The following is a 48,897-nucleotide window of genomic DNA, read 5'->3' on the forward strand; positions in this document are numbered from 1 at the left end:
TGTTTTACCGTGGTCAACGTGGCCGATAGTACCAACGTTAACGTGCGGTTTCGTACGTTCAAATTTTTCTTTAGACACGATCGTGTTCCTTCCTAGTTATGATTCGTCGTGATCATTATTGATCGACGACGCGCCAGAAATTGTTATTTTATGCGCCAACGCCCGTTAGCGCAATATTTGGACGCCCTGATCTCGCAAAAAGTCGTAAACTTTTTGCAGTTCAATCGTCAATTAGTAACCACGCTCTGCAATAATTTTATCTGCGAAGTTTTTCGGCACTTCAGCGTACTCGTGAAACTCCATAGAGTAAGACGCACGGCCTTGAGTTGCAGAACGTAGATCAGTTGCGTAACCGAACATTTCGGATAGTGGTACTTGAGCACGGATGATCTTAAGACCAGCCACACCTTCGTCCATGCCTTCAATGATACCGCGACGACGGTTTAGGTCACCAACAACGTCACCCATCCAGTCTTCCGGAGTGGTTACTTCGACATTCATCATAGGTTCTAGAATCACAGGTTGTGCTTCTAGTGCACCTTTCTTGAATGCCATCGAGCCAGCGATCTTAAACGCCATCTCGCTTGAGTCTACATCGTGGTAAGAACCATCAAATAGTGTAGCTTTAATATCTAGTACAGGGTAACCCGCTAGAACACCACTATTCATTTGCTCTTCGATACCTTTCGATACCGAACTGATGTATTCCTTAGGAATCACACCGCCCACGATTTCGTCTACGAATACGAAACCTTCACCAGGCTCAGAAGGCTCAAGTTTGACCCAAACATGACCGTATTGACCACGACCACCTGATTGACGAACAAACTTACCTTCAACTTCCGCTTTACCACGAATGGTTTCACGGTAAGCAACCTGAGGTTTACCAACGTTACAATCAACGCTGAATTCACGCTTCATACGATCAACGATAATGTCTAGGTGAAGTTCACCCATACCGGAGATCAGAGTCTGACCTGATTCGTCGTCCGTTTCCACGCGGAATGATGGATCTTCCGCTGCTAGTTTACCTAGCGCGATAGCCATTTTCTCTTGGTCTGCCTTAGAACGAGGCTCTACAGCAATCTGAATAACTGGTTCAGGGAACTCCATGCGCTCTAGAATCACTTTGTGGTTCTGATCACACAGTGTGTCACCTGTTGTTACGTCTTTCAGACCGATAGCAGCTGCAATATCACCAGCGCGAACTTCTTTCACTTCTTCACGCTTATTCGCATGCATCTGAACGATACGACCGAAACGCTCTTTCTTCTCTTTTACTGAGTTGTAAACAGCGTCACCCGAGTTTACAACACCGGAGTAAACACGCATGAAAGTTAGCGTGCCCACGAATGGGTCAGTCGCAATCTTAAACGCTAGCGCTGAGAAAGGTTCGTTGTCGTCAGCATGACGCTCAACTTCATTTTCTCTTTCGTCGACACCTTTAATTGCAGGTACGTCAACAGGCGATGGCAAGAACTCAACTACTGCATCCAGTACCGCTTGAACACCTTTGTTCTTAAACGCACTACCACAAGTAGCCAGTACGATTTCGTTATTTAGTGTGCGAGTACGTAGAGCTTGTTTGAGCTCAGCTTCAGTCAATTCACCTTCTTCAAGGTACTTGTCCATCAGCTCTTCGCTAGCTTCAGCAGCGGATTCAACCATGTGGTTGCGCCACTCTTCAGCAAGTTCAATCATGTCAGCTGGGATGTCTTCGTAAGTAAACGAAGTGCCTTGATCGGCATCATTCCAGTTGATCATTTTCATCTTGATAAGGTCGATGACACCTCTGAACTCATCTTCCGCACCAACGTTCAGCTGGATTGGAACAGGAGTCGCACCAAGACGATTCTTAATTTGGTTCACAACGCGTAGGAAGTCTGCGCCCGCACGGTCCATCTTGTTTACAAATACCAAACGTGGAACGTGGTATTTGTCTGCTTGACGCCATACAGTTTCAGACTGAGGTTCAACACCAGATGAGCCACAGAACACAACCACAGCACCATCAAGTACACGAAGAGAACGCTCTACTTCGATAGTAAAGTCAACGTGTCCAGGGGTATCAATGATGTTTACGCGATGCTCAGGGAACTGTGCTTCCATACCACGCCAGAATGTAGTAGTCGCAGCGGATGTGATAGTGATACCACGCTCCTGCTCCTGCTCCATCCAGTCCATGGTTGCTGCACCATCGTGAACTTCGCCGATTTTGTGAGAAAGGCCAGTGTAGAACAGAATACGCTCAGTTGTGGTTGTTTTTCCTGCATCTACGTGAGCACAGATACCGATATTACGGTATAGCTCAATAGGAGTTTTACGAGCCACGATTGTATCCTCTTACTAAGGTGTACCTTAGAGTATAGAAAAGTGCTGCGAGAGAACCTCGCAGCACAGAAGGTATTACCAACGGTAATGAGCGAACGCTTTGTTTGCGTCAGCCATGCGGTGAACGTCTTCACGTTTCTTAACCGCAGTACCTTTGTTCTCAGACGCGTCTAGCATTTCAGCAGCTAGGCGTTGAGCCATAGATTTTTCACCACGCTTGCGCGCAGCTTCAACCAACCAACGCATAGCAAGTGCGTTACGGCGAACCGGACGTACTTCTACAGGTACTTGGTAAGTTGAACCACCAACACGGCGAGATTTAACCTCTACCGCTGGGCGAACGTTTTCAAGAGCTTCTTCAAAAATAGCTAAGTGGTCTTTACCAGACTTTTCAGCCATAGCATCTAGTGCAGTGTAAACGATTTTCTCTGCAGTAGATTTTTTACCGTCAACCATTAGGATGTTAACGAATTTTGCCAGCAATTCAGATTTGAATTTTGGATCTGGAAGGATCTTACGCTGACCAATGACGCGACGACGTGGCATGGATTTATCTCCGTTGTCTTCTTCAGGTTTTATCCAAAACTTTTCAGTTTTTTCAAAAAATTAAAAATAATTTAGTGTTTGGCCTTACTTAACGGAATCCATTAAGACTTAGGACGCTTCACACCGTACTTAGAACGACCTTGTTTACGGTCATTTACGCCAGCACAGTCTAGTGCGCCGCGAACAGTGTGGTAACGCACACCTGGAAGGTCTTTAACACGACCACCACGGATTAGAACAACTGAGTGCTCTTGAAGGTTGTGACCTTCACCGCCGATGTACGATGTAACTTCGAAGCCGTTTGTCAGACGTACACGACAAACTTTACGAAGTGCTGAGTTAGGTTTTTTAGGTGTAGTAGTGTAAACACGAGTACATACACCACGTTTTTGTGGGCACGCTTCTAGTGCAGGCACGTTGCTTTTAACAACTTGCTTTGCACGTGGCTTACGTACCAACTGGTTAATAGTTGCCATTAACTAGCTCCTGATTTACTTGAAAGTAAGCTTTGTGAAAAATCTATCCCCAACTGCCAATGCAGTTAGGGACGCAAAATTCTATGCAGCAGTGAGAGGTGTGTCAAGAAATATACGGATCTTTTTTGTTCAATTAGAACAATTCATCCGTAAAGCTTTGTCGACAGCAAATCTTGTTCAATCCCAAGTTAGGGATTTATCCTGTTTTGCTGTTAGTTCAACGAAGCCTGAATAATTCACAATCGTCAGCGATGGACTAATACGATTTGCAATACCGCGAGCTTGTGCATCGCTCTCTAACACAAATACGCTGCGGTTTTTTAGATGGGAAAGTGCTTTATGTTGCGAGTTAGCAGCGTACACTGCATCTTCTATAAGTAAGATGTCATCCTGTTCACTGCATAAAGGCATAGCGTCTTCTAGAGCAGAGACTGTTTTTATGATGTGTAACATAACTTCCTCAAAAAGACAGTAGCTTGCCAGCGTGTTGTAACTTATCTTTGAGCTGTTCTGAGCTTAACGCTTGGGCTTCAATGACTAAATCCGCTTGCGCCAAACCTCGCTGGGTTAACGACTCTGAACACACAAAGACTTGTTCGATGTCGTATAAATCGAAAAGCTTTAACATCGGCGCGTAATCTTTACTCAAAATATTGTTGGGGTCTTGCCCGAGTAGAAGCTGGTATACCCCGTCACCCATGAAAATGACGCTGATATCTTCACAGTAAGCCGACGCGGCTAACAGTGCATCCACACCTTCACGACCAGCTGCACTGCCATGTGGCGCACTACGAAATAGATAAGTTAACTGACTCAAAACTGTACCACTCTGTCTTGGGTTAACATCGCTTCAGCTAGGCTACCTAAGCCTGCTTGTTCAAAACCATCGGCTAGATTGTTCTGTACCAAACCATGTTGATTTGCTTCTTCTTCACTTACAATCCCGCGACGCAAAGCGGCCGCGACACAAGTTTCTAGGCGAACACCATGCTCTTTAGCCAAAAACTGCCACGCCTTATTGAGATCAAACTCATCGTTGGCTGGCACACTCAAAGCAGTACCATTAGTCACACCATCTTGATAAAAGAAGACGCTCACTAGCTGATGGCCTTGCTCTATCACCGCTTTGGCGAACTGATAAGCACTGCGCGCTGACTGGCTGCCATAAACGGGACCATTCACCACTAACGTGTAAGTCAGTTTGCTCACCTTTCATCATCCTCGGTTTTACGTTGACGAATGTACAAGTAAACGGTGTGTTTTGAAATATTAAGGCGATCCGCGACACGGTTGATGGCATCTTTAATATCGAAGATACCTTTGTCGTACAACTCCATCACGATCTGGCGATTTTTGGTGTTGTTAGACACGGACTTATCCGCATTGATCTCTTCGATGGTGCGTTCAACAGTTTGGTCCACCAGCTCTTCTACATCACTAGCAAAGTTGACCGAGGAAGCCGCTTCTTTCGCTTCTTGCGTCGGCATGAAAGACTGAAGGACTTGCGAGAAAGGCGCATCCAAGTTGACGTTGATACACAACAAACCAATCACGCGATTTTCGCCATTACGAATGGCGACAGTAATCGACTTCATCAACACGCCACCTTTTGCACGGGTAAAGTACGAACGTGAGAAGTTGCGCTCCGAGCCTTCGATGTCTTTTAGCATCTTAAGCGCTAAATCGGTGATTGGTGAGCCGACTTGGCGCCCCGTGTTTTCACCGTTAGCGATTTTAATTGCAGAGGTATTTAAGTCTTCTAGAGAGTGAAGAACGATTTCACAAAATGGACCTATCAGGCTGGCGATACCATCCACGACCGCCTCATAAGATCTTAAAATGATTTTGTCGTGCTCGGTAAACGGCATCACGTTAACGGATTCCATTTCGAGCAACATCTCCGCGTTTATTGTTTCTGTAGTTGTCATAAGCCTTCGAGCGAAAAATCAACAAATTGGTGTAAGTTTATCAGAAAATTTGAAAAGCAACCTAGCAAACTCACCAACTAGTGACCTAGAACAAAAAAGGCCCGTTAAACGGACCTTTTTCAATAACTTATCGCAGCTTATTGTTATTGCTCTGCGTTGTCGTTCTCAACTTTTAGCAGCTCAACTTCAAATACTAGCGTTGAGTTAGCAGGAATGCTTGGTGTGTCTTGGTCACCGTATGCTAGCTCTGGCGGGATAACGAATTTGAATTTAGAACCCACAGGCATTAACTGAACACCCTCTGTCCAACCTGGGATTACACGGTTAAGTGGGAACGTTGCAGGTTCACCACGATCGTATGAGCTGTCGAACTGAGTACCGTCGATCAGAGTACCTTTGTAGTGTACTTGAACCGTATCAGTGTCTTTTGGCTTCTCACCTTCAGCTGGTGTCATTACTTGGTATAGAAGACCTGTATCTGTCTTCACTACGCCTTCTTGCTTCTCAAACTCAGCTCGGAAATCATCGCCAGCTTTTTTCGCTTCAGCTGCTTTCTCAGCCGCTTGTGCTTGCATCTTTTCTGCAACACGCTTGTCTAGAGATTCTAGTGCTGCACGTGTTTCTTCTTCATTCAATTCAGCATTGCCTTTGAAGACGTCTTCGATACCTTTTAGTACCAAATCTTTGTTAAGATTAATGCCGATTTCGCTTGGCTTGTCGATGCTTGTGCTTAGGTAGTTAGCAAATGAAACACCGATTGCGTATGCCGCTTTGTCGTCGTCGGTTTTAAAGTGAACCGCTTTACCGGTTTCTGCTTGAACTTGTTCTGCTTGAGGTGCGGTTTCTGTTTTAGTTTCTTCTTTCTGACAACCTACCGCTAGCATAACTGTTGCAGCAAGTAGCGACACTTTTAAAACTGATTTCATTAAATTCTCCCAATAATGGCTCTGCCATTGGTTGTTGTGCACAAATCTTCTATGAGACTAGTGAAGACAATCGTTATACCAATATACTAGCTATATGTCTTAAGACACAAACCGGATTATTAGATGTGATGCAAAGAATTTTTCATTTATTCCTATATTTAATTGTCATCACCACGTTAAATGGTTGCTTTTTCGCCGAGCGTGAAGTGCAGCGTTGGCCGATAGAACCTCAAGGTGCGACGAGCTTCGCACTTAGCAGAGATGGACGGTTTGCTCTGCTCTATTCTCAACAACGTCATTTGATGTTGTGGGACCTAGAGCAAAACGAACAACTAGCCAATCTGGGTGAACTCGATGCCGATGCCAATGTGGTTTCCCATATCCGCATATCTGACAATGGTCGCTACGCAATTACAGCAAGCCAAATGAACTTCGCAGTTTGGGACCTAGGCTGGACGCAATCCGAAGGCCTTTGGTCTATCTCTGATGCGCTCATTCGCGACGTTGATATCACCAGTAATGGTGAACAAGTTCTGCTTGGGTTATCCAACGGTAAAGCAATTTATGTCAACTTAGTCACCGGGCGTCGCATGGAGTTCCTTGCGCATCGTGAAAAAGTCAATTCCGTGGCCATTTCTCCTAATGGGCGCTTCGCCCTAACCGGAGGTAATGACTATAAAGCGTATCTGTGGGACACCGAAACCGGACAAGTACTACGAACCTTCGAACATGAACAACGAATTGTTCGCGTGGCCCTGCAAAGAGATGGAAAATTAGCAATGACATCTGATGGCGGAAACCAAGCGATTGTTTGGGATTTAAAAACTGGACAAGAAGTCACACAGTTGAGCAGTTGGTCACGCCAATTAATTTTCTCTACCGCACGATTTTCTGACGACGGGACTCAACTAGTCACAGGAAGCCCTTCTGGCCGTGTGTCGATATGGGATACTCAAACCGGAAAACGAATGAGTGGATTTGAAGTGGAGCCCAAAAAAGACACTCGCCCTCCCCGTGCGGTCGTGTATGATGCAGCCTTTGATTCAAAACAACGCGTAATTACTGCTACTTCAGCAGGTATTGCCCAAGCTTGGCAGTTAGAGAACGGATCATGACAGAAAAAATCATTCAGCAATTGGAAGCACGCATTAATGACTTAGAATGTCAGCTTGCGTTCCAAGAACAGACTATTGAAGATCTGAACGGCGCTTTATCGCAGCAACAACTGCAAATTACCAAGATGCTCGATCAGATGAAATATGTGGTAGGTAAAGTAAAAAATATGGACTCGTCGAATTTAGCCGATCCGTCAGAAGAAACCCCACCACCGCATTATTAAAATGCAGGCTCAAATAGCATAAAGCCCAGAACATGTTCTGGGCTTTGTTGTATTAATTACTTAAGAAGGTACTCAAGAGGAAGCTATTCGTCGGCGTAGATTTTAACGCTCAGCTCGCCTTGCGTATTAATGCCTGCTCGGTACATGCCAGAACTGTTCATCGCAAAGTGCATCTCACCTTTAGCATCAATGGCAATCAAACCGCCCTCTCCGCCCATCTGTTTGAGATCACCTTGGATAATGTGTTCACAAGCCGTATGAATATCTTCTTGTAAGTAACGCATACGTGCTGCAACGTCTTCCGCAACACGTTTACGAATAAAGAACTCGCCGACACCCGTAGTGGAAACTGCCACGACGCCATTTTCGGCCACCGTACCACAACCAATAAGAGCAGAATCTCCGACTCGGTTGTATTTCTTATTCGTCACGCCACCCGTACTGGTGGCAGCGGCTAAGTTGCCTTGTTGGTCCAATGCCACCGCACCAACCGTACCGTGCTTACGGTCATCTGGGTAACGAGATTCCGACAAAGCAAACAGTCCTTTCTCACGCATAGACAGCAACTGCTCATAACGGCGATCAGTAAAGAAGTAATCTTGCTCGGTATACTCATGGCCTTGCTCAAAAGCAAACTTCTCTGCGCCCTCACCCACCAACAGCACATGATTGCTGTTTCGCATCACGTCACGAGCGAGCTCAATTGGGTTTCTGATATGACGAACACCGGCAACAGCACCTGCCGCTTGGTTTCTACCATCCATTACAGAAGCGTCCATTTCGACCATTTCGTTGTTGGTCAGCACTGAGCCTTTACCCGCATTAAAGTTAGGAGAGTCTTCCAATACTTTCACTGCCGCTACGACGGCATCTAAGGCTTCACCGCCCGTTTCTAGAATTTGATGTCCCGCTTTTACCGCAGCTTCTAAATCCGCCAAGATGGATTGTTGCAGCTCATCGCTCATCTGTTCACGCAAGATGGTGCCCGCACCACCATGAATGGCAATCGAGAAAGGTTTCGTCATCACTTTGTCCAACTGTTATTCCTTGTATGGTTGGCACTACACCTTAGATAAACAAAAAGCGCAAGTTGAAAACTCAACTTGCGCTTTTCAAAGCTTTGCTAGATAAGATTATCTAGTGAAGGAGCTTATGATTAGTGAGAACCACAGCTACCGCCGCCACAGCAGCCGCCTTCTTCTTCGTGATCGTGGTCATGATCGTGACCACCACAACAGCCACCACCTTGGTGGATGTGACCGTGTTCGATCTCTTCTGCTGTTGCTTCACGTGTAGACATAACTTCTACTTCGAAAGTTAGTGTTTGACCAGCTAACATATGGTTACCGTCAACAACCACTTCGTTGCCGTCAACTTCTGTTACTTCAACAGGGATTGGACCTTGGTCAGTGTCAGCTAGGAAGCGCATGCCCACTTCGATTTGCTCAACGCCTTGGAACACGTCCGCAGGAACGCGCTGTACTAGCGCATCGTTGTGCTCACCGTAAGCTTCTTCAGGAGCTACCGTTACTGAGAACTTGTCGCCAGCCACTTTACCTTCAAGTTCTTTTTCAAGACCTGTGATTAGGTTGTTGTGACCGTGAAGGTAATCTAGAGGTGCTTCTGCTGTTGATTGATCAACAACGACACCGTCTTCCATCATTACTTTGTATGCAAGGCTTGCAACAACGTTCTTTTCAATTTTCATACTAACTCCAGGGAGATTAATTGACTTAACCTGAATGGGGTTAAGTACTGAGATATCTGGGTGTATTATGGGGATCAATTATCGAAGTTCAATTACTCCGGCTTAAAAATTCCGATCATTTCCTGATCCGAGTGTTTATTTTTCTCTACAGATTGTGGTTTGCGCTGCTCTGTAAACTCACACTCGACACACTCAACTAATTCGATGTTATTTTCAATCCACCAGCGCAGGGTATCTTGCTGGCTGCAATTTGGGCAGCTAGCGCCGGCAATAAAACGTTTCTTGATTTTCACGCTATTTCCTTAGCTTGAGTCTTGGCTCAAGTACTACTTCCAATGATTAGGTGACTGATGGTCGCTCTCCATTTCACGACCAAATATTTCTTCTAGCTCTTTGCGGGCCTCTTTCGCTCTTTGAGCTAATTTCTTATCTTCATTGTGTTGAGGCAATAAGTCCTTAAGCATAGCATTATCTAACTTGCGAAAATGTGCTTCTGCCCGCTTTGCTTGATAAGGATGCATACCCAGTTCTACGAGCGCTTGGCGACCGAGATCTAGTGCCCCTAGAAATGTTTCACGAGAGTAATTCTCTACACCATGACTCATTAACTGGTAAGCCTCGACACGGCTTCTTGCTCGGGCTAACAACTTAAGTTTCGGGAAGTGCACGCGACAAATGTCCACGATGGCCATCACCTCATCAGGTGAATCAGTACAAATAATCAATGCTTCCGCTTTATCAGCGCCAGCAGCCCTCAATAGGTCAATTTGTGTAGCATCGCCATAAAACACTTTGTAACCATACTTACGTAATAGGTGGATTTGGCTGGCATCACTTTCTAATACTGTCACTTTGATTTTATTGGCATACATTAAACGTCCGACGATCTGACCGAAACGTCCAAAGCCTGCAATGATAACGCGTGGTCGGCGATCCACGACTTTCGTGGTCATGCCCTCTTCTTCTTGATTCAGGGTATGAGCAAACCACTTCTTTTGTCCCATCAGCAAAAGAGGAGTCGTCACCATGGATAGACTGACCACCACCAACAGAAACGCCACTTGCTCTTTGGACAAAATGCCCTCTTGGCTCGCCGCGGTAAATATGACAAAGGCAAACTCACCGCCTTGGCTCAAAATTGCAGCCATACGGCTTCTCGCTTTGGCTCCGACACGGGCAGCTCTCGCCAATGCATACAAAACCAAACCCTTAACCACGACCAAAGCCACCACCGCACCGAGAATCTCTAAAGGATGTAATGCCAATAACCCCAAGTTTACCGCCATGCCCACCGCAATAAAGAATAACCCCAACAACAGACCTTTAAATGGCTCGATAGCGATTTCCAACTCATGGCGATACTCACTCTCTGCCAGCAAAACGCCTGCTAAAAAAGTCCCCAATGCCATCGAAAGACCGAGCTTTTGCATCACGACCGAAATGCCAAGCACAACTAAAAGTGCAGCAACGGTAAAGAGTTCACGAACGCCGCTCATCACGACAAAACGAAATAGCGGACGTAGTAAAAAGTGACCACCAATCAACAGTGCTACCACATTGCCTAAAATAGTGAAGACATCCAACCAACTTCCACCACTATGCCCGCCTGCTAGCAAGGGCAACATCGCCAGCATCGGGATCACTGCAATATCTTGAAAGAGCAGCACCGCAAAACCAGATTGCCCCGTTTCGGTACCATTAAGCCCTTGCTCTTCAATGACTTTAAGCGCAATCGCCGTCGAGGACAGCGCCAACCCCATCCCGATCACTAAACTCACTTGCATGCTTACGCCAAACATACTGACGACACTACCAATCACGGCGGTCGTGACCACAACCTGCGCACCGCCTAAACCTAAAATCGGCCCTCGCATCTGCCACAATTTTTTAGGGTTTAATTCCAGCCCTATCAAAAACAGTAACAACACAACCCCAAGCTCGGCAAAATGCAAAATGGCATCAACGTCGCTAATTAAGCCAAGCCCCCATGGGCCAATCAACACACCAGCAAGTAAATAACCTAAAACCGAGCCAAGCCCAAGGCGCTGAGCAATCGGCACCGCAATAACCGCAGCCGAAAGAAAGACCACACTGCTTTGAAGAAACTCACTAGTGATCGCCATACTGACCTCCTCGATCTGCCGCTTGCCAGTTTTCAAGTGGGTTACTCAGCCATCCACGGTATAACTCGGCATGTTCGTAGCGTTCAATATCCGAAACATTTCTTGACCAATACAACACCAGAGGTTCAATCCAGTGCATTTGGCATAGGGCTGCCGTCAGTTCAAACGGTTGCAAGATTTGCTCAAGTGGGTATTTGTTGTACCCCTTCGCGCTGAAGGCTTCTTCTTTACCACCTGTTGTAATGACACTGCGCCAGTATTTTCCTTCTAGAGCCGCACCTCCGCCAAACGCAAAGCCTTTACCTAACACTCGGTCTAGCCACTCTTTTAATAGGGCTGGACATGAATACATATAAAGTGGGTGGTGAAATACGATCACATCGTGAGCGAGCAACAACTCATGTTCGTAATTCACATCAATAAAGAAATCGGGGTAAACACCGTAAAGATCGTGCACAGTGACATGATCAAGCGACTGAGCTTTTTTTATCATCACTTGATTGGCAATCGAGTTATGTGGCTCTGGATGAGCATAAATGACCAGAACTTTTGGGAGAATAGACGGTGCAACAGCCAAATGGTCGTCCTTGTGGTTATTTTTATCCGTTATCAAATTGTTATACTTTTTTGTACAGCATAATGCAATTAAAGCGAATCAATCGACTTTTCCGGTCAATACCCCTACTATTCACCGCTAGATATATACCCAAGTGGCTTTAAAAACGATTGAAACCACTTCGCTATGTAACCAAGCAACGCGCACTGCGCAAAGTGAATGAAAACTTTATGATTACCTTCTCTGATATTCAGTTACTGCGTGGCGGTAAACCTCTTTTAGACCAAGCTTCTGCGACTATTCACCCTGGCGATAAAGTCGGTCTTGTGGGCAAAAACGGCTGCGGTAAATCAACGCTGTTTGCCCTACTGAAAGATGAACTGTCAATTGATGCTGGCTCATTTAGCCAACCTCAACACTGGGAGTTGGCCTGGGTCGCACAGGAAACGCCTGCGCTAGAGCGCACTGCACTGGAATACGTCATTGATGGTGATCGCGAGTACCGAGCACTCGAAAAGCAGTTGGCTGAAGCAGAAACACAAGACAACGGAACCCTAGTTGCCGAGATACACGGTAAAATTGAAACCATTGGTGGTTACAGCATTCGCGCTCGCGCGGCAGAACTGCTCGATGGTTTAGGGTTCAGCCAAGAGCAAATGAGTTGGAGTTTGACCCAATTCTCGGGTGGTTGGCGTATGCGTCTTAACTTGGCTCAAGCGCTATTGTGTCGTTCTGATCTACTGCTACTCGACGAACCAACCAACCACTTGGATTTGGATGCGGTAATGTGGTTAGAGCGTTGGCTACAAAACTACCCTGGCACGCTGATTCTGATCTCGCACGACCGAGACTTCCTTGATCCAATTGTTGGTCGCATCATTCACATCGAGAATCAGCAGCTGAACGAATACACGGGTAACTACTCGTCATTCGAAAACCAACGTGCGCAAAAAATGGTGTTACAACAAGCGATGTTTGAAAAGCAACAGAAGCAGATGTCGCACATGCAAAGCTACATCGACCGCTTCCGTTACAAAGCATCAAAAGCACGCCAAGCCCAAAGCCGTATCAAAGCTTTGGAGCGCATGGAAAAAGTACTGCCAGCTCAATTCGATAACCCATTTAGCTTTCAATTCCGTGAGCCAGCTGCGCTGCCAAACCCAATCATGATGATGGATGAAGTATCTGCAGGTTACGGTGACAACCTCATCTTAGAGAAGATCCGCTTGAACTTGGTTCCTGGCAGTCGTATTGGTCTACTCGGCCGTAATGGTGCGGGTAAATCGACATTAATCAAGCTGCTCTCTGGTGAACTTAACGCGCAAGGTGGTGACCTAACTTACTCACAAGGCGTGAAAATTGGTTACTTCGCTCAGCACCAGTTAGAAACGCTTCACCCTGAAGAAACACCGCTGCAACACATGATGCAAATCGCACCCGATCAAACCGAACAGCAGCTACGTGATTACCTAGGTAGCTTTGGCTTCCAAGGTGACAAAGCACTAGAAAAAGTTGCGCCGTTTTCTGGTGGCGAAAAAGCCCGTTTGGTATTGGCTTTAATTGTGTGGCAAAAGCCAAACCTGTTGCTACTTGATGAACCAACCAACCACTTGGATTTGGACATGCGTCAGGCATTGACGATGGCACTGCAAACGTTCGAAGGTGCAATGGTGATTGTTTCGCACGACCGCTATTTACTGCGCGCTACGACCGATGACTTGTATTTAGTGCATGATCGACAAGTTGCTCCGTTCGACGGTGATTTAAATGACTATTATAAATGGTTAACCGAACAACAAAGAGCGGAACGCAAAGAAGCGCAGGCTGCGCAGCCAAGCAAAGATACGGCCAACAGCGCAGCTGCGAAGAAAGAGCAAAAACGTCGCGATGCAGAGTTTCGAAAACAGACAGCGCCAATTCGCAAAACGCTGACACAACTAGAAAATAAAATGGATAAGTTAGGTGCTGCACTGGCCGAAGCTGAAGAACAATTGGCGGACAACTCACTGTATGCGGCCGAAAATAAAGCTAAACTTAACCAAGTGTTGGCACTTCAAGCTTCTAGTAAGGCTGAGCTCGAAGAAATTGAAATGGAATGGATGTCTGCTCAAGAAACGTTGGAGCAGATGGAGCTAGAGTTTAATCAATGAGTAATCAACACGCTGAATACACACTCACCCTAGAACACCTTTGGCAGTTTAGTCTGCAATTTTATGGTGTGCGAGAAGTGAAAGAGGCGTGTTTATCATTACAGAACAACTACCACGGTAACGTGAACCTACTCCTGCTGCTCAGATGGCTCGATGAGCAGCAACTCATTTTCCAAGAAAAAGACTGGCCCTTGGTGCAAGACTGTCTAGGTAGGAGCGAAACTTTACTTCACTCCTTTCGCGACCTTCGTCGCCACCTTAAGTCTCAAGTCAATGACGCTTTGTATCGTGAGACCTTGCAGTTTGAGCTGCAACTAGAAAAGCAGCAACAAGCGGATTTGGTGGACTGCATTAACTCACTTGCACTACTCAAAAATGATGGTGACCCACTGACGTTGAGATACTGTCGTCAACTCGGTGGGGAGCATTTGCAGCAAGCCTTTGCTATTCCGGTGCCAAACATTCAACCACCAAAACGCCCATAAATCTGTAGAATACCTATAATCTTTATAAAGGATTATATTAATAAGTTCTTCAACGGACACCGAAGGACCGCATAAGAGCAGTTAGGTATGACACAATTTTTCGCAGCCGCCGGGATCAAAAACCCGCATCTCCAAACGCTTTTGCCGCGTTTTATTCGCAAAAAAGCGTTATTTACGCCGATTTGGCAAACCCTCGATACATCCGATGGCGACTTTCTCGATCTCGCGTGGAGCGAGGACCCAACCCAAGAGCCTGCACAAAAAAAGCCGATTTTTGTTTTATTTCATGGATTAGAGGGGTGCTTCTATAGCCCTTATGCCAATGGGTTAATGAATGCATTTGCTCAATCTGGATGGCTGTCGGTGATGATGCATTTTCGTGGCTGCAGCGGTAAACCAAACAAAAAAGCACGAGCTTACCACTCGGGTGAAGTGACGGATGCTCGTTACTTCCTAGAGCACCTTGAACAACGTTTTCCTGATAATCCCAAAGTTGCAGTTGGTATTTCTCTTGGCGGTAACATGTTGGCGAATTATTTAGCCCAATATAAAGATCACCCTATTTTGAATGCAGCGACTATTATCTCAGCGCCTTTAGACCTAGCGGCGTGTGCAAACCGTATAGAACAAGGCTTTTCAAAAGTGTATCGCCGTTATCTGCTTTCTTCACTGAAACGTAACGCGTTACAAAAGCATCATCTACTGCATGGCGAGCTTGCGCTGTCCTACAACTCAATAAAACGTGTCACACGATTGTATGAATTCGATGATTTGATTACCGCACCATTGCATGGCTTCAAAGACGCACAAGATTATTACGACCAATGCTCTGGCTTAAGTAAACTACAGCAAATCACGCTACCCACACTGATCATCCATGCCAAAGACGATCCGTTCATGACCGACGATGTGATCCCGAAGTTTGTTCTGCCAGATAACATTGATTACCGTCTCTTTGAACACGGTGGCCATGTTGGCTTCCTAACAGGAACGGCGTTAAAACCTAAGTTTTGGTTGGAGGAAGCGCTGCCCGCGTATTACGAAAGTATCGCCGCAGATTACCTTTCTGCTGTATCCAAGCAACGAACGCAGTAAACTAGCCGCTCATCATAAAAGTTAGAGGTATTTATGATCATTCCATGGCAAGACATTGCGCCGGAAACATTGGAAAACTTAATTCGTGAATTCGTCTTACGCGAAGGAACGGATTACGGAACCGTCGAGGTTTCTTTGCAAGACAAAATTGATCAAGTTAAAGCTCAATTGGAAAAAGGTGAAGCGGTTATCGTGTTCTCTGAGCTACACGAAACCGTCGATATTCAACATAAAACAAAATTTTAGACCCTTCACATTTTACCGTATCCCACTCGATGACAAGGTATTGTTACGTGCTATAGTGGGATATCGACCGTGCAGTAGTAACTCTACTGCACATTACAGGTAAGTAATTTTCGACAAGGTTTGTCATGTCAGCTAAACACCCAATTATTGCGGTTACTGGTTCGTCCGGTGCCGGCACGACCACTACATCTGAAGCCTTCCGTAAAATGTTCAATATGATGAACGTTAAACCCGCATGGGTTGAAGGCGATAGCTTCCATCGCTTTACTCGCCCAGAAATGGACATCGAAATTCGCAAAGCCCGCGAGCAAGGTCGACACATTAGCTACTTTGGCCCACAAGCTAATGACTTCCCGGGGTTAGAAGAGTTTTTCCGTAAGTTCGGGCATGACGGCACTGGCAGCGTGCGCCGTTATCTGCACACGTTTGACGAAGCGGTTCCCTACAATCAAATGCCAGGCACGTTTACACCGTGGCAAGACTTACCCGAAAACAGCGACGTGCTGTTTTATGAAGGGTTACATGGTGGCGTGGTCGATGGCGATGTTAATGTTGCTCAACATGTGGATTTCTTAATCGGCATGGTGCCGATTGTGAACTTAGAGTGGATACAAAAATTCGTACGTGACACTCGCGATCGCGGCCATTCGCGTGAAGCGGTAATGGACTCAATCGTGCGATCCATGGACGATTACCTCAACTATATCACTCCGCAGTTTTCTCGTACTCACATCAACTTCCAGCGCGTACCGACCGTTGATACTTCCAACCCACTTAATGCAAAAGGCATCCCTAGTTTGGATGAGAGTTTTGTGGTGATTCGCCTACGCGGTATCAAGAATGTCGACTTCCCATATCTGCTGGCCATGATTGATGGCTCATTCATGTCACGCCACAACACGATTGTCGTACCCGGCGGTAAGATGAGCTTTGCAATGGAGCTCATAGTTCGGCCTATCCTACAACAGCTCATCGAAACAGGGAAAATTGGCTAAAAACCTGCCTGCGAAGATGTTTACTTTTCATACCGTGATCATGTGCACAGTTTTGCTTACAAAATCTCAATCATGGCACGATTAAAATCAAGAAATCGTTTTCGAAAAAGGATACTATTTCTTACCGAAACACAAGAGAGCTTGCAGCATATAAAAAGTGCTCTTATTCTAGTAGGCCTAATTCAGGCTTAGCTAAAATATGGATAGCGCAAGCGTACCCTGCAGAGGAAGTGAGATATTATGGTTCTAGGTAAACCTCAAACCGACCCAACATTAGAGTGGTTTCTTTCACACTGTCATATTCATAAGTACCCTTCAAAGAGCACGCTAATTCACGCGGGCGAAAAGGCAGAAACTTTGTACTACATCGTTAAAGGTTCTGTTGCGGTTCTTATCAAAGACGAAGAAGGTAAGGAGATGATCCTTTCTTACCTAAACCAAGGAGACTTTATTGGTGAACTTGGTCTATTCGAGGAAGACCAAGAGCGCACAGCTTGGGTTCGTGCTAAATCTCCTTGTGAAGTTGCTGAAATTTCTTTCAAGAAGTTCCGTCAGCTTATCCAAGTAAACCCAGACATCCTAATGCGTCTTTCTGCGCAGATGGCTCGTCGTCTTCAAGTAACTAGCCAAAAAGTGGGTGACCTGGCGTTCCTAGACGTAACTGGTCGTATCGCTCAGACGCTTCTGAACCTTGCAAAACAACCAGACGCAATGACTCACCCAGACGGCATGCAAATCAAGATCACTCGTCAAGAAATCGGTCAAATTGTTGGCTGTTCTCGTGAGACAGTAGGTCGTATCTTGAAGATGCTAGAAGAGCAGAACCTAATCTCTGCTCACGGTAAAACCATCGTGGTTTACGGTACTCGTTAATCTCAAACTAGAGTGACACGAACAAAATTATAAAAGCCACCAATGGCAACATTGGTGGCTTTTTATTTGCTCATGACCAAATGAGATAGGGTGCAGCGAACACTAATGAGTAAGCTTAACAGGTTAACCCTAAAACTTAGCTATTCGTACTTTCAAAGATTTTGTCAGCTGAAGCGGCCACGAAACCTGGGTACAAATCACCATTTTCCATCGGATAGCGCTTAGCAAATTCATAAAACCCGCCAGGGATAATTTCAGTGCCTTCGCTAAAACGAACCGCTACTTTATCTGCCATGGTCGATGACTGCTCTAGCAACACCTCAGGAGTGCCCTTCACTTCACCACCATTTTCATTAATGGTAAACCCAGCGGTACGCAGATGATCGTTTACCTGCTTCACTTCTTCATATTCATTGAGCTGGTTAACGCTCACCGTGAAGTGGTTTGCTCCGTAACCATGCGCCGCAAGCCAAGATGCGTACTCACTTTCTTTAGCCAACGTTTGGTAATCAGCAAAGCTTAAATCCCACAAGCGTCCACCATGTAAGAATGCGCTATCGTTCAGCTTGTCAGCATCGACTTGTGCCACCAAATTTTTCACAATCTCTTGTAGCTCAGACGAGCACTCTTCAACTTTTAGCTCACTAATAAAGACTTTAGGTTGCTTCGGATCTGGGTGCTCATAGTGCTTAGCAACCAGCTTTTTGCTTTCGAAAACGTAATCACCACACGCCTTGTAACCAATAGCTACAAATGGCTTAGCTAGAGTTTCAATACCAAGAGGCGCGATATTGAAGGTACGTAAAGCTATATGATCATTAATCAGAGGCTCATCTTCTTGAAGCAGCTGATGCACTTTAGCCGCCGAAGGGCAAAGACGTTGAATGTAATCTTGCCATAGCGATTCAAATAACACATCGGGCGTCATAACGACTCCTTGTTACGAGATGTAGAGTTTAAAGGTAAGCGGAAGTTGGCTGCTCGTTCACAACAAAAGTTGTCCAGAATAATGAACGAGCAACCATCAACCTGTGACGGTAAATGCCAGTCAGTCAACACGCTTTTCCGAGTCTTTGCTCACTTTTCGTGTTCTGCCAACGATCACTACAACCCATACCTAAATGATGCGCCGGCAAGGTGAGCCGCAATGCATAGTTGCGACTCTATTATTAAAACTTATAGCGCTACACCTGGACTCAATGTTGCAGGCAAGACAGTCTCTTGACCTTCCATTGATGCCATTGGGTACGCACAGTAATCTGCTGCGTAGTAAGCGCTTGGGCGCAAGTTACCCGACGCCCCCGGACCACCAAATGGCGCATCACCGCTTGCACCAGTGAGCTGGCGGTTACGGTTCACGATTCCTGCACGAATGTGGTCAACGAAGTATTCCCATTCTTGGTCGTCGGTTGAAACCAAACCAGCAGATAAGCCAAAGCGCGTATCGTTTGCTAGCACCACGGCTTTGTCTAATCCTTCGTAGCGCACCACTTGCAGAAGTGGGCCGAAGTACTCTTCATCTGGTAACTCAGCAATGTTCGTTACATCAATGATGCCTGGAGAAACAAACGCCGCCTCTCCTGCTTTCGCTTCAATCAAGCTTTCACCGCCAAGAGACTGTAGATTAGCTTGTGCATCAAGAATAAACTTGGCTGCCGCGACCGAAATTTGCGGTCCCATAAATGGCGCAGGTTCTGCAAATGGTTGGTCTACGCGAATATTGCGTGTCGCTTCAATGAGTGTGGTGATAAGCGCATCGCCTTTTTCACCCAATGGCACATACAAACGACGAGCACACGTACAACGCTGCCCAGCACTGATAAACGCTGACTGGATGATGGTGTAAACCGTGGCATCCAAATCACCATATTTATCAGAGATCACCATCGGGTTATTACCACCCATTTCTAGTGCGAGCATCTTGCCCGGTTGACCCGCAAATTGACGGTGTAATACATGCCCCGTATTCGCGCTACCCGTAAACAGTACGCCATCAATGCCTTTAGCGTCAGCGAGGGCGATACCAGTTTCTTTCGCGCCTTGGACAAGGTTAATCACGCCTTTCGGCAGACCGGCTTCTTCCCATAGCTTCATTGCCAATTCACCCGTCCATGGCGTTTGCTCAGACGGTTTGAAGACTACCGTGTTACCAGCCAATAGCGCAGGCACAATGTGACCATTTGGTAGGTGGCCTGGGAAGTTGTAAGGACCAAACACCGCCATCACGCCCAATGGGCGGTGGCGCAATACGATTTGGTTGCCTGCTGCTTCACGGCTCGCCTCACCAGTGCGGTCATGATAAGCGCGAATAGAAATCGCAATTTTACCTGCCATCGCTGCCGCTTCGGTACGTGTTTCCCAGATTGGCTTGCCGGTTTCTTTGGCAATCACTTCAGCGATTTTTTCGCTGTTCTCTTTTACTTTCTCAGCAAAAGCCAACACGTTCGCCTCACGCTCTGCAAATGGACGCTTTTTCCAGTCAATAAACGCTTCACGCGCTGCAGATACCGCCTGGTTCACCTGCTCTGCCGTTGCACCTTTGCCTTGCCAGATTACTTCTTGGTTGTACGGCGACAGAGACGTAAATGCTTCACCCTGACCTTGTACCCACTCACCTGCAATCCAATGTGTCATTGTTTCTATCCTTAAATTCTGTCGTCTGTTACTGCGGAAGAAGGCGAACGAAATCCCCTTCTTCAACCGAAAGTGCATCCGCAACGTCTGGTGCAATCATCACGCTTTGTGTTTCTGCGTCATACGCCGCTTTAGTGACTGTCGCACGGAAGTTCTCGAAAGATGAATTACACATCAAGAAGTCTTGTGTGCTGGAATGTTCAGAGATTTTGACTTGCGCACGGAATGAATGACGTACCGACTCAATATTACGCAGATCACACTCAACCGTTGGGCCACCGTCGAAGATGTCGACGTAGCCTCGGTTGGTAAAACCTTCACGCTCAAGCAGCTTCAGCGCTGGACGCGTGTTGTCATGTACTTGACCAATCACGGCTTGCGCTTCTGGGCTGAGCAGATTGATGTAAATAGGCAGTTTCGGCATCAAGTCGGCGATAAAGCCTTTCTTGCCGATACCTGTCAGGTAATCTGCAAGAGTGAAATCGATAGAGAAGAAATGCTCTTGAAGCCATTGCCAGAATGGTGAATTACCCTCGTCGTCTGAAACGCCACGCATCTCCGCAAAGATCGTTTCAGAGAAGCGCTCTGGGTGCTCTGCCATCATTAGGAAACGACACTTCGACATTAGACGACCATTCAGACCTTGGCGGAATTTCTCACGCAAGAACAAGGTACAAATTTCGCTGTTACCCGTGTAGTTATTACCAAAAGTAAGCAGTTTAACGACGTTGTTAACGCCAAGCTTTGGCGACGAGTGCACAACTTTACTAATGTGATATGAGTAAAATGGGACATCCCAGCCGATAGATGCTTCGATTCCGGTGGTACCCGCAACCTCACCCGTTTCAGAGTCAAAGCCAACCATCAGGTAGCCTTCATCGCCTGGTTCTGCCACATCTGGCTTACCAAAGCTGTACTCTGAATGTTTGATTCGATTGGTTAACAGTTCTTCGTTAACCGGTAGAGATGTAAATCCGTGACCAGACTCCACCGCACAAGTGTGCAGTGCGTCGTAATCCGACATCGCGATAGGGCGAACTACTAGCATCAATACTCCCTCCAGATGCAAGAAGATCCTAACTATATTGTAGGAACAATTCCCCCATCAGAGATCCTTGACGGGGGTGTCTGCGTTGACGTTTAAACTGATATCGCGCTTAAACTAAAGTCGCGATCGCTTTATCCAGTTTCGCCAAGCCTTCTTCAATTTCTTGTTGTGTGATAACGAGTGATGGTGTGAAACGTACGACATTGGCACCCGCAACCAATACCATGAGACCTTGTTTACCTGCAGCAACCAGCACGTCACGCGCACGGCCTTGCCATTCTTCATTTAGTGCAGCGCCAAGTAATAGGCCTTGACCGCGCACTTCTGAGAAGATGTTGTACTTCGCGTTGATCTTCTCTAGACCTTCACGGAACATTGCTTCGCGTTCTAGTACACCAGCCAAAACCTCTGGCTTAGTGACTTCATTTACAACCGCTTCTGCAACCGCACACGCTAGTGGGTTACCGCCATATGTAGAACCGTGAGTGCCCACTTTCATGTGCTCTGCCAATTTTGCTGTCGTTAGCATTGCACCGATTGGGAAACCGCCACCAAGTGATTTCGCAGTACTTAGAATATCTGGCGTGATACCTAAACCTTGGTAAGCGTAGAAGTTACCTGTTCGGCCATTACCAGTTTGCACTTCATCGAAGATCAGTAAGGCGTTGTGTTTGTCACACAGCTCGCGAACCGCTTGAGCGAACTCAGGCGTTGGTGGCACGATGCCGCCTTCACCTTGTAATGGCTCCATCATGACCGCACAAGTACGATCAGACATGTGTGCTTGTAAAGCTTCGATATCGTTGTAAGGAAGGTGTGTCACGTCGCCTGGCTTAGGACCGAAGCCGTCAGAGTATGCCGCTTGGCCACCAACCGTTACGGTAAAGAATGTACGACCGTGGAAACCTTGTTTGAATGCAATGATTTCAGATTTCTCAGTACCATGAACGTCTGCTGCATAACGACGTGCCAGCTTCAAAGCGGCTTCGTTTGCTTCTGCGCCAGAGTTAGCAAAGAACACACGCTCAGCAAAACTCACTTCTGTTAGCTTTTTCGCCAGACGAAGGGCTGGTTCGTTCGTCATAACGTTACTTAAGTGCCAAAGCTTGTTAGCTTGCTCTGTTAGTGCGTTTACCATTACTGGATGACAATGGCCAAGACAGCTCACTGCAATACCACCAGCAAAGTCGATGTATTCATTACCTTCCTGATCCCAAACACGTGAACCTTTACCTTTAACAGGGATCATTTCCATCGGGTTATAGCAAGGTACCATTACCTCATCGAATAAACCGCGCTCTACTTTAATTTCCGTTGTCATTGCACATTCCTTCTTGATACCGCATGCGTAGCAGATAAGCGAATTTAACCGGCTCTCTTTGCCAGCAAATAATGTTTTGCATTTAAGCTATTGCGGCATTGTATTTACATTTAATTAACCATTTCAATAGTGATTTATTCTTTTCGTTCTCGAAAGCAACTTCCATTAATCACTGCTTATGACTATTTATGCATCAAGAAAGTAAAATAGAGAAGTGATTTTTTATAAATGTTATGTAATACAGGGGATAGAAGGTTTAAAAAGACATGAATAGACAAAGAGACTCGAGAGAATCGCATAGTTTTGCAATCTGCTCACCTCAGCAAAAAGATGAATGATTTGTTAAGAAAAGTGATCGCGATCAGATCGCTTTGCGTGCTAAAAAGTTCGCAAGCAACTCGTGACCTTGCTCAGTTTTGATTGATTCTGGGTGGAACTGCACCGCATCAATTGGCAAGGCTTTATGTTGGTAACCCATTATTTCATCCATGCTTCCGTCCGGCAGTTCTGTCCATGCAGTCAGTTCAAACACGTCGGGTAAAGTACCGTTTTTCACCACAAGAGAGTGATAACGGGTTACCGTGAGTGGGTTATTCAGATTTTTAAACACACTACGACCGTTATGACGAATCGGTGAGGTCTTACCGTGCATCACTTGTCGTGCACGTACCACTTCACCCCCAAACACTTGCGCTATCGCTTGATGGCCAAGGCAAACACCCAATATTGGAAGCTTACCAGCGAAGTGTTCTATCGCTTTCAGTGAAATACCTGCTTCGTTCGGCGTACATGGCCCTGGCGAGATCACCAAATGAGTTGGGTTGAGCGCCTCAATGCCTTGGATATCGATTTCATCGTTACGCACCACCTTTACGTCTGCACCAAGCTCGCAGAAGTATTGGTAAAGGTTGTAGGTAAAAGAGTCGTAGTTATCGATGATCAACAACATAAAGGGTCGGTTGCTCCAATCCGTTTTGGCAATGCTTACGTAGTGAATCGCCACGTTCGTGACAATCAAGGGCGGTATTTTGCTATACCAAGCAAGAAAGGCAAGTTTTTGCTGAATAAAAAGGCCAGCATAGGCTGGCCTTTGGTCTTTACAGTTATTTAGGAACTGTTTGTCAGGAAGTAAATTCGCTTAGCGGCGACGACGGAATAAGCCGAGACCTAGCAGCGCAAATAGAGCACCAAAACCAAACGAACCACCATCTGAATCCTTCGACCCTTCTGTTCCAGCTTCAGTTTGCGTCATTGAAACATCACGAACAGAGCTAAACTTCACGATATTACCTGTCGAGTCAGTCACTTTCTCTTCTAACTGATAATTACCTTGCTCTGGCGTTTGTTCAAACTCAATATTCACGCTACGCGCATCAATATCAGCTTGAACTAAGGTTTGGCTAGCCGAGTAAGCTTTCGTATCGCTGCTTGCCGCAGCCGCTTGTGTGGATGGCGTTAAGTTCACCGTAACAATATCGCCCACAACCGCCGTTGGTGGTAAACGGACATCGACGGCTAAGTTGTCACCTGCTTTAGGTAAATCGATGTCATCATCTGGTAAATCAATCGCGATGATCACTGGATCGTGGTCAGAGGCAGAGAACGCATCTTTGTACTTCGGCATATCACCTGTGTACTTGCTGCTGTATTCGAACAAGTTACTCTCTAGTGAGTTGATGTGCCAATCTTCAATTGCTACCACTTTTTGCGCTAGGCTGCTGCTTGCCAATGCGTGGTCCAAATTACCCAGCTCGCCCGAATAGGTGTAAGAAAACGTATCAGTGCCGTGCAGCAACGTGTTTAAATTGTGCAGACCGTAACCTTTTTCAATTTTGGTCTTCTCTACTTGAAGTTCACCATCACCAATGGTTGTGTAAGCAGCAGTATAAATGTCACGGCCGTATTTCTCTTTCGAGTAATCAGTCAGTGTCAGAAGTGGGTCTTCCATGCCATAAGCATTGAGGTCGCCCATGAGCAATACATCGCCTTTCACCTCTTTCAACGCTTCACCCACTGCGTGCGCAGCAGAAACGCGGAAGTTGTTACAGTTGCCTTGCAGATCCGCTGGCTCAGAGTCTTCTACGCCCGCAATCCACTCTTCAATACATTCAGAACCTTTCGATTTGAAGTGGTTAACAACAACAGACAGATCTTTACCTGTCTCTTTCACCGTGAAGGTTTGTAGCAAGCTATGACGTTGGTATTTGTCGTAAGCTGGGTTGCCTTCCGCATCGTCACCACGCGTAATGGTGTTTTCTTCGATGTGCTGCTCTGGCGTCACAATCACTTTCGCCGCTTCTTTTGGCGTCACTTCGTTTGCACGGTATAGGATCGCCACCATGATCGCATCGCTACCAAAGTATTCGTCTTGGTATTTGTCTTGATCCGCGATTTCAACATAAGTGTAATGATCTTCTGCATCTTCGATTTCAGCATTCAATGCATCAACCAAGTTCTTCACTGCACTGCTGTCACCAAAGCCGTTGTTCTCGACTTCCATCAAACCAATGATGTCAGCGTCCATCTTGTTCATCGCCGCAACGATTTTCGCTTGTTGGATCAGGAACTCATCTAGGTTAGTCGCACCACGGTTTTGTCCGGTTGGGTTTTCATGGCCACTGTCAGCCACAGAGTTGAAGTAGTTCAGTACGTTGAAGCTGGCGATACGCAAATCTGAATCCGCAATCGCTGGAGCATCTTTACGAGCCACGTCGAAGCCTTCACCTGAAGTCACGAAGTTGGTGTTATCAACTTCATTGGTCGCAATCAGGCGGTATTCATTGTAGCTGTAAGCCACGACGCCCTGCAGACCTTCGACTCGCGAACCAAGGCGAATGTGCTGCTCAGAAGAGCCATCTTGATCTGCATCTTTTGCAAAGTCAGGGTAGTAAGGAATTTGGCCGTTTGGTGCTTTGCCGTCAGATTCTAGGTATACGCGGTTCGCTGCGTTGTCTTTTGCTAGCTTAACGGCTGCATCACTCTCTGCAGCGTGCAATTGAGTCGGCTTAAACAGTGGCGCTTCATGAGACAGCATCATGTTGTTACGACGTGAATCGTAGTCGTAAGAGAAGTTGCGAGTTACAAACAAGTCACTTGCCGAAGTTAGTTCAACTTGCATGCCTTCATGACGCTCTAGCGCATCACGTAGTGTTTCACCTTCTTTGATAACAAGATCGGTAACTCGAGGAATATCCGATGTGCCTGTTTTCACATAGCTGTTAGCATCAGAAGCTAGCTGAGTATTACTGTAGTACTCTTGAACTTTACCTTTAACACAAACAACGTCACCAGCTTTTAGCTCCGTATCTGCCGCATCGGTATGAATGAACAAGCCTTCTGAGGTCTTGTCGTTGTTGTCACTTTCTAGTGCTTGTAGGTAGAAACCTTTGGTTAGGCCAGTGGTAACAGCAGTCACGACACCAGTTACGAAATGATCTTCGTCAGTAATGTATGGGTAACCATCAATGAATGGAGATGTATCGCCTTCACCTTGAATATCTTGGATGGTAGTGAAGTTAGGTTGCTGACCGTCTACTTCACAAGCGAATGGTGCTGGTGGCTCAGTCGCATTTAGCTCACCAAGGCCGTCAATGTTGTCTTTCTCAAATGCCGTCCACTGAGATGCATCATAAGTAGCAGAAGGGGTTAGTGCATCACTGTTACGAACTAATGTGGTGTCTTTACCAAAATCTACGTCACCCATCACACCGATGATGTCGTGCACTTCACCATCTTTAAGCAGTGCGATCGGGTCGTCACCGTTAAAGTTCGCAACGCTTTTATCTGTGATATCCGAGACAGCTTTGATGGTATCGCTCGCGTCACCATGCGCCAGTACATACACTTGGTTAGCTTGTAGCGTCACTTGGCTAAGGTCGAATGTGCTACCCCAAGTACCACCACCGTTTGATGATTTCGCCAACTCGTAGCCAGTGAGTGTCACCGCAGTATCACCCGTATTAGCGATCTCTACCGCTTTATTATAAGCGCCGCCTTCTACGTATTGGGAAATAATAATCTCTGCGTTCGCGTTTGCACTAAGTGCACTGGCGATGGTTAATGCGAGTATTGAGGGTTTGATTAACGTGTCCATTGTCATACCTGATATTTATGTAAATGCAAACTTAGCTCTGGTTAGAGCCTGCCATTTGCGTCTACTATCAGGTTTATTTATGAAATAAATAAGAATGAGTAATTAAAGCCGTGAAATGAATCACATGTGAATATAAGAAAATATGCCAGAGCATCCCATTCAAACATTTTTTGTAATAAATACAGAGCGCTATTGATAAACAAGTCAGAATTTAGATTGATTACTCAGTTTACTTTTTCACTTCATGTTAAGGAGTAGAAAATACATCACTTGTTGAGTTGCTTATTAACCCAACCGTTCCTGTTACAAATAAAAAATATAATTAGTCACTAATTTAGAATGCTTTAATTTTCACTTGTATCACTGTTCAAGCCCAAGAATCTATTACTCGCTTCGTTCTCTCTTATACAGGCCCCTCATACTTCAAAGTTTTCATGATTTATTCAATAACTTTTCATTACTCACTAGCCAAAAACATACACAAAAGATATAACACCTGCGCGAGACAATAAGATCTCATTAGCTGTAAACCCAGGAACGACAAATGAAAACAATTCAACGCAGTGTGCTAGCTCTCTCCCTACTTGGCTTGATAGCGGGGTGTCAGTTGACCGCCAGTGAGCCACTTCAACCTACGGCGAATCAAGACATCATCGAATCAGCCAAAAATGAACTGGATGGTATTGAAGAGCTAGAAGTCAGTGACGAGGGTGTTATTACCTTTACTCAGCGTCTAAGAACGCCAGGAACCTACTGGATTCCAGCGAGAATTAAAGAACTCAGCTACGATATATCATGCGTACAGCTTAGTTACTTCATTGATAGAGGCATGGTTGTGAAGTCTGCCTTTCTAGGAGCTCGAGGACGTGTTGAATATTACGACATGGAACGCTGTATGAAAGACACACCATTTCAGTAATACAGGCATAAAAAAAGCTCCACCAAAGTGGAGCTTTTCGTATTCGTTCTTAGCAACTATGGGCGAGCTACAAAACCTACTGCTTCGTATGCTTTCTTAAGCGTTTCAGCCGCTCGTGCCGAGGCTTTCTCAGCGCCTTGCTGCATTACCTCGTCCATGTAAGCACGATCAGCGCGAATACGGTGATATTCTGCTTGAATTGGCTCAAGCATTGCTACAACTGCCTCACCAACATCTTTCTTAAATGGGCCATACATTTCTACGCCTTGGTACTTCGCTTCAATCTCTTCGAAGCTCATGCCTGTCGCCGCAGAGTACAGACCCATTAGGTTAGCAATGCCCGCCTTGTTCTCGATATCATGACGGATACTTGGTGGCGTTTCGGTATCGGTTTGCGCTTTGTTGATCTTCTTAAGGATCGACTTAGGCTCTTCCAGCAGCGTGATAACGTTCTTACGGTTGTCATCAGATTTAGACATCTTCTTCGTTGCGTCTTGAAGGCTCATTACACGCGCATTTACTGTCGGAATGTAAGGCTCTGGAACTTGGAAGATTGGCTGCTCTGGCGAGTAAATATTGTTGAAACGCGTTGCGATATCGCGCGCTAATTCTAGATGTTGCTTCTGGTCACTGCCTACAGGTACTTGGTGTGCACCGTAAAGCAAAATGTCAGCCGCCATCAACACCGGGTAGTCAAATAGACCGACGTTTACGTCATTCGCGTAACGTGCCGATTTGTCTTTAAACTGAGTCATACGGCTCAGCTCACCCATTTGAGTGTAGCAGTTAAGAAGCCAACCTAATTGAGCATGCTCTGGTACATGTGACTGAACAAATAGCGTGCTCTTCTTCGGGTCAACACCAACTGCCAGACAAATTGCCAGTGCGTCTAGAGTTGCTTCATGCAGCGCTTTAGGGTCCTGACGAACCGTAATCGCGTGAAGGTCTACCACACAATATTGGCAATCATAATCGTCTTGCATCTGCTGCCATTGACGTAGAGCACCCAAGTAGTTACCGATACTTAGTTCACCTGAAGGTTGAACACCACTCAATACAATGGGTTTGCTCATTAGAATGATTCCTTTGACTTCTTAATCTAATTAAATGAAAAAAACCGTGCAGTAATAGGTGCACGGTTTACTCAGTGTACTCATTAACGAGTATTTTGGAAGCTCTTTTGTAGCCGTTATGCAGAAACCGCTACAACGTCCAATAATTCTGCCAAACTGTCAGCGACGAAATCTGGATTTGATGCTGAAATAGGTTCACCGTGGTTGTAACCATATGTCAGACCAAATGAGGCACAGCCTGCATTCTTTGCTGCGAGAATGTCGTTTTTCGAGTCGCCAACCATCAGCATTTCACTTGGTTGGATTTGGTGCTTTTCCATTAGCCAGTTCAATGCTACTGGGTTTGGTTTTTTCTCTGGGAATGCATCACCGCCAAGGACATCAACGAAGTATTTTGCGATGTCGTGCTTTTCCAAAACGTCAGGCACAAACTTTGAAGGTTTGTTAGTCACCAACGCCATAACAAAGCCCGCTTTGTGCAGCTCTGCTAGTGTCTCTTTTACCGTTGGGTAAAGATGACTTAGCTTGTGACCGCTTTGCTCGTAGTAATCATCAAACAATACACGCGCTTTAGCACGAAGCTCTTCACTCAGCTCCGGGTTGATGGTCAGGCTTTGGCTTAATGAGCGACCAATAAGCACGTCTGCGCCGTTACCCACGTAATCACGAACTTGTTCTTCTGAAACCGATGGAAAGCCAAGCGCCTGTACTGCTTGGTCTGCCGCGACAGCTAGATCTGGCACGCTATCAAGCAAAGTGCCATCTAGATCGAAGGCGATGAATTTAATGTCTTGTTGAGTCATAACTTCCCTGAGGATTTTTATTTATAAATCGGTGAAAACGACAAAGGATGGCACCCCATCCTTTGTTTTTATCATTATGTCTGATTCGACAGTAACTGTTTGTTTCGTCGTCACTTTGCAGCAATACGCTGACGAACTGCCTCAAACAAACAGATGCCGGATGCCACAGATACGTTCAAGCTTGAAACGCTACCAGCCATTGGGATCTTAATCAAATCGTCGCAGGTTTCACGAGTAAGACGACGCATACCGTCACCTTCTGCTCCCATTACGATAGCAAGGGGTCCAGTCAGTTTGGCTTGGTAGATGTCGTGCGTTGCTTCACCCGCAGTACCAACAAACCAGATGCCTTTCTCTTGCAATGTACGCATAGTACGAGCCAAGTTAGTCACTCGGATCAATGGTACGACTTCAGCTGCACCACAAGCGACTTTACTTACCGTCGCATTCATTGGCGCAGAACGATCTTTCGGTACGATGATCGCCGCAGCACCTGCCGCATCTGCGTTACGTAAACACGCACCAAGATTGTGTGGATCGGTCACGCCGTCTAACACTAAGAGCAGTGGTGATTCGTGCTGCGCCAGGATGTCATCAATATCGTTCTCATTCAGCTGCTTCGCTGGTTTCACACGAGCGATGATGCCTTGGTGATTTGCACCGCGTGCTTTGTCATCCAAGGTTTTACGTGTCATCTGCTGAATAGAAACACCACAAACCTGAAGATCATTTAGGATTGGCATTAGGCGATCATCTTGACGACCTTTTAAAACGTACGCCTCGATAAAACGCTCTGGTTCGCGCTCCAATACCGCCTTCACTGCGTGAATGCCGTAGATAAATTCGTTACTCATTGTTTAACCTGTTGTTCTGGTCGTATTGCCTGCGCCAACCGAGTTTGAACTAAGTTGGCGCTTCAACCTACTGCGCTTCTTTTTTAGTGCGCTTGGTTTTCTTCGGCTTACTGTGCGGCTTCTTTTTACGTGCTTTTTTCACTTTAGGCTTCTCGTTGCCTTCGGCGTCACCACGTTTTGGGCCATTACGCTTACTCGTTGCGCTCGTTTCTTCTGGGCGTTTAGTTGGCTCTATCGCAGGAATTGCACGAGCCGCGCCACCTTCTTTCGATGAAGAGCGAGTCGCAGCGCGTTTTTTATCTTTCGCTTTGCGTTTTGCTTCCGCTGCGCGTTTCTTCGCAGTCTTACCTTCGCCGCGTAGCTTACGACTTGTTTCGACCAATTCAAAGTCAATTTGCTTGTCATCGAGGTTAACAGCCAGTACTTTTACTTTTACTGCATCACCTAAGCGGTAGATGTTACCGAAACTTTCACCAATAAGTCGTTGACCAATCGGGTCAAATTGATAGTAGTCGTTCGCAAGGGTAGAAATATGTACCAAACCATCGATGTGCAAATCCGTTAAACGTACAAAGAAGCCAAAGCTAGTGACATTAGCGATAACACCGTCTAGTTCGTCACCGACGTGGTCTTGCATATATTCACACTTCAGCCAATCCGCAACATCACGTGTTGCATCATCAGCACGGCGCTCTGTCATCGAACATTGTTCGCCGTAAAAATCCATGTCGTCAAACGAGTAATGATAGCCACCTGTTGGTGTCCAGCGATCTTGATTACGACCTTCTTCTTTAGCAATCAGATACTTGATTGCACGGTGAAGTAACAAGTCAGGGTAACGACGAATTGGCGACGTAAAGTGCGCATAGCGTTTCAATGCCAACCCAAAGTGCCCCGCGTTATCTGCGTTGTATACCGCTTGCTTCATTGAGCGTAGCAGCATGGTCTGAATCAACTCTTGATCTTGACGCCCGGAGATTTGACGTGCGAGATCAGCATAGTCCGTTGGTGAAGGCTCTAAACCACCTTTTAGCTCAAGACCAAGTTCACTTAAGAAGTCACGGAAACCTTGCAGGCGTAATTCACCTGGAGATTCGTGGATACGATAAAGCGCGGGCTCTTTCGCTTTTTCTACCAGCGATGCCGAAGCAATGTTGGCTAAAATCATACATTCTTCGATGATCTTATGCGCGTCATTACGAATAACTGGCTCAATACTTTCGATTTTACGTTCCGCATTGAAAATAAATTTGGTTTCAACGGTTTCAAATTCGATTGCACCGCGTTGATCTCGTGCTTCTTTCAGCACTTTGTACATCTTGTGCAACTCTTCTAGATGAGAAACAAGCGGCTGGTAGCGCTCACGTAGTTCTTCATCCCCTTCTAGAATCGCGCTCACTTTGCTATATGTGAGACGAGCGTGCGAGTTCATCACCGCCTCGTAATGCTTGTAACCAGACAGCTTACCTGTATCGGAAATGGTCATTTCGCACACCATACACAAGCGATCTACTTGCGGGTTAAGCGAACATAGGCCGTTCGATAGTACTTCTGGCAACATCGGCACAACTTGCGACGGGAAATATACTGAGTTACCACGATTGATCGCTTCTTTGTCCAACGCAGAGTCAGGACGAACGTAGTAACTGACGTCAGCAATCGCTACCCATAAACGCCAACCACCTTCTTTGTTCTTTTCACAATAAACGGCATCATCAAAGTCTCGTGCGTCTTCGCCGTCAATGGTCACTAGTGGCAAATCACGTAGATCCACACGACCAACTTTGGCTTCTTCTGGTACTTCTTCGCCCAAGTTTTCGATTTGTTTATCGACGGCTTCTGGCCACTCGTGAGGAATTTGGTGTGTACGAATCGCAATTTGTGTTTCCATACCTGGTGCCATATTTTCACCAAGGACTTCAACCACTTTACCCATCATGCCGCGTGAGCGTGAGCCACGATCAGTAATTTCAATTACGACTACGTTACCCATGCGTGCACCCGCTTTGTGCTCATTTGGGATCAGGATATCTTGGCTGATACGCGAGTCATCTGGGACAACATAGGAGTATCCATATTCAAGGAAGAAACGACCGACGATTTGATCATTACGCTCCTCTAGCACACGCACCAAACGTCCTTCACGGCGGCCGCGCTTGCTGTTGTCTGTAGGTTGCACTAAGACAAAATCACCGTGGATGATGTTCTTCATCTGATGGTGCGGTAACAGAATATCATCATCCTTGCCGACGCTGCCTTCTGGACGTACCCAACCATGGCCATCACGATGACCAATCACGTAACCTTTCACCATTTCAAGTTTTTCAGGCAATGCATAGCACTGACGGCGGGTAAACACCAGTTGGCCATCTCGCTCCATCGCACGTAGCCGACGACGCAACCCTTCGTATTGCTCTTCGCCCTCAAGCTTTAGTGCCTCAAACAAGTCGTTACGATTCATTGGAACGCCCGCTTGCTCTAGAAACTCGATGATAAACTCTCGGCTTGGAATTGGATTTTCGTAATTTTTGGATTCACGATCTGCAAAAGGATCGTTTGGAATATTGTCTGACATAGGCACGCCTATCTAGCAAGGAAGGTATATGGCTAGTATATCTGAGTCTCTCGATAAGCTACAGAATTGCTTTGAAAAAAGAATGATCGAGATCGACTCTAGGCATGCAAATGAGTTAAGGACGAGCCAGCAAGATCAAAAGTTCAGAATTGTCACTGAGCAAGGATTCAATCGTGCAGTTATCCAACTCCGCCAGAAAGGCACTTTTTGCTTTCGCCAATTTATCTTTGAGGCGGCAAGCAGGGGTAATATGACAAAAATCCACACCACAGTTGACTAAATCTAACGGCTCTAAATCGCGCACAACACCACCGACTGTGATTTCAGATGCTGGCTTCATCAGCCGGATACCACCGTTTTTTCCGCGCACGGTATGGACATAACCCAACTGTCCTAACCGATTGATAACTTTAACCATATGGTTGCGCGACACACCAAATAAATCCGTCACTTCGGTAATGCTGGTTAACTCATCTTCCGGCAACGAAGCCAAGAAAATTAAGGTTCTCAACGCATAATCAGTGAAACTAGTTAACTGCATATTATCTCCCAAAGTGCGACTCAATAACCCGCTGGTGATGCTAAAACCCCAAACTTGAGCTATCGATAAAAGTGTAAATCTTTTCTTGATCGAAAGATACATTTGAGATACAACTTTAAACATGCATTATAAATACAACTTAAAGTAGGAAGCCCTTATGCTCAGCAATCAAACTATCGAGATCGTCAAAGCGACCGCACCACTCATCGCCGAAACAGGACCAAAACTGACCGCGCACTTTTACGAGCGTATGTTTACTCATAACCCTGAGTTGAAAGATATTTTTAACATGAGTAACCAGCGTAACGGCGATCAGCGTGAAGCATTATTCAACGCTATCTGTGCCTATGCTGCCAATATTGAAAATTTGCCAGCTCTGCTTGGCGCAGTAGAGAAAATTGCGCATAAGCACACGAGCTTTTTGATCACAGAAGATCAGTACCAAATCGTTGGTAAGCATTTACTTGCGACAATCGATGAGCTTTTTAATCCAGGTCAAGAGGTTTTGGATGCTTGGGCTGAGGCTTACGGCGTACTTGCGAATGTATTTATTCAGCGCGAAGAACAAATTTACCAACAAAATGAAGCTTTGGAAGGCGGCTGGCGCGGTCTACGCGAATTTGAATTAGTCGATAAAAAGATTGAGAGCGAACACATTTGCAGCTTTGTATTCAAGCCAACCGATGGTCAAAAAGTGGCGCCGTATAAACCGGGACAATACCTTGGCATCTACATCAACAGTGACCAGTTAGAAAACCAAGAAATTCGCCAATATAGTCTGTCTTCTGCGGTCCAAGAGAACACTTACCGTATCTCGGTAAAACGTGAAGAAGGCGGAAAAGTGTCGAACTACCTGCACGATAGCCTGAACATTGGCGAAAAAGTGCAGCTTGCGGCCCCTGCCGGTGACTTCTTTATGGATGCCGAACCACAAACACCCGTTGTTCTAATATCTGCTGGTGTGGGACTTACTCCAACGCTGTCAATGCTAGAAAGTCTCTCAGCACATCAAGCACCTGTAACCTGGGTTCATGCAACCGAAAATGGCCAACAGCATGCTTTCAAGCAACACGTAAACCAACTCGTTGCAGAAAAAGAAAATATGAACGCGCTCATTTGGTATAACCAACCAACGGCAGAAGACAAACTAGGTGAAGACTTCCACTTCACGGGCTTTGTCAATCTGTATGAAATTGAAGCTGCATTAAAGCAAGATAACGTGCAGGTGTACTTCTGTGGCCCTGTAGGATTTATGCAGCACATAGCGAAACAGCTATTAGAACTTGGCGTACCAGAAGAGCAATTCCATTACGAATGCTTCGGTCCACACAAAGTGGTTTAAGCGCTATCAGCTATCGGGAAAACAACAAAGCCCACGTGACGTGGGCTTTGTTGTATGAAGTTGTTTGCAATATTGAAGCGTTACCAAAAGGTGTCTCGCCGTTTAGCTCGAGCAATAACGTTTTGTGGCATGCGCTGTTCAAGGCCGTTTCTCAATACAGTTATGCGCTTATGCTGCCGCTTATCTGCTGTGACAGAGTTATATAACCAACGATACGCATCTTCGTAATCGAGTGGACTGCCATAATCACGTAAAAGCAACTCGGCCAGATGAATACGCGCGTTTAGGTTTCCCATTGACGCAGCTTCTCGCAAATATGGAATTGCACGTTCTTTATCTTGCTGTACTAAAGTGCCACGCGAATAGTATCGGCCAATCTGCTCTAGTGCAGCAGGTAACCCCTGATGCGCTGCATTTTCGATGTAGTAAAGACCCAGTTCGACATCTTGCTCGACACACACACCCCAAGCTAACATATCTCCGTATAGAAACTCATAAGCGGGTAAGTTAATTCGAGTCGCACGAGCTACGATATCCTCCACCAGCTGGCAGTTATCAGCGCGCACACGTTGTAAGTGCTTATTTTGCTCAATAAGCTTTATCAGCTCTGCTTCGGTATAGATCGGAACTGGTGCCCCCACATCAGCAACATTGGCTTTCACTGTGGTAGCAACCAAGGTCAACAACAGTGAAGCAGCCACTGTTCGTAACTTCATAAACGTACCCTTAAGGTATCTAAGAAACCAAAGATCGGTGAAGGATCTCCTCTGCTTGATAACCTTATCGGCAAAAAACAGCTAAGCTTTAGACAATTTTTGCCTCTGATTTAGGCTCAGCGGCAAAAGCTTGCCATATGAAAGTCACGCTGTTTTTGTTCGGATACAAAAAAGCCGACCAGAAGGTCGGCTTTTGCAATCTTTAACGGCTATCAATTAAGCTTCGAATGGGTGAACTTTGATGATAGTTTCGTTACGGTCAGGACCTGTAGAGATGATGTCTACTGGAACGCCAGTTAGCTCTTCAATACGCTTGATGTAGTTAAGAGCGGCTTGTGGTAGAGCATCTAGTGACTTAGCACCAAATGTGTTCTCAGACCAACCAGGCATTGTTTCGTAGATTGGCGTTGCTTTTTCGAATGCTTCAGCAGCCATCGGAGAAACTTCTAGCACAGAGCCATCTTCCATCTTGTAACCAGTACAGATTTTTAGCTCTTCTAGACCATCTAGTACGTCTAGTTTAGTTAGACAGAAACCAGATACAGAGTTGATTTGGATTGCACGACGCATAGCAACAGCATCGAACCAACCTGTACGACGTAGACGACCAGTTGTCGCACCGAACTCGTGGCCAACTTCACCTAAGTGCTTACCAATTGGATCTTGCTTATCTAAACCGTCGTATAGTTCAGTCGGGAATGGACCAGCACCAACGCGAGTACAGTACGCTTTTGCGATACCCAAGATGTAACCGATGTGACGAGGACCGAAACCAGAACCTGCAGCAACACCACCAGCAGTCGTGTTAGAAGACGTTACGTACGGGTAAGTACCGTGGTCGATATCAAGTAGTGTACCTTGTGCACCTTCGAACATGATCTTGTCGCCGCGCTTACGTGCTGCGTCTAGTTCGTCAGTTACGTCGATAACCATTGACGTTAGTAGTTCAGCGTAGCCTTTCGCTTGCTCAAGTACTTCTTCGTAGCTCACTGGCTCCGCTTTGTAGAAGTTAACTAGTTGGAAGTTATGGAACTCCATGACTTCTTTTAGCTTCTCTGCGAAAGTCGCCATATCGAATAGGTCGCCAACGCGTAGACCGCGACGAGCAACTTTATCTTCGTATGCTGGACCGATACCACGACCAGTAGTACCGATAGCTTTTTTACCGCGAGCGATTTCGCGAGCTTGGTCCATTGCAACGTGGTAAGGAAGAATTAGCGGACATGCTTCAGAAATGAAAAGACGCTCGCGTACTGGAATACCGCGCTCTTCAAGAGGCTTCATTTCTTTAAGTAGAGCTTCAGGTGATAGTACAACACCGTTACCGATAACACATTTTACGTTATCGCGAAGGATACCTGATGGAATTAAGTGAAGAACGGTTTTTTCACCGTCAATTACGAGAGTGTGACCTGCGTTGTGACCGCCTTGGTAGCGTACCACGTATTTTGCATCTTCAGTTAAAAGGTCTACGATTTTACCTTTACCTTCGTCACCCCATTGGGTGCCTAGAACGACTACGTTATTTCCCATCTTTCCAAGTCTGATTGCTAGTTAAAAATGGATTCTAGCACCGAATCTCACTTCTTGCAGTCATTTTTGTTCACAGAGTCGCTACCAGAATGTCATCTTGCCGCTTTGTTCATTTTGAAATCAGCATATCACTGATAGTATTTAGCTTTCTCTATTCGACTGGAAAGCGCTATGTCTGAATCCATATGGTTGGCGATTGGGCTCGTCTTGATCGTGGAAGGCATTGGGCCACTGATTGCTCCTAACGGTTGGCGGAATATGGTGGCTCAATTAAGTGAACAACCCAACAATCAGCCACGACGCATCGGTGGCTGCCTAGTAGTTGCTGGAGCCGTAATCGCCATCATGATGAGCTAGCACTTAGCATCAGATACAAAAAAGGCTCCCTAAGGAGCCTTTTATTTCAATGAGAGGCGGAGATTATTTCTCCATGCTGCCCTTCGACTGGTTCATGTATTGGAAGAACTCACTCTTCGGATCAAGCACCAGAATATCGCTCTTAGAGCTGAAGGACTTCTCATACGCACGTAGCGAACGTAGGAAGCTAAAGAACTCAGGGTCTTTGTTGTACGCTTCAGCATAAATCTTCGCAGCCTCAGCATCCGCTTCACCTCGTGTCACACGCGCAGTTTTATCAGCTTCAGCTAGAATAGTTGCTACTTCTAGTTCTGCTTGAGCACGAATAACTTCCGCCTTTTCACGACCTTGAGAACGGTGCTTACGAGCAACAGACTCACGCTCCGCACGCATACGACGGTAGATAGACTCACTGATTTCATCAGGCAGGTTGATTTTCTTCATTCGGAAATCAACGACACGAACCCCCAAGTCTTTCATTGCGCTTTCACGCGTGTCTTTCAATACTTCAGACATGATTAGGTCGCGTTCACCATCAATCTCAAGCGCTTCACGAGCCGCTTCAGTTGCGACAACATCAGCACTTGCGTCTTCTGGTAGCACATCATCGTTACGTGGACCAGATACGATCTGTTTGATTTCACGAGCACCGATTTCAGAACGAAGCACGTCCGTCACTTTACGCTCAAGTAGTGCCTCTGCCGTTAGCGAGTTACCACCGCCTGTCGCGAGGTAGTAGCGACCAAAATCTTCAATACGCCACTTCACGTAGGTATCAATGATAACGTCTTTTTTCTCAGACGTTACGAAACGGTCTGCACGACCATCCATTGTTTGGATACGTGCATCAAGTTGTTTCACACGGTCAAACAAAGGCATCTTGAAATGCAGACCAGGCTCGTAAATTCGAGTGATGTCGTTATTGTCTTTCAAGACACGACCAAATCGAACCACGATACCGCGCTCACCTTCAGGAATCACAAACAAAGACATCAACATTAATGCCAGTGCGATTACCAGTACAGGGATCATTAACTTACGCATTCTTAGTATCTCCCTTGACGTGAACCTGTTGAACGAGACTGCGAGTTCGAAGTGTCTTCTTGTGTACGATCAGACTCAAGTTGAATTTGATCATAAGTTGAAGATGACTTCGATTTACGTTTGGTATCTGCTTTGCCCTCTTGTCCCGCCAACTTATCGATTGGAAGGTAAAGAAGATTGCCGCTTGATTCCGAGTCAATCAACACTTTCGAAGTGCTTGAGTACACCTCTTCCATTGCGTCGATGTACAGACGATCACGCGTTACACCAGGCGCTGCTTGGTATTCTGGTAGTAGTTTTTCGAACTGTGCTACCTGACCAAGAGCCTCGTTAGTGACACGCTCATTGTAACCTTGTGCTTCTTTCTTCAAACGCTCTGCACGACCCGTTGCCTTAGGCAAGATTTCGTTCTTGTATGCTTCAGCTTCACGAATGAAACGCTCTTCATCCTCACGTGCTGCGATTGCATCATCAAACGCATCTTTCACTTGCTCTGGTGGACGAGCAGACTGGAAGTTCACATCAACAAGTACCAGACCCATATCATAGCTATCAATGATTTGGTTCAGTGTTTCTTGCGTAGTTTGACGAATTTGCTGACGACCACTGGTTAGAATGCTATCCATCAATGAGTCACCAATTACTGCACGTAGTGCAGAATCCGTTGCTTGACGCAAGCTGTCGTCTGCATTGGTTACACGGTACAAGTATTTGTATGGGTCAGTCACTCGGTACTGAACATCCATCGCAACTGTTACAACGTTTTCATCTTTAGTCAGCATTAGACCAGATGCACGTAGTGAACGAATCGCTTGTACGTTTACCGCTTCGTACTCATCAATAAAGCGAGGACGCCAGTTAAGACCTGGGTCTACGATACGATCGTATTTACCTAAACGCAGTACAACACCACGCTCTGCTTCACCGATGGTGTAAAAACCAGCGAAAAACCAAACCGCAACAGCAATCAGAGCAATCACGCCAAAGCCAATTGCACTACCACCACCGCCGCCGATTGGAGAACCACCGCCGCCTTTTTTACCAAACTTGCCGCCCAGCTTTTGACTCAGTTTGTTGAACACTTCATCTAAATCTGGCGGACCTTGATCTCGGCCACCAGGACGCTGGCCACCACGATTATTATTACCCCAAGGGTCATTATCGCGGCCATTGTTGCCGTTGTTATTTCCAGGCTCATTCCACGCCATTAGAAAGCTCCATCATTTGATATGACGTTATACTGTAGCAGTCCTTTAAGTGACTATAAAGCCAGTCAAAACTGCCCCTTCTCTTTTTTCAAGTCTAGACCAATCTACTTGCTGCATTCGAATATCGATCAACAAGTTACCATCCTGGTCATATTCCTCACGTCGAATACACTTCATTTGGAAGAAGGTACTACGGAATCGTCCTTGATACTGTGGAGGAATTCGCAACTGATGCTCGACCATTTGTGACGCCAGACGTTCCGTCAGAGCCTCAAACAGGACATCAATGCCCAACCCATCCATTGCTGAAACCCAAACTGCGCGAGGTACGCCTTCCTCGTCTCGTTCTATACGTGGTTTCTGCGAATCTAGATTGTCGATTTTGTTCATGACAACCAGAGTCGGCACTTCATGCGCGTCGATCTCTTCTAGTACTTCATGAACAGCTTGAATATTCTCACGAAAACGCTCATCACTGGCATCAACAACATGTAACAAAATGTCAGCTTCTTGCGTTTCCTGCAAGGTTGCCTTGAAGGCCGCAACCAAGTCGTGTGGCAAATGTCGAATAAAACCAACCGTGTCTGCCAAGATGGCAGGACCAACATCTGCTAACTCTATCTTACGTAAAGTCGGGTCCAAAGTAGCAAATAATTGATCAGCCGCGTACACGCCAGCTTCTGTAATACGGTTGAAGAGTGTCGACTTACCCGCGTTGGTGTAACCCACAAGTGAAACCGTTGGGATTTCAGCTCGATTTCGGGCGCGGCGCCCTTGTTCACGCTGCTTCGCTACTTTGTCTAAGCGTCGCAGGATGGCTTTGATTCTGTCACGCAATAAGCGACGGTCGGTTTCCAGCTGGGTTTCACCCGGGCCACGTAAACCGATACCACCTTTCTGCCTTTCAAGGTGTGTCCAACCACGAATCAAACGAGTAGAGATATGACGAAGTTGAGCCAGCTCTACCTGTAGCTTACCTTCGTGTGTTCGAGCTCGTTGAGCAAAGATATCGAGAATAAGACCAGTGCGGTCGAGAACTCGACATTGGCACAGTGCTTCGAGGTTACGTTCTTGGGCAGGAGAGAGGGCGTGATTAAAAATCACAATTTCGGCACCAGTTGATTGTACCGCTGTAGCAATCTCTTGGGCCTTACCCTCTCCGACATAATATTTCGGGTGTGGGGATTGACGACTACCAGTTACCACTTGTAGCGCCTCTACCCCAGCAGAAGAAACCAGCATTTCGAACTCAGCCAGATCTTCCCATTCACCTTCTTGCGTGAAGTTGATATGAACAAGTACGGCTCGCTCACCGGATTCATAACGGTCAAACAAGCAATCAACTCCTTATTTTAAAAATACTCGATGAAGAATTAATCTTCAGATTTCTCTTGTGGACGCTCACCTTGTGGACGTTCACCGCTGTGATGGCTCACTGGACGAGCCGGCACAACTGTTGAGATCGCGTGCTTGTACACCATTTGGTTAACAGTATTCTTCAGCAGGATCACAAATTGATCGAATGATTCGATCTGACCTTGTAGTTTAATACCATTCACAAGGTAGATAGATACCGGGATACGCTCACGACGTAGCGCGTTTAGAAATGGGTCTTGTAGAGATTGCCCCTTAGCCATTTTTATTTTCCTTATTTAATTTGTAGTTGTAATTATTTAGCTAGTGGTGCAATGCAAAAGATACGGCTTTTGCATCTGAGCTAAACGAATCAAAAATGCACTCTAAGTAATTAGCAGCATAGTATAAAAACCGCCAACAACAGATCCTTTGAGAGTGCGTTCACGCAAAAACGATCACATTATACACAGCTATGTCAATCAGATGCTATTGCTTCCGACATCGTTTCTAATGCCTGTTCAATGTTCTCGCTATCCAACCAAGTTAAATCATCCCAGCTGCGTAACCAGGTGATTTGACGCTTGGCCAATTGACGAGTCGCGCATACGCCACGAAATACCGCTTCGTCACGTGTACACTCCCCATCTAAATACTCCCACATCTGTCGGTAACCGACGCATCGTATGGAAGGAAGATCGGGGTGAAGATCTTTTCGCGAATGTAACGCTTTCATTTCTTCTTCAAAGCCCGCTTCCATCATCTTCTCGAAACGGAGTTCAATCCGACGGTGAAGTTCTGCCCTATCCTTGGGAGCTATTGCAAACTGCTTGACTCGGTATGGTAGGCTTTCACCTTTCGTTTGAGTCAATTCAGTCAAAGTTTTACCTGAAATGCGAAAAACTTCCAATGCCCGAGATAAACGTTGGGGATCATTGGGATGGATTCTCGCGGCTGACACAGGATCAACCTCTTTGAGTTCATCGTGCAACACTGACCAACCTTTAGTCAATGCCTCTTGTTCAATTTGCTGACGAATTTCAGGATTTGCAGCAGGAAGTGGTGATAAACCTTCAAGTAACGCCTTGTAATACAGCATTGTTCCACCCACAAGAAGTGGAATTTTTCCTTCTGCAACAATATCATCCATCGCTTTCAATGCATCTCGACGAAAGTCGGCGACAGAGTAAGATTCACTTGGATCCAAAATATCTATCAAGCGATGAGGCGCCAAACTTAACTCTTTTTCATCCGGTTTCGCCGTACCGATATCCATCCCTTTGTAGATCAAAGCAGAATCAACACTGATGATCTCAATCGGAAATTTTTGACGAAGACGAATCGCCAGCTCAGTTTTGCCTGATGCAGTTGGCCCCATTAAAAATAGCGCCAAAGGTAGTTTATCTGTCATGGTTTTAATTTGGCTATCGTGGCAGAGAAATCAACAGCGGATACGAATTTTGTATCTTCTAATGGCAATTGACCATGTCTTAGCTGTTCAAGTTCCGCAATAATTTGAATGGCTTCAGAAAAAGTATAGTGACTCTTCACTGTCGTGACCTGTAATGCGAGCCAATCTATCAACTCAGACAGCATCTGAGCCGCTGCTATACCTTCGTTCACACAAGATTGCGCGTAAGATAACAGATCTGGTACTAAATTTTGTAAGTTTTGTTGACGCAGCGGAGCTGGGACGCCCATCACCATTAAGGCGTGCTCGTTTCTCGCTTTCAATTGAATACCAAGCAATGCCAAATCTTGTTGATAATCTTGGGCCAGTCTCACTAATTCGGCCTCTAACTTAATAGATAGAGGAACAAGCAGAGGTTGTGCCTTGAGTGCACCATCGCTTGGAGAAAGCTGGCCTTTTACACGATAAAATTCTGCTCTAGGTAACGAGACTAACGCCGCCCCACTGTCACTGCTCATCAAAACAAATTGTTCATCGACCACCATCAGCGCTTTGCCTAATGCAGTAATCGATGGCATTGATGTGTGCGAAGTTATCGTTTGGGGCGCTATTGGAGTGACTGCCTGAGCCTCAAACTCTAGCGTTTTCAACAGCTCGTGATAAGCGCGTACTTCTTGTTTAGTTGGCGCTGGTTCTACGTGGCGCTCTTTACTGTGACTTGGCTTTGGTGCAGGTTTGGATTCCACCCAATCATTACGTTTGAATGACTCCACTACGCGCGCCTCTCGCACGGAGGTTTCACTAGGACCGCTATTACGAGGCTTCACTTCATAATCACTGCGTCCAGGATAAGCCGGTGTACTCTCTATCGCTTGATAAACCCGCTCTGGTACTGGTGAAGATGCTGGCTCTTGTACTTTTTCAGGCTCTGGCGAATGCTCAATCTCTTCGGATTCAGTCGGTTCCACGCGATGAAATGCCGATTCATTCACCTGTGGTTTATCAATCACGGCGCTTTGTGAAAGTGCATCCGTCAAAGCTTGATAGATGAAATCATGCACCAAACGAGCTTGGTGGAAACGCACTTCATGCTTAGCAGGGTGAACATTCACATCTACTTGGTGCGGATCTAGCTCAATAAAGAGCACATACGCAGCAAACTGATCTGGCTTTAAGCTCATTTCATAGCTTTGACGAATCGCGTGATTGATTAATTTGTCACGCATCATTCGGCCATTCACATAGCAATATTGTAAATCGCTTTGCTGCCTTGCTCCCTCTGGTGTGGTAATCCACCCATGTAGCTTTAACCCTTGATGCTCAAGCTCGATTCTGAGCATATGCCGCACAAACGCATTACCGCAGACAGCAGCAATACGCTTTTCGGTTTGAAGCTGATTTTTCGCCGCGCGATATTGACGGATGATCTTGCCGTTATGACGCACATTGATGGTGACATCAAAGCGGCTTAACGCAATGCGTTTCAATAACTCATCAATATGAGCAAATTCGGTTTTCTCCGTACGAAGAAACTTGCGACGCGCTGGAGTATTAAAAAATAAGTCCAACACCTCAACGGTAGTGCCAATCGGGTGCGCTGCTGGCTTAAGCTTCACCTGCATATCACGCCCTTCGGAGTAGGCACTCCAGGCTTCTTCTTGTGCCGCAGGACGCGACGTGAGCGTCAAACGCGAGACTGAGCTAATACTGGCTAACGCTTCACCGCGAAAACCTAGACTCATAATGGCTTCGAGATCATCTAAGGTATGTATCTTAGATGTCGCATGACGACTGAGCGCTAAGCCGAGTTCATCTTTCGCGATACCTTTTCCGTTATCACGAACACGAATCAGCTTTGCGCCTCCTTTCTCGATATCGATATCGATTCGAGTTGCGCCAGAATCAAGACTATTTTCAACCAGCTCTTTAATCACAGAAGCAGGTCTTTCGACCACTTCCCCTGCGGCGATTTGGTTTGCAAGTCTGGCTGGCAAAATTTTAATCGTCATAATGAGTTAGAAGCTCACCTACTTGTTTGGAATGATCAGGACTTGCCCAACCGCTAGCTGATCAGAGCGTAAGTTATTCGCTTTACGAATGCTCGATACGCTAACGCCGTATTTGGACGCTATTTTGCCAAGGAACTCACCCCGAGAAACCTTGTGCTTACGAATCGGTTTATCTTTTACCGCGACCGTTATCTTCAACTTTTGCCCTACCCACAACGTATCTGACTTCAAGTTATTCTCTCGGCGGATATCTGAAACCTTCACTTTATAGTGATTCGCAATCTTACCTAAGAACTCACCAGACTTAACCTTGTGCGTAATGGTTTCTGTCTCAACAGTAATCGGTTTACTTGGCACTTTAATCGTACCAGCAGAAGGAATGTTGAGCTTCTGACCAATTGCCAAGCCTGTCGACTTCAAGTTGTTTGCCGACATCAGCGCTTTAGAGCTAAGCCCATATTTGTTCGCGATCACCGATAATGACTCGCCACGCTTTACAATATGTACCATTGGCTTCGCTGAAGGCGAGAACACCGTACCCTCTGGTGGGTTATCTTTTAAGTACTTGACGACCGCCTTAGTGATAGCCTGAGCTAACTTATCTTGGTGCGCTCGTTGAAACAGTAAACGCTCTTCTGTTGGGTTAGAAATAAAGCCCGTTTCCACTAGCACAGACGGAATCTGTGGAGAGCGTAAAACCGCAAGGCTGGTGTTGATCGGTTTGGTGTTATGCAGGTGCGCAACACGTCCCATCTCACCTAGGATTTCTGTTGCCAGTTTATAGCCTTCTTTTTGTGAGTGACTAAACTGCAAGTCCAGCAAAGTTTGGTTCACATTACGATCTTTTGTCTTCGTGAAGAACGCATTACCCGAGCCGCCCAATAACTCAGACTGTTTCTCATGGTTCTCGACCCAACGAGCAATTTCGGTATTTGCACGACGAGTATTTAGTACGAAGACCGAACCACCGCGAGGCTTCGGTGAGGTAAACGCATCAGCGTGAATGGAGATCAGTAAGTGTGCATCATTTTCACGAGCAATCGCGACACGACGGTTTAAGTTTACAAAGTAATCTCCCGTACGAGTCATGCGCGTTTTAATACCAGGAGTCGCATCGAGCTGAGCAGCAATTTTTCTTGAGATACTCAATACCGCATCTTTCTCGTACTTACGACGTGAAGGGCCAATAGAGCCAGGGTCTTCCCCACCGTGACCAGGGTCGATAACAATTAACACTTCTTGAGCTCGTTGAACTGAGCTCATGTCTTTGCTGGCCGCAGCTGGCTTACTCGGTTTAGAGGTCGATGCCTTCTTACCGTGCGGTAAATCAATCACCAAGCGGTGACCATACTGCCCACCTGGTGTTGGGCTTAATTTAAATAACTCCGCTTGAACGCTCTTTTTTAGTTCAAACACCAAACGATAAGTGCCCTTCTCTGGAGGCGAGCTTTTTCGTACCAGTTTTAAAACAGGGCTATCCGTAACAGTAACAGGTAGTTTGGCCTGCATCGTCGTGCTTTTTAAATCCACGACAAGGCGATCCGGCCCTGATAAAGAGAAATAGGAATAGTCAGCTTCCGAGCCTAAATCGATGACAACACGCGTTTCATCAGGTGAAGGCCAAACTCGAAAACTCTTAACGACGTTAGCAAATGCTAAATTGGGGATGAGAAGGAGAAAAGTGGCGACAAACGTCGCCACCACTCTAAAATTTGAAAAACTCAACATAGCTCCAATCGACTGAGTAACTGCACACCATAATCATTATTAGCTGTTAGTTCGGCTACACGTTGCTCACCTTGGTAGCGAATGTTTACATCAAGATCCGGTTGTGGCAGTAAGCCATGCCCTTTTTCAGGCCATTCAACCAAGCAAATCGCATCGTCTGTGAAATAGTCTCGAATCCCCATAAACTCAAGCTCTTCAGGATCCGCAAGACGATAAAGGTCGAAGTGATATACTTGCCACTGATCCAACTGGTACGGTTCGACTAGAGTATAAGTTGGACTTTTCACGTTACCTTGATGACCAAGAGCACGGACAAAACCACGACTAAAGGTTGTTTTACCTGCACCCAAATCACCATGCAGATAAATTGTGGTTTGCTGGGAACAAAGCTGAGCCAGAGCGGTGCCTAGTGCAACCGTTTCATGCTCATCTTTTAAATTGAATTGTTTCGTGCTCATTGATGCTTCTCTAACTAATGATCGTTGACTATATAAAAATCAAAAGAACAGGAATAGTAAACCGTGTTGGTTTTGAGAGACAAGCTTTCAAATGTCATATGTGCGAAAAAAGTATCCAATAAACGGTATCTTAATCATCTTAGTATCGACCTAGATTTAGAATATATGCAAATGACTTCAATAAGCAGTATTCACAACATCAAAAACGTACCTAACTGGGTAGCACCAAAGCCAGAGATCCGTTAAGATCCGCCCCCCTTTATTCCGGTGGTTAACATGAACTACGAACAACTCGCACAACAAATCAAAGTTTGGGGAAAAGAACTCGGCTTCCAAAAAGTTGGGATCTGCGACGTTGATCTGAGTGAACATGAAGCAGCACTACAAAAATGGCTTGATGCAGGCTATCACGGCTCAATGGATTGGATGGCTCGTCACGGCATGATGCGTGCTAGACCCCATGAGCTACTCCCGGGAACCGTTCGTGTTATCAGCGTCCGGATGGACTATCTGCCACCAGAGGCTCAATTCGCTTCAAACCTCGCGAATAAAAGTCATGCCTATATTAGCCGCTACGCACTAGGGCGTGATTATCACAAGCTCGTCAGAAAGCAGCTAAATAAGCTCGGCAAACTTATTGAACAAGAGGTTGGTCAATATGGTTACCGACCTTTCGTTGATTCCGCACCAATATTAGAGCGACCTCTCGCCCAAAAAGCGGGCTTAGGTTGGACCGGGAAACATTCCCTGATTTTAGATCAAGACTGTGGATCGTGGTTCTTTTTAGGTGAACTACTTATCGACTTACCACTACCCGTAGATGAGCCAAGCGTTGATCAGTGCGGTAAATGCAAAGCATGCATTACATCATGCCCAACACAAGCCATCGTTGAAGACAAAGTTGTCGATGCCAGGCGTTGTATCTCTTATCTCACCATCGAGTTCGATGGCGTGATTCCTGAAGAGTTTCGAAAGCCAATGGGTAACCGCATTTATGGTTGTGACGACTGTCAATTGGTTTGCCCATGGAACCGCTACGCCGACATAACGGAGCAAGATGATTTCCACCGTCGTGACAGTTTCAAAAACCCTGACCTCGTCGACATGTTTAACTGGGATGAAGCGACTTTTCTAAAAAATATGGAAGGCTCCGCTATCCGTCGTATTGGTCATATACAGTGGCTACGTAACATCGCTGTCGCACTTGGTAATGCAGAATATAGTCAGCGAATCATAGATGCGCTGGAAAGTCGGCAAGGTGAAAATAAATTACTTGATGAGCACATTAAATGGGCTTTGACAGAGCAACTGAATCAACTCCCCACTGAGAGTAATTCATCTATAGAGACGAAAAAGCAACGCTTAATAAGGATAGTCGAGAAGGGACTGCCGAGAGACGCATAGAGCGTAGTCTATATGCAAGAGATTGAAAGTACTTTTGCATGTTCAATTCATGACCTTGTTCTCAATTTTGTAATGTGGAAAAAAATTTGAGATTCAAGAAAAACAAGCTAGCAGAAAAAAGTTAAACACAGCTCGGAGAAATGACTAGGATCAAAAAAATACCAGTTAATGATCGTATTTTAACGTACTCGATCCGACAAAAAACTTATTTTTTCCTTATATAACAAAGAGTTAATTGATATTTCTTTGTTGTTTCCACTTCACTTTAGAGAAAAGATCTTTCTTCCCCATCATAAAAAGTCAAGCTAAAAACACTTTATCAACCAACTTATCCACAGAACGACGTATGTGGATAACTCTGTTAATTAAAGTAGATAAAACACGCGAAGCCTCATCATACTTGTACGTCAGCCGATTCATATCGTGTTTTAAACACAAACGAAATCGTCCGACATCATATGATGCGGATAAAAGTTTAGCTTTTGGGGATTCATGCTTCGCAGCATTATGAAAAGAGCGATGTGATTGGTTGCGAGAAGCAGGCGTTGAATCAAGCGGCGCATCCGTAGACGACTTAACAATTGTATACTAAATAAGTACTCAATCTATCGTCTTGTATTTGGTTGCGGGGGCCGGATTTGAACCGACGACCTTCGGGTTATGAGCCCGACGAGCTACCAAGCTGCTCCACCCCGC

Annotated in this window: 46 protein-coding genes; 12 read left to right on the forward strand and 34 right to left on the reverse strand. The window is 45.9% G+C overall.

The window, feature by feature from the left end:
• Nucleotides 1-231: 231 nt before the first annotated feature.
• The 8 genes from fusA to fkpA form a co-directional block, all read right to left on the reverse strand.
• Nucleotides 232-2,331: an elongation factor G gene (gene fusA / locus R7Z49_RS20795; protein ID WP_005382794.1), complete on the reverse strand. Its 2,100-nt coding sequence runs from the start codon at nt 2,329-2,331 to the stop codon at nt 232-234.
• A gap of 75 nt (nt 2,332-2,406) precedes the next feature.
• The gene (rpsG, locus tag R7Z49_RS20800) at nt 2,407-2,877 is read right to left on the reverse strand and encodes a 30S ribosomal protein S7 (protein ID WP_005382796.1); all 471 of its coding nucleotides are present in this window, start codon (nt 2,875-2,877) and stop codon (nt 2,407-2,409) included.
• A 101-nt stretch (nt 2,878-2,978) separates the two neighbouring features.
• A complete protein-coding gene (gene rpsL, locus R7Z49_RS20805; protein WP_004399892.1) occupies nt 2,979-3,353 on the reverse strand; it encodes a 30S ribosomal protein S12 in 375 nt (124 codons plus the stop codon).
• 177 nt (nt 3,354-3,530) lie between these two features.
• Nucleotides 3,531-3,806, reverse strand: a complete 276-nt coding sequence (gene tusB / locus R7Z49_RS20810; protein WP_054575286.1) for a sulfurtransferase complex subunit TusB — start codon at nt 3,804-3,806, stop codon at nt 3,531-3,533.
• Between the two features lie 7 nt (nt 3,807-3,813).
• Nucleotides 3,814-4,170 carry a sulfurtransferase complex subunit TusC gene (gene tusC / locus R7Z49_RS20815; RefSeq protein WP_005382801.1) on the reverse strand — a complete coding sequence of 119 codons (357 nt, stop codon included), beginning with the start codon at nt 4,168-4,170 and terminating at the stop codon, nt 3,814-3,816.
• Nucleotides 4,167-4,562 carry a sulfurtransferase complex subunit TusD gene (tusD, locus tag R7Z49_RS20820; RefSeq protein ID WP_005382803.1) on the reverse strand — a complete coding sequence of 132 codons (396 nt, stop codon included), beginning with the start codon at nt 4,560-4,562 and terminating at the stop codon, nt 4,167-4,169. The genes tusC and tusD overlap by 4 nt, the downstream gene beginning before the upstream one ends.
• On the reverse strand, nt 4,559-5,281 hold the full coding sequence (locus R7Z49_RS20825; protein ID WP_005382804.1) for a transcriptional regulator: 723 nt from the start codon (nt 5,279-5,281) through the stop codon (nt 4,559-4,561). The genes tusD and R7Z49_RS20825 overlap by 4 nt, the downstream gene beginning before the upstream one ends.
• Nucleotides 5,282-5,424: 143 nt before the next feature.
• Nucleotides 5,425-6,207 (reverse strand): FKBP-type peptidyl-prolyl cis-trans isomerase, encoded by a 783-nt coding sequence (gene fkpA, locus R7Z49_RS20830; RefSeq protein WP_017821751.1) that lies wholly within the window; start codon nt 6,205-6,207, stop codon nt 5,425-5,427.
• A 128-nt stretch (nt 6,208-6,335) separates the two neighbouring features.
• On the opposite strand from fkpA, the gene R7Z49_RS20835 reads away from it, so the two are divergent.
• On the forward strand, nt 6,336-7,322 hold the full coding sequence (locus R7Z49_RS20835) for a WD40 repeat domain-containing protein (protein ID WP_005381457.1): 987 nt from the start codon (nt 6,336-6,338) through the stop codon (nt 7,320-7,322).
• The gene (locus R7Z49_RS20840; protein ID WP_005381455.1) at nt 7,319-7,546 is read left to right on the forward strand and encodes a SlyX family protein; all 228 of its coding nucleotides are present in this window, start codon (nt 7,319-7,321) and stop codon (nt 7,544-7,546) included. The genes R7Z49_RS20835 and R7Z49_RS20840 overlap by 4 nt, the downstream gene beginning before the upstream one ends.
• Nucleotides 7,547-7,629: 83 nt before the next feature.
• Here the strand turns inward: R7Z49_RS20840 and R7Z49_RS20845 are convergent, their stop codons facing one another.
• The 5 genes from R7Z49_RS20845 to kefG form a co-directional block, all read right to left on the reverse strand.
• Nucleotides 7,630-8,571 (reverse strand): isoaspartyl peptidase/L-asparaginase family protein, encoded by a 942-nt coding sequence (locus R7Z49_RS20845; protein ID WP_031779066.1) that lies wholly within the window; start codon nt 8,569-8,571, stop codon nt 7,630-7,632.
• A gap of 131 nt (nt 8,572-8,702) precedes the next feature.
• A complete protein-coding gene (slyD, locus tag R7Z49_RS20850; RefSeq protein ID WP_005381451.1) occupies nt 8,703-9,254 on the reverse strand; it encodes a peptidylprolyl isomerase in 552 nt (183 codons plus the stop codon).
• A gap of 92 nt (nt 9,255-9,346) precedes the next feature.
• Nucleotides 9,347-9,547, reverse strand: coding sequence for a YheV family putative zinc ribbon protein (locus R7Z49_RS20855; RefSeq protein ID WP_005381449.1), 201 nt, complete (start codon nt 9,545-9,547; stop codon nt 9,347-9,349).
• 33 nt (nt 9,548-9,580) lie between these two features.
• Nucleotides 9,581-11,377 carry a glutathione-regulated potassium-efflux system protein KefB gene (gene kefB / locus R7Z49_RS20860; RefSeq protein ID WP_065274921.1) on the reverse strand — a complete coding sequence of 599 codons (1,797 nt, stop codon included), beginning with the start codon at nt 11,375-11,377 and terminating at the stop codon, nt 9,581-9,583.
• Nucleotides 11,364-11,954 carry a glutathione-regulated potassium-efflux system ancillary protein KefG gene (gene kefG, locus R7Z49_RS20865; protein WP_136977023.1) on the reverse strand — a complete coding sequence of 197 codons (591 nt, stop codon included), beginning with the start codon at nt 11,952-11,954 and terminating at the stop codon, nt 11,364-11,366. Before kefG ends, kefB begins: the two co-directional genes overlap by 14 nt.
• A gap of 209 nt (nt 11,955-12,163) precedes the next feature.
• Between kefG and R7Z49_RS20870 the strand changes: the two genes are divergently transcribed.
• From R7Z49_RS20870 to crp, 6 genes are all read left to right on the forward strand, one after another.
• Entirely contained in the window at nt 12,164-14,083 is a 1,920-nt protein-coding gene (locus R7Z49_RS20870) for an ABC transporter ATP-binding protein (protein WP_042523641.1), read from the forward strand.
• The gene (locus R7Z49_RS20875; RefSeq protein ID WP_033907158.1) at nt 14,080-14,568 is read left to right on the forward strand and encodes a TIGR02444 family protein; all 489 of its coding nucleotides are present in this window, start codon (nt 14,080-14,082) and stop codon (nt 14,566-14,568) included. The genes R7Z49_RS20870 and R7Z49_RS20875 overlap by 4 nt, the downstream gene beginning before the upstream one ends.
• 87 nt (nt 14,569-14,655) lie before the next feature.
• Nucleotides 14,656-15,663, forward strand: coding sequence for a hydrolase (locus R7Z49_RS20880; RefSeq protein ID WP_033907159.1), 1,008 nt, complete (start codon nt 14,656-14,658; stop codon nt 15,661-15,663).
• A 33-nt stretch (nt 15,664-15,696) separates the two neighbouring features.
• Nucleotides 15,697-15,909 (forward strand): YheU family protein, encoded by a 213-nt coding sequence (locus R7Z49_RS20885; protein WP_005382815.1) that lies wholly within the window; start codon nt 15,697-15,699, stop codon nt 15,907-15,909.
• Nucleotides 15,910-16,034: 125 nt separating this feature from the next.
• Nucleotides 16,035-16,904: a phosphoribulokinase gene (locus R7Z49_RS20890; protein ID WP_005381434.1), complete on the forward strand. Its 870-nt coding sequence runs from the start codon at nt 16,035-16,037 to the stop codon at nt 16,902-16,904.
• A 240-nt stretch (nt 16,905-17,144) separates the two neighbouring features.
• Nucleotides 17,145-17,777 (forward strand): cAMP-activated global transcriptional regulator CRP, encoded by a 633-nt coding sequence (gene crp, locus R7Z49_RS20895; protein WP_005381432.1) that lies wholly within the window; start codon nt 17,145-17,147, stop codon nt 17,775-17,777.
• 136 nt (nt 17,778-17,913) lie between these two features.
• On the opposite strand, the gene R7Z49_RS20900 is transcribed toward crp, so the two are convergent.
• The 6 genes from R7Z49_RS20900 to R7Z49_RS20925 form a co-directional block, all read right to left on the reverse strand.
• The gene (locus R7Z49_RS20900; protein WP_053350708.1) at nt 17,914-18,705 is read right to left on the reverse strand and encodes a DUF1338 domain-containing protein; all 792 of its coding nucleotides are present in this window, start codon (nt 18,703-18,705) and stop codon (nt 17,914-17,916) included.
• 248 nt (nt 18,706-18,953) lie between these two features.
• Entirely contained in the window at nt 18,954-20,411 is a 1,458-nt protein-coding gene (gene astD / locus R7Z49_RS20905; RefSeq protein WP_318111979.1) for a succinylglutamate-semialdehyde dehydrogenase, read from the reverse strand.
• Nucleotides 20,412-20,439: 28 nt separating this feature from the next.
• Entirely contained in the window at nt 20,440-21,459 is a 1,020-nt protein-coding gene (gene astA / locus R7Z49_RS20910) for an arginine N-succinyltransferase (protein WP_005381422.1), read from the reverse strand.
• A gap of 109 nt (nt 21,460-21,568) precedes the next feature.
• Entirely contained in the window at nt 21,569-22,780 is a 1,212-nt protein-coding gene (locus R7Z49_RS20915) for an aspartate aminotransferase family protein (protein WP_064354372.1), read from the reverse strand.
• A 361-nt stretch (nt 22,781-23,141) separates the two neighbouring features.
• Nucleotides 23,142-23,729, reverse strand: coding sequence for an aminodeoxychorismate/anthranilate synthase component II (locus tag R7Z49_RS20920; protein WP_031780782.1), 588 nt, complete (start codon nt 23,727-23,729; stop codon nt 23,142-23,144).
• A gap of 189 nt (nt 23,730-23,918) precedes the next feature.
• Entirely contained in the window at nt 23,919-26,873 is a 2,955-nt protein-coding gene (locus R7Z49_RS20925) for an ExeM/NucH family extracellular endonuclease (RefSeq protein WP_064368821.1), read from the reverse strand.
• Between the two features lie 544 nt (nt 26,874-27,417).
• Here R7Z49_RS20925 and R7Z49_RS20930 point away from each other — a divergent pair.
• Entirely contained in the window at nt 27,418-27,792 is a 375-nt protein-coding gene (locus R7Z49_RS20930; protein WP_064354374.1) for a hypothetical protein, read from the forward strand.
• Nucleotides 27,793-27,848: 56 nt separating this feature from the next.
• On the opposite strand, the gene trpS is transcribed toward R7Z49_RS20930, so the two are convergent.
• From trpS to nsrR, 5 genes are all read right to left on the reverse strand, one after another.
• A complete protein-coding gene (gene trpS, locus R7Z49_RS20935; protein ID WP_005381398.1) occupies nt 27,849-28,865 on the reverse strand; it encodes a tryptophan--tRNA ligase in 1,017 nt (338 codons plus the stop codon).
• 116 nt (nt 28,866-28,981) lie between these two features.
• The gene (locus tag R7Z49_RS20940; RefSeq protein ID WP_005382834.1) at nt 28,982-29,668 is read right to left on the reverse strand and encodes a phosphoglycolate phosphatase; all 687 of its coding nucleotides are present in this window, start codon (nt 29,666-29,668) and stop codon (nt 28,982-28,984) included.
• Nucleotides 29,669-29,778: 110 nt separating this feature from the next.
• Entirely contained in the window at nt 29,779-30,522 is a 744-nt protein-coding gene (rlmB, locus tag R7Z49_RS20945) for a 23S rRNA (guanosine(2251)-2'-O)-methyltransferase RlmB (protein WP_005381395.1), read from the reverse strand.
• A gap of 67 nt (nt 30,523-30,589) precedes the next feature.
• Nucleotides 30,590-33,097, reverse strand: coding sequence for a ribonuclease R (gene rnr, locus R7Z49_RS20950; RefSeq protein ID WP_318111980.1), 2,508 nt, complete (start codon nt 33,095-33,097; stop codon nt 30,590-30,592).
• A gap of 115 nt (nt 33,098-33,212) precedes the next feature.
• Nucleotides 33,213-33,638, reverse strand: a complete 426-nt coding sequence (nsrR, locus tag R7Z49_RS20955; RefSeq protein ID WP_017633731.1) for a nitric oxide-sensing transcriptional repressor NsrR — start codon at nt 33,636-33,638, stop codon at nt 33,213-33,215.
• A gap of 157 nt (nt 33,639-33,795) precedes the next feature.
• Between nsrR and hmpA the strand changes: the two genes are divergently transcribed.
• Entirely contained in the window at nt 33,796-34,980 is a 1,185-nt protein-coding gene (gene hmpA, locus R7Z49_RS20960; protein ID WP_047103962.1) for an NO-inducible flavohemoprotein, read from the forward strand.
• Between the two features lie 80 nt (nt 34,981-35,060).
• On the opposite strand, the gene motX is transcribed toward hmpA, so the two are convergent.
• Nucleotides 35,061-35,696 carry a flagellar protein MotX gene (motX, locus tag R7Z49_RS20965; protein WP_005381388.1) on the reverse strand — a complete coding sequence of 212 codons (636 nt, stop codon included), beginning with the start codon at nt 35,694-35,696 and terminating at the stop codon, nt 35,061-35,063.
• Nucleotides 35,697-35,912: 216 nt separating this feature from the next.
• Nucleotides 35,913-37,229 carry an adenylosuccinate synthase gene (locus R7Z49_RS20970; RefSeq protein ID WP_005387946.1) on the reverse strand — a complete coding sequence of 439 codons (1,317 nt, stop codon included), beginning with the start codon at nt 37,227-37,229 and terminating at the stop codon, nt 35,913-35,915.
• Between the two features lie 171 nt (nt 37,230-37,400).
• Between R7Z49_RS20970 and R7Z49_RS20975 the strand changes: the two genes are divergently transcribed.
• Entirely contained in the window at nt 37,401-37,586 is a 186-nt protein-coding gene (locus R7Z49_RS20975) for a DUF2065 domain-containing protein (protein WP_318111981.1), read from the forward strand.
• A gap of 63 nt (nt 37,587-37,649) precedes the next feature.
• Here the strand turns inward: R7Z49_RS20975 and hflC are convergent, their stop codons facing one another.
• The 8 genes from hflC to tsaE all read right to left on the reverse strand — a co-directional run bounded on the left by hflC (nt 37,650) and on the right by tsaE (nt 46,797).
• On the reverse strand, nt 37,650-38,630 hold the full coding sequence (hflC, locus tag R7Z49_RS20980; protein ID WP_005381382.1) for a protease modulator HflC: 981 nt from the start codon (nt 38,628-38,630) through the stop codon (nt 37,650-37,652).
• Nucleotides 38,631-38,632: 2 nt separating this feature from the next.
• Nucleotides 38,633-39,838: an FtsH protease activity modulator HflK gene (hflK, locus tag R7Z49_RS20985; RefSeq protein ID WP_005381381.1), complete on the reverse strand. Its 1,206-nt coding sequence runs from the start codon at nt 39,836-39,838 to the stop codon at nt 38,633-38,635.
• Between the two features lie 45 nt (nt 39,839-39,883).
• A complete protein-coding gene (gene hflX, locus R7Z49_RS20990) occupies nt 39,884-41,173 on the reverse strand; it encodes a ribosome rescue GTPase HflX (protein ID WP_064368823.1) in 1,290 nt (429 codons plus the stop codon).
• Between the two features lie 38 nt (nt 41,174-41,211).
• Entirely contained in the window at nt 41,212-41,475 is a 264-nt protein-coding gene (gene hfq / locus R7Z49_RS20995) for an RNA chaperone Hfq (protein WP_005381379.1), read from the reverse strand.
• 194 nt (nt 41,476-41,669) lie between these two features.
• Entirely contained in the window at nt 41,670-42,602 is a 933-nt protein-coding gene (gene miaA / locus R7Z49_RS21000; RefSeq protein ID WP_005381378.1) for a tRNA (adenosine(37)-N6)-dimethylallyltransferase MiaA, read from the reverse strand.
• Nucleotides 42,599-44,611, reverse strand: a complete 2,013-nt coding sequence (mutL, locus tag R7Z49_RS21005) for a DNA mismatch repair endonuclease MutL (protein WP_005381376.1) — start codon at nt 44,609-44,611, stop codon at nt 42,599-42,601. The genes miaA and mutL overlap by 4 nt, the downstream gene beginning before the upstream one ends.
• A gap of 18 nt (nt 44,612-44,629) precedes the next feature.
• Nucleotides 44,630-46,339 (reverse strand): N-acetylmuramoyl-L-alanine amidase, encoded by a 1,710-nt coding sequence (locus R7Z49_RS21010; protein ID WP_005381374.1) that lies wholly within the window; start codon nt 46,337-46,339, stop codon nt 44,630-44,632.
• Nucleotides 46,333-46,797, reverse strand: coding sequence for a tRNA (adenosine(37)-N6)-threonylcarbamoyltransferase complex ATPase subunit type 1 TsaE (gene tsaE / locus R7Z49_RS21015; RefSeq protein ID WP_005381372.1), 465 nt, complete (start codon nt 46,795-46,797; stop codon nt 46,333-46,335). The genes R7Z49_RS21010 and tsaE overlap by 7 nt, the downstream gene beginning before the upstream one ends.
• 276 nt (nt 46,798-47,073) lie before the next feature.
• Here tsaE and queG point away from each other — a divergent pair, with 276 nt between their 5' ends.
• The gene (gene queG, locus R7Z49_RS21020; RefSeq protein WP_005381370.1) at nt 47,074-48,201 is read left to right on the forward strand and encodes a tRNA epoxyqueuosine(34) reductase QueG; all 1,128 of its coding nucleotides are present in this window, start codon (nt 47,074-47,076) and stop codon (nt 48,199-48,201) included.
• Nucleotides 48,202-48,897: the final 696 nt, after the last annotated feature.

The sequence above is a fragment of the Vibrio sp. 1562 genome (genome assembly GCF_033340155.1).
Lineage (GTDB): Bacteria > Pseudomonadota > Gammaproteobacteria > Enterobacterales > Vibrionaceae > Vibrio > Vibrio alginolyticus.

What these genes read in the sequence shown, in the direction of transcription:
- rpsG (WP_005382796.1), bottom strand. Translation starts at nt 2,877, where the DNA reads ATGCCACGTCGTCGCGTCATTGGTCAGCGTAAGATCCTTCCAGATCCA.
- rpsL (WP_004399892.1), bottom strand. Translation starts at nt 3,353, where the DNA reads ATGGCAACTATTAACCAGTTGGTACGTAAGCCACGTGCAAAGCAAGTT.
- tusB (WP_054575286.1), bottom strand. Translation starts at nt 3,806, where the DNA reads ATGTTACACATCATAAAAACAGTCTCTGCTCTAGAAGACGCTATGCCT.
- R7Z49_RS20825 (WP_005382804.1), bottom strand. Translation starts at nt 5,281, where the DNA reads ATGACAACTACAGAAACAATAAACGCGGAGATGTTGCTCGAAATGGAA.
- fkpA (WP_017821751.1), bottom strand. Translation starts at nt 6,207, where the DNA reads ATGAAATCAGTTTTAAAAGTGTCGCTACTTGCTGCAACAGTTATGCTA.
- R7Z49_RS20835 (WP_005381457.1), top strand. Translation starts at nt 6,336, where the DNA reads ATGCAAAGAATTTTTCATTTATTCCTATATTTAATTGTCATCACCACG.
- R7Z49_RS20840 (WP_005381455.1), top strand. Translation starts at nt 7,319, where the DNA reads ATGACAGAAAAAATCATTCAGCAATTGGAAGCACGCATTAATGACTTA.
- R7Z49_RS20845 (WP_031779066.1), bottom strand. Translation starts at nt 8,571, where the DNA reads ATGACGAAACCTTTCTCGATTGCCATTCATGGTGGTGCGGGCACCATC.
- slyD (WP_005381451.1), bottom strand. Translation starts at nt 9,254, where the DNA reads ATGAAAATTGAAAAGAACGTTGTTGCAAGCCTTGCATACAAAGTAATG.
- kefB (WP_065274921.1), bottom strand. Translation starts at nt 11,377, where the DNA reads ATGGCGATCACTAGTGAGTTTCTTCAAAGCAGTGTGGTCTTTCTTTCG.
- R7Z49_RS20870 (WP_042523641.1), top strand. Translation starts at nt 12,164, where the DNA reads ATGATTACCTTCTCTGATATTCAGTTACTGCGTGGCGGTAAACCTCTT.
- R7Z49_RS20875 (WP_033907158.1), top strand. Translation starts at nt 14,080, where the DNA reads ATGAGTAATCAACACGCTGAATACACACTCACCCTAGAACACCTTTGG.
- R7Z49_RS20880 (WP_033907159.1), top strand. Translation starts at nt 14,656, where the DNA reads ATGACACAATTTTTCGCAGCCGCCGGGATCAAAAACCCGCATCTCCAA.
- R7Z49_RS20885 (WP_005382815.1), top strand. Translation starts at nt 15,697, where the DNA reads ATGATCATTCCATGGCAAGACATTGCGCCGGAAACATTGGAAAACTTA.
- R7Z49_RS20890 (WP_005381434.1), top strand. Translation starts at nt 16,035, where the DNA reads ATGTCAGCTAAACACCCAATTATTGCGGTTACTGGTTCGTCCGGTGCC.
- crp (WP_005381432.1), top strand. Translation starts at nt 17,145, where the DNA reads ATGGTTCTAGGTAAACCTCAAACCGACCCAACATTAGAGTGGTTTCTT.
- R7Z49_RS20900 (WP_053350708.1), bottom strand. Translation starts at nt 18,705, where the DNA reads ATGACGCCCGATGTGTTATTTGAATCGCTATGGCAAGATTACATTCAA.
- astD (WP_318111979.1), bottom strand. Translation starts at nt 20,411, where the DNA reads ATGACACATTGGATTGCAGGTGAGTGGGTACAAGGTCAGGGTGAAGCA.
- astA (WP_005381422.1), bottom strand. Translation starts at nt 21,459, where the DNA reads ATGCTAGTAGTTCGCCCTATCGCGATGTCGGATTACGACGCACTGCAC.
- R7Z49_RS20915 (WP_064354372.1), bottom strand. Translation starts at nt 22,780, where the DNA reads ATGACAACGGAAATTAAAGTAGAGCGCGGTTTATTCGATGAGGTAATG.
- R7Z49_RS20920 (WP_031780782.1), bottom strand. Translation starts at nt 23,729, where the DNA reads ATGTTGTTGATCATCGATAACTACGACTCTTTTACCTACAACCTTTAC.
- R7Z49_RS20925 (WP_064368821.1), bottom strand. Translation starts at nt 26,873, where the DNA reads ATGGACACGTTAATCAAACCCTCAATACTCGCATTAACCATCGCCAGT.
- R7Z49_RS20930 (WP_064354374.1), top strand. Translation starts at nt 27,418, where the DNA reads ATGAAAACAATTCAACGCAGTGTGCTAGCTCTCTCCCTACTTGGCTTG.
- trpS (WP_005381398.1), bottom strand. Translation starts at nt 28,865, where the DNA reads ATGAGCAAACCCATTGTATTGAGTGGTGTTCAACCTTCAGGTGAACTA.
- R7Z49_RS20940 (WP_005382834.1), bottom strand. Translation starts at nt 29,668, where the DNA reads ATGACTCAACAAGACATTAAATTCATCGCCTTCGATCTAGATGGCACT.
- rlmB (WP_005381395.1), bottom strand. Translation starts at nt 30,522, where the DNA reads ATGAGTAACGAATTTATCTACGGCATTCACGCAGTGAAGGCGGTATTG.
- rnr (WP_318111980.1), bottom strand. Translation starts at nt 33,097, where the DNA reads ATGTCAGACAATATTCCAAACGATCCTTTTGCAGATCGTGAATCCAAA.
- nsrR (WP_017633731.1), bottom strand. Translation starts at nt 33,638, where the DNA reads ATGCAGTTAACTAGTTTCACTGATTATGCGTTGAGAACCTTAATTTTC.
- hmpA (WP_047103962.1), top strand. Translation starts at nt 33,796, where the DNA reads ATGCTCAGCAATCAAACTATCGAGATCGTCAAAGCGACCGCACCACTC.
- motX (WP_005381388.1), bottom strand. Translation starts at nt 35,696, where the DNA reads ATGAAGTTACGAACAGTGGCTGCTTCACTGTTGTTGACCTTGGTTGCT.
- R7Z49_RS20970 (WP_005387946.1), bottom strand. Translation starts at nt 37,229, where the DNA reads ATGGGAAATAACGTAGTCGTTCTAGGCACCCAATGGGGTGACGAAGGT.
- R7Z49_RS20975 (WP_318111981.1), top strand. Translation starts at nt 37,401, where the DNA reads ATGTCTGAATCCATATGGTTGGCGATTGGGCTCGTCTTGATCGTGGAA.
- hflC (WP_005381382.1), bottom strand. Translation starts at nt 38,630, where the DNA reads ATGCGTAAGTTAATGATCCCTGTACTGGTAATCGCACTGGCATTAATG.
- hflK (WP_005381381.1), bottom strand. Translation starts at nt 39,838, where the DNA reads ATGGCGTGGAATGAGCCTGGAAATAACAACGGCAACAATGGCCGCGAT.
- hfq (WP_005381379.1), bottom strand. Translation starts at nt 41,475, where the DNA reads ATGGCTAAGGGGCAATCTCTACAAGACCCATTTCTAAACGCGCTACGT.
- miaA (WP_005381378.1), bottom strand. Translation starts at nt 42,602, where the DNA reads ATGACAGATAAACTACCTTTGGCGCTATTTTTAATGGGGCCAACTGCA.
- mutL (WP_005381376.1), bottom strand. Translation starts at nt 44,611, where the DNA reads ATGACGATTAAAATTTTGCCAGCCAGACTTGCAAACCAAATCGCCGCA.
- R7Z49_RS21010 (WP_005381374.1), bottom strand. Translation starts at nt 46,339, where the DNA reads ATGTTGAGTTTTTCAAATTTTAGAGTGGTGGCGACGTTTGTCGCCACT.
- tsaE (WP_005381372.1), bottom strand. Translation starts at nt 46,797, where the DNA reads ATGAGCACGAAACAATTCAATTTAAAAGATGAGCATGAAACGGTTGCA.
- queG (WP_005381370.1), top strand. Translation starts at nt 47,074, where the DNA reads ATGAACTACGAACAACTCGCACAACAAATCAAAGTTTGGGGAAAAGAA.